The organism is Halodesulfurarchaeum formicicum (assembly GCF_001886955.1).
Classification (GTDB): Archaea; Halobacteriota; Halobacteria; order Halobacteriales; family Halobacteriaceae; genus Halodesulfurarchaeum; species Halodesulfurarchaeum formicicum.
Genome location: NZ_CP016804.1, coordinates 715,738 through 769,944, shown reverse-complemented (window position 1 = coordinate 769,944; position 54,207 = coordinate 715,738). Strand labels below are relative to the sequence as shown.

At 64.2% G+C, this 54,207-nt stretch carries 64 protein-coding genes and 2 tRNA genes (2 of these 66 cut by a window edge); 49 read left to right on the top strand and 17 right to left on the bottom strand.

The genetic code is table 11. The features are described 5' to 3' along the window. From HSR6_RS04070 to HSR6_RS04045, 6 genes are all read left to right on the top strand, one after another. Positions 1-704, top strand: the 3' portion of a protein-coding gene (locus HSR6_RS04070) for a phosphohexomutase domain-containing protein (RefSeq protein ID WP_071932872.1). The gene continues 688 nt to the left of window position 1, outside the view; 704 of the gene's 1,392 nt are visible here — the last part of the coding sequence; its start codon lies off the left edge, out of view; it ends in the stop codon at positions 702-704. Positions 705-777: 73 nt separating this feature from the next. Beyond that, entirely contained in the window at positions 778-1,881 is a 1,104-nt protein-coding gene (locus tag HSR6_RS04065; protein WP_070364716.1) for a BMP family lipoprotein, read from the top strand. A gap of 12 nt (positions 1,882-1,893) precedes the next feature. Continuing rightward, entirely contained in the window at positions 1,894-3,456 is a 1,563-nt protein-coding gene (locus HSR6_RS04060) for an ABC transporter ATP-binding protein (RefSeq protein ID WP_071932871.1), read from the top strand. After that, complete coding sequence (locus HSR6_RS04055; protein WP_071932870.1) at positions 3,453-4,706, top strand: ABC transporter permease; 1,254 nt, start codon at positions 3,453-3,455, stop codon at positions 4,704-4,706. Before HSR6_RS04060 ends, HSR6_RS04055 begins: the two co-directional genes overlap by 4 nt. A gap of 23 nt (positions 4,707-4,729) precedes the next feature. After that, a complete protein-coding gene (locus HSR6_RS04050; RefSeq protein ID WP_070365916.1) occupies positions 4,730-5,776 on the top strand; it encodes an ABC transporter permease in 1,047 nt (348 codons plus the stop codon). A 148-nt stretch (positions 5,777-5,924) separates the two neighbouring features. Then, positions 5,925-6,107 (top strand): hypothetical protein, encoded by a 183-nt coding sequence (locus HSR6_RS04045; protein ID WP_148661797.1) that lies wholly within the window; start codon positions 5,925-5,927, stop codon positions 6,105-6,107. A gap of 189 nt (positions 6,108-6,296) precedes the next feature. On the opposite strand, the gene HSR6_RS11085 is transcribed toward HSR6_RS04045, so the two are convergent. Both HSR6_RS11085 and HSR6_RS04035 read right to left on the bottom strand, forming a co-directional pair. Then, positions 6,297-6,704, bottom strand: a complete 408-nt coding sequence (locus HSR6_RS11085) for a DUF7344 domain-containing protein (RefSeq protein WP_199399073.1) — start codon at positions 6,702-6,704, stop codon at positions 6,297-6,299. 67 nt (positions 6,705-6,771) lie between these two features. Beyond that, on the bottom strand, positions 6,772-7,428 hold the full coding sequence (locus HSR6_RS04035; protein ID WP_071932868.1) for a helix-turn-helix domain-containing protein: 657 nt from the start codon (positions 7,426-7,428) through the stop codon (positions 6,772-6,774). 185 nt (positions 7,429-7,613) lie between these two features. Here HSR6_RS04035 and HSR6_RS04030 point away from each other — a divergent pair, with 185 nt between their 5' ends. The 6 genes from HSR6_RS04030 to HSR6_RS04005 all read left to right on the top strand — a co-directional run bounded on the left by HSR6_RS04030 (position 7,614) and on the right by HSR6_RS04005 (position 11,378). Then, a complete protein-coding gene (locus HSR6_RS04030) occupies positions 7,614-8,267 on the top strand; it encodes a helix-turn-helix domain-containing protein (RefSeq protein WP_071932867.1) in 654 nt (217 codons plus the stop codon). 176 nt (positions 8,268-8,443) lie between these two features. Then, positions 8,444-8,698: a HalOD1 output domain-containing protein gene (locus tag HSR6_RS04025; RefSeq protein WP_199399072.1), complete on the top strand. Its 255-nt coding sequence runs from the start codon at positions 8,444-8,446 to the stop codon at positions 8,696-8,698. Further along, a complete protein-coding gene (locus HSR6_RS04020; RefSeq protein ID WP_071932865.1) occupies positions 8,688-8,870 on the top strand; it encodes a hypothetical protein in 183 nt (60 codons plus the stop codon). Before HSR6_RS04025 ends, HSR6_RS04020 begins: the two co-directional genes overlap by 11 nt. Before the next feature lie 72 nt (positions 8,871-8,942). Continuing rightward, complete coding sequence (gene cdd, locus HSR6_RS04015) at positions 8,943-9,335, top strand: cytidine deaminase (protein ID WP_071932864.1); 393 nt, start codon at positions 8,943-8,945, stop codon at positions 9,333-9,335. A 39-nt stretch (positions 9,336-9,374) separates the two neighbouring features. After that, on the top strand, positions 9,375-10,199 hold the full coding sequence (locus HSR6_RS04010) for a nucleoside phosphorylase (RefSeq protein ID WP_071932863.1): 825 nt from the start codon (positions 9,375-9,377) through the stop codon (positions 10,197-10,199). A 42-nt stretch (positions 10,200-10,241) separates the two neighbouring features. Beyond that, positions 10,242-11,378, top strand: a complete 1,137-nt coding sequence (locus tag HSR6_RS04005) for a pyridoxal phosphate-dependent aminotransferase (RefSeq protein ID WP_071932862.1) — start codon at positions 10,242-10,244, stop codon at positions 11,376-11,378. A gap of 39 nt (positions 11,379-11,417) precedes the next feature. Here HSR6_RS04005 and lrpA1 read toward each other — a convergent pair whose 3' ends face one another. The 4 genes from lrpA1 to HSR6_RS03985 all read right to left on the bottom strand — a co-directional run bounded on the left by lrpA1 (position 11,418) and on the right by HSR6_RS03985 (position 15,988). After that, positions 11,418-11,846, bottom strand: a complete 429-nt coding sequence (gene lrpA1 / locus HSR6_RS04000; protein ID WP_070364705.1) for an HTH-type transcriptional regulator LrpA1 — start codon at positions 11,844-11,846, stop codon at positions 11,418-11,420. A 62-nt stretch (positions 11,847-11,908) separates the two neighbouring features. Next, a complete protein-coding gene (locus HSR6_RS03995) occupies positions 11,909-12,844 on the bottom strand; it encodes a thiamine pyrophosphate-dependent enzyme (RefSeq protein WP_070364704.1) in 936 nt (311 codons plus the stop codon). Further along, positions 12,841-14,739: a 2-oxoacid:acceptor oxidoreductase subunit alpha gene (locus HSR6_RS03990; protein ID WP_070364703.1), complete on the bottom strand. Its 1,899-nt coding sequence runs from the start codon at positions 14,737-14,739 to the stop codon at positions 12,841-12,843. The genes HSR6_RS03995 and HSR6_RS03990 overlap by 4 nt, the downstream gene beginning before the upstream one ends. 172 nt (positions 14,740-14,911) lie before the next feature. Next, complete coding sequence (locus HSR6_RS03985; protein ID WP_071932861.1) at positions 14,912-15,988, bottom strand: Mrp/NBP35 family ATP-binding protein; 1,077 nt, start codon at positions 15,986-15,988, stop codon at positions 14,912-14,914. 133 nt (positions 15,989-16,121) lie between these two features. Between HSR6_RS03985 and HSR6_RS03980 the strand changes: the two genes are divergently transcribed. From HSR6_RS03980 to HSR6_RS03885, 20 genes are all read left to right on the top strand, one after another. Continuing rightward, entirely contained in the window at positions 16,122-16,550 is a 429-nt protein-coding gene (locus HSR6_RS03980) for a CBS domain-containing protein (protein ID WP_071932860.1), read from the top strand. Between the two features lie 76 nt (positions 16,551-16,626). Beyond that, positions 16,627-17,643, top strand: coding sequence for a GTP 3',8-cyclase MoaA (gene moaA / locus HSR6_RS03975; protein WP_083426093.1), 1,017 nt, complete (start codon positions 16,627-16,629; stop codon positions 17,641-17,643). Positions 17,644-17,762: 119 nt separating this feature from the next. Continuing rightward, positions 17,763-17,845: transfer RNA gene (locus HSR6_RS03970), tRNA-Ser, on the top strand. Positions 17,846-17,861: 16 nt separating this feature from the next. Beyond that, complete coding sequence (locus HSR6_RS03965; RefSeq protein ID WP_070364701.1) at positions 17,862-18,365, top strand: 30S ribosomal protein S13; 504 nt, start codon at positions 17,862-17,864, stop codon at positions 18,363-18,365. Then, positions 18,365-18,877, top strand: coding sequence for a 30S ribosomal protein S4 (locus HSR6_RS03960; protein ID WP_070364700.1), 513 nt, complete (start codon positions 18,365-18,367; stop codon positions 18,875-18,877). The genes HSR6_RS03965 and HSR6_RS03960 overlap by 1 nt, the downstream gene beginning before the upstream one ends. Before the next feature lie 6 nt (positions 18,878-18,883). Beyond that, positions 18,884-19,270: a 30S ribosomal protein S11 gene (locus tag HSR6_RS03955; RefSeq protein WP_070364699.1), complete on the top strand. Its 387-nt coding sequence runs from the start codon at positions 18,884-18,886 to the stop codon at positions 19,268-19,270. 1 nt (position 19,271) lies between these two features. Beyond that, on the top strand, positions 19,272-20,018 hold the full coding sequence (locus HSR6_RS03950) for a DNA-directed RNA polymerase subunit D (protein WP_070364698.1): 747 nt from the start codon (positions 19,272-19,274) through the stop codon (positions 20,016-20,018). Between the two features lie 128 nt (positions 20,019-20,146). Next, positions 20,147-20,231 (top strand) — tRNA-Leu (locus tag HSR6_RS03945). 24 nt (positions 20,232-20,255) lie between these two features. Next, positions 20,256-20,609 carry a 50S ribosomal protein L18e gene (locus tag HSR6_RS03940; protein WP_070364697.1) on the top strand — a complete coding sequence of 118 codons (354 nt, stop codon included), beginning with the start codon at positions 20,256-20,258 and terminating at the stop codon, positions 20,607-20,609. Further along, a complete protein-coding gene (locus HSR6_RS03935) occupies positions 20,606-21,043 on the top strand; it encodes a 50S ribosomal protein L13 (protein ID WP_071932859.1) in 438 nt (145 codons plus the stop codon). Before HSR6_RS03940 ends, HSR6_RS03935 begins: the two co-directional genes overlap by 4 nt. After that, entirely contained in the window at positions 21,037-21,435 is a 399-nt protein-coding gene (locus HSR6_RS03930; RefSeq protein ID WP_070364695.1) for a 30S ribosomal protein S9, read from the top strand. The genes HSR6_RS03935 and HSR6_RS03930 overlap by 7 nt, the downstream gene beginning before the upstream one ends. 7 nt (positions 21,436-21,442) lie before the next feature. Continuing rightward, on the top strand, positions 21,443-21,643 hold the full coding sequence (locus HSR6_RS03925) for a DNA-directed RNA polymerase subunit N (protein WP_070364694.1): 201 nt from the start codon (positions 21,443-21,445) through the stop codon (positions 21,641-21,643). Between the two features lies 1 nt (position 21,644). Beyond that, complete coding sequence (locus HSR6_RS03920) at positions 21,645-21,827, top strand: DNA-directed RNA polymerase subunit K (RefSeq protein WP_070364693.1); 183 nt, start codon at positions 21,645-21,647, stop codon at positions 21,825-21,827. Continuing rightward, the gene (gene eno, locus HSR6_RS03915; RefSeq protein ID WP_070364692.1) at positions 21,824-23,023 is read left to right on the top strand and encodes a phosphopyruvate hydratase; all 1,200 of its coding nucleotides are present in this window, start codon (positions 21,824-21,826) and stop codon (positions 23,021-23,023) included. The genes HSR6_RS03920 and eno overlap by 4 nt, the downstream gene beginning before the upstream one ends. Next, positions 23,020-23,715 (top strand): 30S ribosomal protein S2, encoded by a 696-nt coding sequence (gene rpsB, locus HSR6_RS03910; protein ID WP_070364691.1) that lies wholly within the window; start codon positions 23,020-23,022, stop codon positions 23,713-23,715. The genes eno and rpsB overlap by 4 nt, the downstream gene beginning before the upstream one ends. A gap of 44 nt (positions 23,716-23,759) precedes the next feature. Then, positions 23,760-24,746, top strand: a complete 987-nt coding sequence (gene mvk / locus HSR6_RS03905) for a mevalonate kinase (RefSeq protein WP_071932858.1) — start codon at positions 23,760-23,762, stop codon at positions 24,744-24,746. Further along, positions 24,743-25,504 carry an isopentenyl phosphate kinase gene (locus tag HSR6_RS03900; RefSeq protein ID WP_070364689.1) on the top strand — a complete coding sequence of 254 codons (762 nt, stop codon included), beginning with the start codon at positions 24,743-24,745 and terminating at the stop codon, positions 25,502-25,504. The genes mvk and HSR6_RS03900 overlap by 4 nt, the downstream gene beginning before the upstream one ends. Before the next feature lie 171 nt (positions 25,505-25,675). Continuing rightward, positions 25,676-27,022 (top strand): RNase J family beta-CASP ribonuclease, encoded by a 1,347-nt coding sequence (locus HSR6_RS03895; protein ID WP_070364688.1) that lies wholly within the window; start codon positions 25,676-25,678, stop codon positions 27,020-27,022. Between the two features lies 1 nt (position 27,023). After that, positions 27,024-28,076, top strand: a complete 1,053-nt coding sequence (locus HSR6_RS03890; RefSeq protein WP_070364687.1) for a polyprenyl synthetase family protein — start codon at positions 27,024-27,026, stop codon at positions 28,074-28,076. Between the two features lie 45 nt (positions 28,077-28,121). After that, a complete protein-coding gene (locus HSR6_RS03885) occupies positions 28,122-29,876 on the top strand; it encodes a glutamate--tRNA ligase (RefSeq protein WP_070364686.1) in 1,755 nt (584 codons plus the stop codon). On the opposite strand, the gene tmcA is transcribed toward HSR6_RS03885, so the two are convergent. Continuing rightward, complete coding sequence (gene tmcA / locus HSR6_RS03880) at positions 29,873-32,116, bottom strand: tRNA(Met) cytidine acetyltransferase TmcA (RefSeq protein WP_071932857.1); 2,244 nt, start codon at positions 32,114-32,116, stop codon at positions 29,873-29,875. The genes HSR6_RS03885 and tmcA overlap by 4 nt on opposite strands. Before the next feature lie 181 nt (positions 32,117-32,297). Between tmcA and rpl7ae the strand changes: the two genes are divergently transcribed. From rpl7ae to HSR6_RS03830, 10 genes are all read left to right on the top strand, one after another. Continuing rightward, entirely contained in the window at positions 32,298-32,660 is a 363-nt protein-coding gene (rpl7ae, locus tag HSR6_RS03875; RefSeq protein ID WP_070364684.1) for a 50S ribosomal protein L7Ae, read from the top strand. A gap of 2 nt (positions 32,661-32,662) precedes the next feature. Next, a complete protein-coding gene (locus HSR6_RS03870; RefSeq protein WP_070364683.1) occupies positions 32,663-32,887 on the top strand; it encodes a 30S ribosomal protein S28e in 225 nt (74 codons plus the stop codon). Further along, a complete protein-coding gene (locus HSR6_RS03865) occupies positions 32,887-33,066 on the top strand; it encodes a 50S ribosomal protein L24e (RefSeq protein WP_070364682.1) in 180 nt (59 codons plus the stop codon). The genes HSR6_RS03870 and HSR6_RS03865 overlap by 1 nt, the downstream gene beginning before the upstream one ends. After that, on the top strand, positions 33,063-33,518 hold the full coding sequence (gene ndk, locus HSR6_RS03860) for a nucleoside-diphosphate kinase (protein ID WP_070364681.1): 456 nt from the start codon (positions 33,063-33,065) through the stop codon (positions 33,516-33,518). The genes HSR6_RS03865 and ndk overlap by 4 nt, the downstream gene beginning before the upstream one ends. A 113-nt stretch (positions 33,519-33,631) precedes the next feature. Beyond that, positions 33,632-34,252 (top strand): helix-turn-helix domain-containing protein, encoded by a 621-nt coding sequence (locus HSR6_RS03855; RefSeq protein ID WP_071932856.1) that lies wholly within the window; start codon positions 33,632-33,634, stop codon positions 34,250-34,252. 108 nt (positions 34,253-34,360) lie between these two features. After that, positions 34,361-35,092 (top strand): 4Fe-4S dicluster domain-containing protein, encoded by a 732-nt coding sequence (locus HSR6_RS03850; RefSeq protein ID WP_071932855.1) that lies wholly within the window; start codon positions 34,361-34,363, stop codon positions 35,090-35,092. Next, entirely contained in the window at positions 35,092-37,164 is a 2,073-nt protein-coding gene (locus HSR6_RS03845; protein ID WP_071932854.1) for an aldehyde ferredoxin oxidoreductase N-terminal domain-containing protein, read from the top strand. The genes HSR6_RS03850 and HSR6_RS03845 overlap by 1 nt, the downstream gene beginning before the upstream one ends. 3 nt (positions 37,165-37,167) lie before the next feature. Continuing rightward, the gene (locus tag HSR6_RS03840; protein ID WP_071932853.1) at positions 37,168-37,542 is read left to right on the top strand and encodes a hypothetical protein; all 375 of its coding nucleotides are present in this window, start codon (positions 37,168-37,170) and stop codon (positions 37,540-37,542) included. A 4-nt stretch (positions 37,543-37,546) separates the two neighbouring features. Beyond that, entirely contained in the window at positions 37,547-38,428 is an 882-nt protein-coding gene (locus HSR6_RS03835) for a cytochrome b/b6 domain-containing protein (protein ID WP_071932852.1), read from the top strand. A 5-nt stretch (positions 38,429-38,433) separates the two neighbouring features. Continuing rightward, positions 38,434-39,747, top strand: a complete 1,314-nt coding sequence (locus tag HSR6_RS03830) for a B12-binding domain-containing radical SAM protein (RefSeq protein ID WP_071932851.1) — start codon at positions 38,434-38,436, stop codon at positions 39,745-39,747. Between the two features lie 3 nt (positions 39,748-39,750). Here HSR6_RS03830 and HSR6_RS03825 read toward each other — a convergent pair whose 3' ends face one another. The 6 genes from HSR6_RS03825 to HSR6_RS03800 form a co-directional block, all read right to left on the bottom strand. Beyond that, entirely contained in the window at positions 39,751-40,335 is a 585-nt protein-coding gene (locus HSR6_RS03825; protein WP_071932850.1) for a HemK2/MTQ2 family protein methyltransferase, read from the bottom strand. Beyond that, complete coding sequence (rsmA, locus tag HSR6_RS03820) at positions 40,328-41,152, bottom strand: 16S rRNA (adenine(1518)-N(6)/adenine(1519)-N(6))-dimethyltransferase RsmA (protein ID WP_071932849.1); 825 nt, start codon at positions 41,150-41,152, stop codon at positions 40,328-40,330. Before rsmA ends, HSR6_RS03825 begins: the two co-directional genes overlap by 8 nt. Positions 41,153-41,184: 32 nt before the next feature. Continuing rightward, entirely contained in the window at positions 41,185-41,754 is a 570-nt protein-coding gene (locus HSR6_RS03815; protein WP_070364672.1) for a DUF655 domain-containing protein, read from the bottom strand. Between the two features lie 180 nt (positions 41,755-41,934). Next, entirely contained in the window at positions 41,935-42,291 is a 357-nt protein-coding gene (locus tag HSR6_RS03810) for an RNA polymerase Rpb4 family protein (protein ID WP_070364671.1), read from the bottom strand. Beyond that, on the bottom strand, positions 42,291-42,584 hold the full coding sequence (locus tag HSR6_RS03805; RefSeq protein ID WP_071932848.1) for a 50S ribosomal protein L21e: 294 nt from the start codon (positions 42,582-42,584) through the stop codon (positions 42,291-42,293). Before HSR6_RS03805 ends, HSR6_RS03810 begins: the two co-directional genes overlap by 1 nt. 50 nt (positions 42,585-42,634) lie before the next feature. Then, on the bottom strand, positions 42,635-42,931 hold the full coding sequence (locus HSR6_RS03800) for a DUF357 domain-containing protein (RefSeq protein WP_070364669.1): 297 nt from the start codon (positions 42,929-42,931) through the stop codon (positions 42,635-42,637). Positions 42,932-43,069: 138 nt separating this feature from the next. Between HSR6_RS03800 and HSR6_RS03795 the strand changes: the two genes are divergently transcribed. Further along, the gene (locus tag HSR6_RS03795; RefSeq protein ID WP_070364668.1) at positions 43,070-44,158 is read left to right on the top strand and encodes an NAD(P)/FAD-dependent oxidoreductase; all 1,089 of its coding nucleotides are present in this window, start codon (positions 43,070-43,072) and stop codon (positions 44,156-44,158) included. A gap of 42 nt (positions 44,159-44,200) precedes the next feature. Beyond that, on the top strand, positions 44,201-44,488 hold the full coding sequence (locus HSR6_RS03790) for a DUF7545 family protein (protein ID WP_070364667.1): 288 nt from the start codon (positions 44,201-44,203) through the stop codon (positions 44,486-44,488). Here HSR6_RS03790 and HSR6_RS03785 read toward each other — a convergent pair. Then, a complete protein-coding gene (locus HSR6_RS03785; RefSeq protein ID WP_071932847.1) occupies positions 44,485-45,147 on the bottom strand; it encodes a 2,5-diamino-6-(ribosylamino)-4(3H)-pyrimidinone 5'-phosphate reductase in 663 nt (220 codons plus the stop codon). The genes HSR6_RS03790 and HSR6_RS03785 overlap by 4 nt on opposite strands. Positions 45,148-45,333: 186 nt before the next feature. On the opposite strand from HSR6_RS03785, the gene HSR6_RS03780 reads away from it, so the two are divergent. Genes HSR6_RS03780 through HSR6_RS03770 form a run of 3 tightly spaced genes read left to right on the top strand, consistent with a single transcriptional unit; the run spans position 45,334 to position 50,528 of the window. Next, entirely contained in the window at positions 45,334-46,917 is a 1,584-nt protein-coding gene (locus tag HSR6_RS03780) for an RPA family protein (RefSeq protein WP_071932846.1), read from the top strand. Further along, positions 46,918-47,658 (top strand): metallophosphoesterase, encoded by a 741-nt coding sequence (locus HSR6_RS03775; protein WP_071932845.1) that lies wholly within the window; start codon positions 46,918-46,920, stop codon positions 47,656-47,658. A gap of 44 nt (positions 47,659-47,702) precedes the next feature. Further along, on the top strand, positions 47,703-50,528 hold the full coding sequence (locus HSR6_RS03770) for a DEAD/DEAH box helicase (RefSeq protein ID WP_071932844.1): 2,826 nt from the start codon (positions 47,703-47,705) through the stop codon (positions 50,526-50,528). Positions 50,529-50,537: 9 nt separating this feature from the next. Here HSR6_RS03770 and HSR6_RS03765 read toward each other — a convergent pair whose 3' ends face one another. Beyond that, on the bottom strand, positions 50,538-51,197 hold the full coding sequence (locus HSR6_RS03765) for an HAD family hydrolase (protein ID WP_070364662.1): 660 nt from the start codon (positions 51,195-51,197) through the stop codon (positions 50,538-50,540). Between the two features lie 8 nt (positions 51,198-51,205). Beyond that, entirely contained in the window at positions 51,206-53,305 is a 2,100-nt protein-coding gene (locus HSR6_RS03760) for a CDC48 family AAA ATPase (protein ID WP_071932843.1), read from the bottom strand. Positions 53,306-53,378: 73 nt separating this feature from the next. Between HSR6_RS03760 and HSR6_RS11285 the strand changes: the two genes are divergently transcribed. Further along, positions 53,379-53,513: a DUF7128 family protein gene (locus HSR6_RS11285; protein WP_257785462.1), complete on the top strand. Its 135-nt coding sequence runs from the start codon at positions 53,379-53,381 to the stop codon at positions 53,511-53,513. On the opposite strand, the gene HSR6_RS03755 is transcribed toward HSR6_RS11285, so the two are convergent. Then, the gene (locus HSR6_RS03755) at positions 53,514-53,939 is read right to left on the bottom strand and encodes a DUF5796 family protein (protein WP_070364660.1); all 426 of its coding nucleotides are present in this window, start codon (positions 53,937-53,939) and stop codon (positions 53,514-53,516) included. Between the two features lie 83 nt (positions 53,940-54,022). Here HSR6_RS03755 and HSR6_RS03750 point away from each other — a divergent pair, with 83 nt between their 5' ends. Then, a protein-coding gene (locus HSR6_RS03750) for a shikimate kinase (protein WP_071932842.1) crosses the window boundary here: on the top strand, positions 54,023-54,207 show its 5' portion. It continues 664 nt past the right edge of the window; only the first 185 of its 849 coding nucleotides appear in the window; its start codon is at positions 54,023-54,025; its stop codon lies beyond the right edge, outside the window.

Sequence of the window (54,207 nt, the reverse complement as noted above, 5' to 3'; positions counted from 1 at the left end):
TTCGGCACTTCGTTGCCGATAACCGCACGGAATTCGGCATCGCTCACGACGGCGACGCCGACCGGGTGGTCCTGGTCGACGGCGACGGCACAGTCGTCCACGAGGACACGGTCGTCGCCATCCTAGCGGAGTACTACGTTCGGGCGAGCGAGGTTGCGGACCCAATCGTCGTCACGACGCCGAACGCTTCAGGGCGCATCGACCAGCGGGTCGAAGCCGCCGGGGGGACAATAGAGCGAGTGCGACTCGGTGCGCTCCACGAGGGTATCGCCGAGGCGTCGGGCACGGTCGTGTTCGCGGCCGAGCCCTGGAAGCACATCCATCCCCGACTTGGCCGGTGGATCGACGGCATCGCGAGTGCCGGCGTGCTCTCGGTGCTGATCACCGAAGCCGGTGGCCTCGAAGCGCTTCGCGGGCCGGTGACAGAGCGCCCCTACCGAAAGGTGAGCGTGCCGTGTGCGGAGAGCGCGAAGGAACCGGCGATGGAGCAACTCGAAACCACGCTGCCGGAGGCCTTCCCGGCGGCGACGGTCTCGACGGAATACGGCGTGCGACTCGCCTTCGAGGACGGGTCCTGGACGCTGGTCAGGCCGAGTGGAACCGAGCCCTACGTTCGACTGTACGCCGAGAGCGACGAGGTCGATGACCTCGTGACGGGAGTCCGGTCCACGATTGAAACGGCCATATCGAACGTGTCCGAGTGACACAGGCCCCACAGACAGGGATCTGAACGAGTATTCGACGCCTTTATTTTCGCCGCCGCTTCGGGTATGTGATATGGGTGCCTTCGATCGGCGGACGTTTCTCAAGGTGGCCGGTGGCATCGGTGCAACATCCCTGACTGCGCTCGCCGGGTGTTCCGGCGGAGGCGAGACTGACGGGACGACGACTGACGGAGACGATGGCTCCGGTGACGACGTCACCAACGTCGGGATGGTGTATGCCACTGGTGGCCTGGGCGACGGCTCGTTCAACGACCAGGCTCAGTCCGGCATCATGGATGCCGCCGAGGACTTCAACGTGGAGTACAACGAGTCCCAGCCGGAGAACACCTCCGACTTCTCCTCCCATCAGGAACAGTTCGCCCAGTCGACCGACCCGAACTACGATCTGGTCGCCTCGATCGGCTATCTCCAGGCCGATTCGCTGGCTGACACGGCCGCGAATTACCCGGATCAGCAGTTCATGATCGTCGACGAGACCGTCGACGCAGACAACGTCGCCTCCTATGTCTTCCGGGAGCACGAGGGATCCTACCTGGTCGGTCAGCTGGCCGGCCTGCTGACTACCCGTGAGTTCAGCGCCGGGGGCGGCGAGACGAAACCCGACGAGAAGGTCGTCGGCTTCGTGGGCGGTGTCGAGGGCGGCCTCATCGGCAAGTTCGAGGCCGGCTTCGCCGCCGGTGTCAAGTCGATCGACAGCGAGATCGAGGTCAAGTCCGGCTACGCAGGCTCCTTCACGGACCCCTCGACCGGTACCGAGATCGCGGACGACATGTACAGCGGCGGCGCGGACATCGTCTATCACGCCGCCGGAAACACCGGGACGGGCGTGTTTGAGTCCGCCCAGAGCAACGGCCGCTTTGCGATCGGCGTCGACCGTGACCAGTCGATCACGAAGGACGGCTACGCGGACGTGATCCTCGCGAGCATGGTCAAGCGGGTTGACACGGCCGTCTACACCGCCGTCGAGTCGGTCGTCAACGACGCCTTCGAATCCGGCACGAACACCCTGGGCCTGGACGACGACGGTGTCGCAACGGTCTACGGGGACCAGATCGGCTCCGAGATCCCCCAGGAGATCAAAGACCAGGTCAGTTCGAGCCGAGACGAGATCATGGCCGGGGACATCGAGGTCCCGACCGACCCCGAGAACGTCTGAGCAAGGCAGACAATGGAGCCAGCCGTCCGGTTGTCGGGGATCACCAAGCGGTTTCCCGGGGTCCTCGCGAACGACGACATCGACCTCTCGGTCGAACGCGGGTCGGTACATGCCCTCCTCGGCGAGAACGGGGCCGGCAAGACGACGCTGATGAACATCCTCTACGGTCTCTACGAGCCCACCGACGGGACCGTCTCCGTTGGCGGGGAAGAGCGGGACTTCGACTCGCCCCGTGAGGCCATCGACGCGGGCGTCGGGATGATTCACCAGCACTTCATGCTCGTCGACCCGATGACAGTGACCGAGAATATCGTGCTGGGCAACGAACCCCGGAAGTGGGGCGGACTTCTGGTCGATCGGGACCAGGCTCGACAGGAGGTCAGCGAGTTGAGCGAACGGTACGGCTTCGACGTCGATCCCGACGCGACGATCGAGGAGATCAGCGTGGGGGTCAGACAGCGCGTGGAGATCCTCAAGGCCCTCTACCGGGGTGCGGAAGTGCTGATCATGGACGAACCGACGGCCGTCCTGACCCCACAGGAGGTCGAGGGGCTCTTTTCGGTTTTCGAGGAGTTGACCGAACAGGGAAAGACGATCATCTTCATCACGCACAAGCTCGGCGAGGCCATGGAGGCGGCCGACGAGATCACGGTCCTGCGGGACGGGCAGAACGTCGGGACCGTCGAGGCCGACAATGCGGACCGCGAATCCCTGGCCAAGATGATGGTCGGTCGGGAAGTCCTCATGGAGGTCGAAAAGCAGGCTGCGAACCCAGGGGCTCCGGTCCTGGAGGTGTCAAACCTCGACGTCGAGAACGACCGGGGCGTCCCTGCCGTGCGGGACCTCTCCCTCGCCGTTCGCGAGGGCGAGATTCTCGGTATTGCCGGCGTGGATGGAAATGGCCAGGCCGAACTGGTCGAGGCGATCAGCGGGCTCCGGACGGCGGAATCCGGGAGCGTTCACCTGTCGGGCAAAGATATCACCGGTGACAGCCGGCTCGAACGGATCGACGCCGGGATGGCCTACATTCCCGAGGACCGCCAGGAACGGGGCCTCGTGATGGACTTTCAGCTCGTCGAGAACGGGATCCTGGGGAGCCAACACTCCAGTCGCTTCGGCTCCGGGCCACGCCTCAACTGGAACACTGCGAGGAGCCACGCCGAAGACATCGTCGAGGAGTTCGACGTGCGTCCAGGGCAGACGGACGTAACAGCAGTGTCACTCTCCGGCGGGAACCAGCAGAAGTTCATCGTGGGCCGGGAGTTCAAGCGCGATCCACGGCTGATGCTCGCGACCCATCCGACACGCGGTGTGGACGTGGGCTCGACCGAATACATTCACGACCGACTCATCGACTTGCGATCGGACGGAACGGGCGTGCTTCTCATCTCCTCGAAGCTAGACGAGGTACAGGCGCTCTCGGACCGACTCGCGGTGATGTACGAGGGCGAACTCGTCGCCGTGGTCGATCCGGCTGCAGTCTCTGACGAGGAGTTGGGCCTGCTCATGGCCGGCGAACGACCTACTGACTTCGAGGCCGCCGATCGATCGGTGGACGTGGAGGGGAGTGCATGACCCTCCGTGATCGCGTGTACGATCTTCTCGCTCGACTGTCCCGGACCTCGGGTTTCGAACGGGTGCTCATCAGCCTGGCGGCACTCACACTGTCGATGATCGTGGGTACCGGGCTGATCCTCTTCGCCGGACTGCTCGCGGAGTGTTCGAGCCCGGCGATGCGCCTGTTCGGACTGAGTTTCTGTTATGATCCGCTTGCAGTCTTCGACAAACTCTTCTTGGGTGCGTTCGGCGATCCGATCAATCCGGCGTTCAAGCCGCTCCAGGGCGAGTTCGCGTCGATCATCCGCCCCGGCTTTGACCCGCTGAACGGGCAACTGGCGACCACCCTCTCCGAGACGACGATCCTCATCTTCGCGGGGGTCGCAGTCGCTATCGCGTTCCGGGCCGGCATCTTCAACATCGGGGCCCAGGGACAACTCGTGGTTGGCGCGCTGGCGACGGCACTGGCACTGTTGCCGATCGCACCACACGTGACCGGAGCGCTCGGCACGCTCCTGCTTCTGATCGTGGGGCTGCTGGTCGGCGCACTCGCGGGCGGGGCCTTCGCGGCGATTCCGGGTGCGTTGCTCGCCTACTTCGAGGCCAACGAGGTCATCACGACGATCATGTTGAACTTCGTCGCCACCTCGACGGCGCTTTACCTCGTCGCGAATCACTTCAAGGACCCCGAGAGTTTCGCCAACCAGACCGTCGCGCTTCCGGACCACGCCCTTTTCCCGAGTGTGATCTTCGAGCCACGGGACGACTTCTCGATTCTGGCGCTGTTCTTCGGGATCGCGATGCTCCTCGGGATCTGGTATCTGCTCAATCACACCGCGATCGGCTATGACATCCGCACGAGCGGGATTCAGCCCGACGCGGCGGAGTACGGCGGGGTCAACGCCGAGCGGACGATCCTCACGGGGATGACCCTCTCGGGCGCGCTGGCCGGGATCGGTGGGGCCGTCTACGTCCTGATGATGCTCGGGAACTTCCAGGTAGGGGTCCCGGACTACGGGTTCGACGGCATCACCGTCTCGATTCTCGCCGGGAACAACCCACTGGGGGTTGGCTTTGCTGGCCTGCTCTTTGGCGTGCTCAAGAGCGGATCGGTGGTCGTCGACGTCGGGACGGACGTGCCGCCCCAGCTCGTCGGGGTGCTGCGGGGGTTGATCATCCTCTTCGTCGCCATGCCGGAGTTCTTCCGCATGATCGGCAAGCGCGTGGTGCCAGCCGATCGACGCGAACCACGGGGTGAGCAAGAATGACTGAATTGACCATCTTGACGCTCATGGATCGGATTCGATCGCTCGGCGTCCGCGGGAGCGTCGCAGTCGTGACGTTGTTCCTGCTCGCGGTGATCGGAATCATCGGGGTGTTCCACCCCGAGTCGAACCTCGGACAGCTATTCGACATCCTCACGTCGGCGGACACGCTCTCCTCGGCGCTGCGGCTCTCCGTCCCGATCGCGTTTGCTGCGCTCGGTGGGATCTTCGCTGAGAAAAGTGGGGTCATCAACATCGGCCTGGAGGGGCTGCTCATCATCGCCGCCTTCTTCGGGGTGTATGCCACCGAGATCACCGGAAGCGTCTGGATCGGCATGGGCGCGGGCGTGCTCTCCTCGACGCTTCTCGCGGCCCTTTTCGGCGTGGTCTGTATCGAATTCCGGGCCGACCAGATTATCGCGGGACTGGCCGTCTGGCTCATCGCGCTGGGACTGGCGCCGTTCCTCTCACAGGTGATCTACAACGGGCCGAACACGGTGAGCGTGAAATCCCTGGAGACGATCACGATTCCCTACCTGTCGGAGATTCCCTTCTTCGGGGCGCTCTTCGACGCCTCCCCGGTCGTCTACCTGATGTTCGTCGCGGTCGCGGCCTCCTGGTACACCCTCAATCGGACGTCCTTTGGCCGATGGGTCATCGCGAGCGGGGAGAACCCCAAGGCCCTCGATACCGCCGGCGTAAGCGTTCGCCGGGTTCGCTATGCCGCCGTGCTGCTCTCGGGCGTGCTCAGCGGCATCGGCGGGGCGGCACTCTCCCTGTCGCTGGGCCAGTTCATCGGCAACGGCGCGACAATGGTCAACGGCAAGGGTTTCATCGCCATCGTGGCCTACCTGTTCGGCAACTACAACCCGATCGGGGCGATGCTGTCGACGCTGCTCTTTGCCGGCCTCGAAGCCGTGCAGATCGCCCTGCAGGTCGGCAACGTCTTCGCGATCCCACAGTCACTGGTTCGCACGATTCCGTATCTCACGGTCGTCATCGTGCTGGCGCTGGTCGGTAACACCCGGGTCCCCGAAGCCGCCGGAGACTACTACGAGTCCGGCGAGGAGTAGTGCCGGCGACTCCGTGGAACAATTTCTCGTGTGAGACAACCGCCCCGCCGATTCACACGCCTTTAGGAGCCCCATTACTACCTCGAAGGGGTCCCCCACTGCAAGCATGGCCACGGGAATGGATGAGCGTCGGGGAGCATCAAACTCGATGCAAACGGAGCGGCTCGACCGGTCCTATCGGGAGCTCGAAACGGTCCTGGAGGAGTCCGACCTCGAACGCGAGGGGGAGCTCGCACAAGCGGTCATCGACGCCCTCGACGCGGTCGACGAGGCCCGAACCCTGCTGGTGGATCGGTCCGACACCGGCTCATTCACGTGGGCGACAGAGTAGTTGTCCGGGGATTAACCATGTGGGGGTCCTGCCCCTCCTTGCAGGACTGGTAACTCACCCGCCAGAGCCAGCGGGACGAGGCGATGGTTGGGTGCTTGCGGAACTTGCTGATGGCGGTCACAACCAACCGACTTGATGGTGAGAATATGGTCGAAATCGAGGCCAATTGCCCTCGATCCTGCCCTTCAGTCACTCGTCGGTATCGTATGCCTCGATTAGTGCCAGGAGATCTTGTTCCAGTTCACCGCCAACGAACGCAACCTGGCCCGTATCAGACTCGTAGTCGACGATCCGAACGGCCTCCAGTTTCGGGAGATGCGTGTGATGCATTGCGGTCCGGACACGTTGTCGGTGTGCGTCGGGTTCGAGGGCCGTCTCCTCGTCTCGAACCCGGTCCGCAACGCGCTCGACGAGCGTGTCGTAGGACAGCGTCTCATTGGATGTACTGTGCAGCGCGTTGAGGATCGCCCGTCGGTGTTCGTTCCCGACTGCCGATAGAATTCGGTCGGGAGAAACCGTTCGCTCCCGTGCAGCCGGGCTCGAAAAACCGTCGCTTCCCTGTCGGTCACGGGCCCCCTGATCCACATTCTCAGTCATACTTCTATAACGGAGCCCTAGCGGGGTGCTTCTATCCCATGATGCACAAAGGCAGTGGCCGATTGTGTTAGGAGTCGGACTCCGGGGTAAGGAGTGCATGCCGTGTGAACGTCCCGATGGCACGACGCAATCGTTCGGTCACTGCCTGGTCGGAGATTCCGAGTTTGTTCGCCAGTTCTTCGGTCGTACAACCGCGAGGAATGTCATAATAACCCAGTCGGACCGCGAGCGTGAGCGCTTCCCGTTGTGGCTTGCTCAGGCCGTACCACGGACCAGCCTCGGGACTCGTGGGATTGTAGACACTGATGACATCGAGTGAGATTTGAGCGTCCTCACAACAGGTTTGAAACTGCCCCAATGCCTCCCGTTGGGAGAACCGGATCTCGAAATCCCACCCGTCAGCGGTTCCGGTCGCACCCAGAATTTGCCCCTCATGATCCATTATGCAGCGAAAAAGGTGATCCTGGCTCGCATCCCAGTCGAGTTTGAACAGGGTCCGGTCCTCGTATACGTCGACCTCCGTGACGCTGTTGACGGTCGGATAGCGTCCGACGGCATCCAGAAAGCCGTTTTCCATCGGTTCGTAAACCCAGAAGAGCGGCACCGTAACGTTGCCACTCGGGACGAGGGTTTCGAGCTCGACGGCCGCGGCCGCATCGAGATCGAGGAGCTGCCCGAGTTCGAAGTCCGCAGGCGGAATTCGAACCTGCACGATCACACTCATTCTCTCGTATGTGATCATATTGTTCAGGGGCCTACAAAAGGGGGAGACATGGTACACCAAGTAATCCACTGTTGCCGCGCCGCTCGCAGAGCAGCCAGTCGGTTCACCAGCCGTCAGTTGGGCGGTCCGGAAGGCATGATACACCAGCCACCTCAATTATCAGGTTGTCGAACGAAGCCACCCGCATGGCGACCGTGATGGAGTTCACGAGCCCAGCAGCCGAGTTTCCGCTGGGGAGTGTCTTCGAGAACCTGCCAGGAGTAACAGTCGAACTGGAACGGCTGATCCCCCACCAGACGCTGATCATCCCGTACTTCTGGGTTCGTGGCGTGAAAACCGATGACATCGAAGCCGCGTTCGACCCACACGAGGGGGTGCAGGCCATTCAAATGGTCGATCACATCGAGGACCAGTATCTCATGCGAGCGGAGTGGCAACAGGAGTACTTCGGCGTCCTGAGCGCCCTGGCCAAAGCGAACGTCGTCGTCCTCTCCGGAATCGGAACGAAAGACGAGTGGCGATTCGAGGTGCGCGGAGAGGGCCAGGAGACAATCGCCGAGTTTCGCGAGTACTGCCAGGACAACGATATTCCGATCGAAATTACTGCGGTCCACGCAATGCTCCCGATCAAAGGGGAGGGCTACGAGTTGACCGAGTCCCAGCGTGAGGCACTGATCCTGGCTTACGAGCGGGGCTACTTCGACACCCCGCGCAAAGCATCACTCGAGTCGATCGCGGCGGAACTCGACATTACCCAACAGTCACTTTCCTCACGACTCAGACGCGGCCATCGGCGCCTGATTGGGGCCACCCTGGCGAGTTCGTCGAAACCGACCTGACCGACGATATACTTAAACCTCCTGTATTATCAGTAGCCCTGCTCAACCGATTCAAGCCGGTAGCACAAGTCGAAATGAATGCGGTACTATCTGGGGACGGAGTTGAAGCAGTCCAGTATCATTCGGAGACTGCAGCGGTCCGAACCCAGTTTGATCAGGTGGAGACATCGGCAAGCATGGCGGTTATCGGGACACTGGCGGAGGTGATGGACGTCGACCCACTCGATCTGGAGCCACTCCATTCGACGGTCGATCCGGACGCGTTAGATGCCCTCATCAGCGCCCCGCCCGGAGTGGACGGTCCAATACAGATTGCCTTCACACACGAGGACCACGCGATAACCGTGTACAGCGATGGCGAGATCACTATCACACCCGACCACGAACCAATCGCGGAGAATACGAACGGAACGTGGAACGATGACCGCTGAGGAGACCCCACTCGAGTCGAAAGCCGATTTGAATGCTGAGCTACAGGCTCTGCTAGTCAGGGCCTACGAGAATGGGGTCGATGTCGAAGGCGCGTTCGATTGTCGAAACGGGGTCGAGCATCCAGACTGGGACGTGGTCGTCACCGAAGTCGAAAAGAACGGCTCGGAGTGACCAACTGCGAATCTCCGGAACACCAGTGCTGGCCCGGTACCATTTTTCCCCACTGCGCCCCACAATCGGGGCATGGACGAGTTATTGAACGCGGCTCGTGAGGCCGTTTCGAAGGCCTACGTGCCCTACTCCGAGTACGCTGTCGGTGCAGCCATCGAGACCGCCGCGGGCGGGGTCTACACCGGCGCGAACCTGGAAGTGTCGAACTACTCGAACAGCCTCCACGCGGAGGAAGTGGCCCTCTCGCGGGCGCTCATGGACGGCCACGAGGAGTTCGATCGAATCGCGGTCAGTTCCGAGGCGGGAGATGGGCCGACCCCCTGTGGCATGTGTCGACAGACCCTCTCGGAGTTCGCAGGCCCGGATTTTGAGGTGATCGCCGACGCCCCCGACGGGCCAGAAACCTACCGACTGGGCGAACTGCTCCCCCACGCCTTTTCCGGTGCAAATCTCGGCGTCGAATAGCGGCCGAAGGATTTTGGCCACCCTCCGTCATGAGAGTGTATGGACGGCGACAGCGAGGACCCAAGCGACGAGACCCAGTATCACCTCGGTGTAAAGCCAGCAGACCTGGCCGAGGCCGTGCTCCTGCCGGGGAACCCCGATCGCATCGAGACGATCACCGGTTTCTGGGATCGGGCCGAAGAACGGGCCCGGCATCGCGAGTATCGAACGGTCACCGGTGAGTACGACGGGACGCCGATCTCGGTCACCTCCACGGGGATCGGCAGTCCGTCGGCGGCAATAGCCGTCGAGGAACTGGCCCGAGCCGGTGCAGATACCTTGATCCGGGTGGGATCGACCGGCGCGATTCAGCCAGACATGGAGATCGGTGACCTGGTCATCACCACCGGAGGCGTCCGCCAGGAGGGAACGAGTTCGGAGTACGTGCGCGAGGATTACCCCGCCGTGGCCGACCGGGAGGTCACGAGTGCGCTCGTGGCCGCCGCCGAACGGCTCGGCTATGACTATCATCTCGGGCTCACGATGAGTGCCGATGGCTTCTATGCGGGCCAGGGTCGCCCCGGGTTCGAGGGCTTTCGAGCCGCCGGAAGCGAAGATCTGGTCGAGGAACTGCGGGAAGCCAACGTGAAGAACATCGAGATGGAGGCGAGTGCGATCCTCACCCTCTCGAATCTCTACGATCTCCGGGCCGGGGCGATCTGTTCGGTGTACGCCAATCGAACGACCGGCGAGTTCCGAACGGAGGGCGACAACAAAGCGGCCGAGGTCGCCTCGCTGGCAGTCCACCTGCTGGCCGAGATGGACCGGGTGAAGGAAGCCGCCGGCGTAGAGCACTGGCACCCGGGGCTCTCACTGGCCGACTGAGCGGACGGCGGAATTTTATACCGGCCGATCCTTCGGTCGAGCATGCCCTCGAAGCGAGCGCTGGAGACGACCCCTTTTGCGGCCATGGAAGTCTTAGAGAAGGCCGGCAAGCTCGATGATGTCGTCCATCTGGAGGTAGGCGAACCCGACTTCGAACCCCCCGCTATCGCCAGGGAGGTTGCGAGTGAGTCAGCAGCGCACGGCGAGGTGAGCTACACCAACGCCCGCGGTAAGGAATCACTCCGCGAGGCGATCAGCGACTACTACGAGCGACAGTACGGCGTCGAGGTGCCACTGAACCGGATCTTCGTCACGCCTGGCTCGTCACCAGCGCTCCTGGCCGTGATGCTCGACGTCGTCGACCCCGGCTCGGAGGTCGTCCTCACCGACCCGCATTATGCGCCCTATCCGAACTTCGTCCGACAGGCCGAGGGGGAAACGACGACCGTCGAACTGGACCCGGAGACCGGATTCGAGCCCCAGATCGCCGATTTCGAGGCCGCGGTGGGTCCGGAGACAGCCGGCCTGCTCATCAATTCGCCGGCGAATCCGACCGGCGCCGTCCTCTCGCCGGAGTCGGTCGAGGCACTGGTCGACCTCGCCGAGCGGACCGGGACCCGGTTGATCTCGGACGAGATCTATCACGGTCTAGATTTCGACGCCGAGGCCCACTCGGTGCTTGAGTACACCGACGATGCGTTTGTCCTCGACGGCGTCTCGAAGCGCTATGGGATGACCGGCTGGCGGCTGGGCTGGATCATCGCGCCGCCAGACGAGGAGCAAGCCATCAATCGACTGGTCCAGAACTTCCTGATCTGTGCGCCCAACCACGTCCAGGACGCCGCCGAGGCGGCCATCCGGGAGGGAGCCGGGCTGGACTCGATCCGAGACACCTACCGAGAGCGCCGTGATCTCCTGCTCGAAGCCGCCCGGGATTGGGGGTTGGATATGGGGTATACGCCCGCCGGCGCGTACTACCTCCTGCTCGATGTGAGTTCACTGCCGGGTGATGCCTTCGAGGTGGCCGACCGAATACTCGAAGCGACCGGCGTCGCCATGACGCCGGGCCCGGATTTCGGGACCCAGGCCGAAAACACGCTGCGAGCGTCCTTCGCGACGAGCACGGCGGACATCGAGGAGGCTATCGAACGGTTGGACGCCTACTTCGAGTCCCACTAACGAAACCGCCGGCTGATATGGCCGCTGCAGGCCGACCGTTCACTTGATTCGTTCCTGCAGAAAGGTCGGATGAGCCTCCTCGACGCCGTCGATCGTGAGCATCGACTCCTGAATGAAGCGAGCCAATCGGTCGCCGTCCTCCGCACGAACCTCCGCCAGGAGCATGTGGTCGCCACTCGACGTGTAGAGGGTCCGGACCGCATCGAACTCCTTGAGGGACTGGAGCGCATCGACGTAGCACTCGCTTTTCACGTCGAGGCCGACCCACGCGATCGAGGTCGAAGCGAGTTTCTTTGGATCGACGTCAGCCGAGTAGCCAACGATGACGCCCTCCTCCTCGAGCTGCGTGATGTACTTCCGGACCGTCGGCTTGGAGACCTCCACCCGGTCGGCGATCTCGCCGTACGAGGCCTGGGCGTCTTCTTCGAGGACCGCGAGGATGCGATCCGCAGTCGACTCGTCGTTCACGAAGATTCCTTTGGGTTCGGCGAAAAAATACCTTCCGAATCTGAAAGCAAACTCGTGGGTTTTCAGGTGTGGCGGTCGAGCCGCTCGTAGGAGCGCTCCCACTCCTTCTCGTCGTCGAAATACTGCCCGACGACCGGCGATTCGGGCATCTCATCGCGAGCCTGCTTCTCTTCCTGGTAGGTCCGGCGGTCCTCCTCGACGTAGTACCGACCCGTGAGGACCTTTCCGTCGTAGAGGGCCTGTTCGGTCTCGTGCATCATCTCGGCGGCCTCCCGCCGGTCGGTCACGTCGAAGTCATACTCGTCGGACTCCTGCACGTCGATGTACGGAACGTACTGTGCGCCGTCCTTGTTCCAGGTCGGACACTGCGTGAGGAAATCGACGTGGGCGAACCCGTCGTGCTCGATGGCTTCGACCAGGATCTCCTGGGCCTGTTTCGGGTTCGTCGCCGCTGTGCGGGCGATAAAGGAGGCCCCGGCCGAGAGCGCGAGGGACATCGGCCGGACCGGGTCCTTCGCGACGCCCTTGAGTTGGGTCTTGGACGTGTGGCCCTTGGGGCTGGTCGGAGATGACTGGCCCTTCGTGAGGCCGAAGACCTCGTTGTTGAACACGATGTAGGTCATGTCGTGATTCTCCCGGGCGGTGTGGGTGAAGTGGTTCCCACCGATGCCGTAGCCGTCGCCGTCACCGCCGGCGGCGACGACTTCCAGGTCCTCGTTGACCATCTTCGCGGCCCGACCCAGCGGCAGGGTCCGGCCGTGAATGGCGTGAAAGCCATACGAATCGAAGTAGCTGTTCAGCTTCCCGGAGCAGCCGATCCCAGTGACCAGAAGCACCTCTTCGGGGTCCCGGCCCAGATCGGACATCGCACCTTTCAGCGCTTTCAGCACCGAGTAGTCACCACAGCCGGGACACCAGGTCGGCTGCGGCTCGATCTCGGGGGTGTAATCGTCACTCGTGACCTCCTCGCCGGAGTCGATGGCGTCGAACTGGTTCATGATCGGTCACCTGCCGGGGGATAAAGCGTGGTTTCAGACGAGGTGTCCCCGCCCTCGCCGGACTGTTTGATCTCGACGGCCTCGATGATCTCGGCCGGTTCGAAGGGATCGCCGTTGTACTTCAGGAGACTGGAGAGCACGTCACCGTAATCCCCGAACTCCTTCTGGAGCAGCCCCTTGAACTGCCCCGTCGCGTTCATCTCGACCACGAGGGCCTCCTCGACACCTGCAAGGAAGTCCGCGATCTCCTCGGTGCGGAGCGGGGCCATCTGGCTCACCGACAGGGCCTTGATCGAGTGGCCCGCCTCGGTCAGCCGTCGAACGGCCTCCTCGACGACCCCCTTCTGTGAGCCCCAGGTCAGCAGTGCGAAATCGGCGTCCTCGTCGCCGACGACCGTGTCGGGCGAAGCCTGCTCGGCGAGGGCGTCTCGGACGACCTCGACCTTGCTCACGCGACGGTTCATCTGCTTGATCCGGTTTGCCGTGTCCTCCGCGATCTGACCGTCCGGCCAGTGCTCGTTGCCCGTCGCGAGGAATCGTCCGTTTCGCATCCCAGGGAGCGAGCGCGGATTTACGTCCGTGTCACCGTCGGTGCGGAACCGTTCGTACCGACCACCCACGTCGTGTGGGAGGTCAGCGAGTTCCGCCTCGGTGGCGATCGAGCCCAGATCGGGGTTGGGTTCGCGGTCGAAGAAGCTCCGCGGAAGGTTGCGGAACTCGCCCGTGAGCATGTCATCATAGAGGACGATCGCCGGCAGTTGGTACTCGTAGGCCAACTCGAAGGCCAGGCGGGTCTGCTCGTAGGACTCCTTGACGTTGCCCGGAGCGAAGACGACACGACTCGAATCGCCCTGGCTGGTCGAGAGGACGAACTCCAGGTCGGACTGCTCGGTCTTGGTCGGCATGCCCGTCGAGGGGCCGGCACGCTGGGCCTCGACCATCACGAGTGGCGTCTCGGTCATCTCCGCGAGCCCGATCGACTCGGACATCAAAGAGAAGCCACCGCCAGAGGACCCGGTGAGAGCCTTGGCCCCGGCGTGGCTGGCCCCGATCGCCATCATGGAGGCGGCGATCTCGTCCTCGACCTGTTCGGCGACGCCGCCCAGGTCTTCGATCTCACGTTTCAGAATGGTAAATACGTCCGTCCACGGGGTCATCGGGTAGCCCGAGACGAACCGACAGCCCTCGTCGATCGCCCCATACGAGATCCCGTGACTGGCCGAGAGCAGGACTTGCTCTTCGTCGTGGTCGTGTTTCGGGATCCGGAGGTCGTGGGTGGCCTCGAATTCCGCGTTGGTGTGCTCGTAGGCGTCCGAAAGCACAGCGAGGTTCGCGTCGAGGATGTCCCCACCCATCGCTTCGCTCATCAGTTCCTGGATGGGATCGAGGGGCATGTCGAGGAGGGCCGCTGTCGCCCCCACACCGGCGGTGTTCCGCATAACGTCCCGGCCGTGTTCACGGGCGATGGCACGGAGGTCGATCGGGTAGAGATGCCAATCGTTTTCCGTGGCCTGGGTTTCCAGATCACCGACGTCTTCGTCCTCGAGGACGCCCGTGTCGTAGATGATAAGCCCGCCCTCGTTGAGTTCATCGAGGTTCTCGAAGAGGGGTTTGGTCTTCTCGTCGCCGTAGACGGCCCCCGCAGAGGGGTTCCGGGCGAAGCTATCACCCAGTGCCAGGAGGACGTTGAAGCCGTCCCCACGGGACGTAACTGGCTCCTCGCTGGCTCGTACTTCGACGTACGTGTGACCGCCGCGGATGCGGGACGGGTAGTGACGATGCGTGTAGACGTGTAACCCGTACCGCATCAGCGCCTTGGTGAAGTTCTGGCTCGTCGAGTCGATTCCGTCCCCGGAACCGCCCGCGATTCGCCAGATGAGTTCGTCCTGAGTCATAGTAAGGCCTCGGTCCATCTTGGACCGTTAATTCGGGGGTAGGTGGAGGGGCAACTAAACCGTTTGCCTTCAGTCAGCACTCATTAATCATGAAGAAAGGCCCGCGAGGCGGCCGTTGCTGATTTGCTGGCAACGCGTCACGGCCCTCAAAAAGTGGGGCCCCGGCGACCGATCACTGGGAGTGCTTCTGCCGGTTCAGAATCCCAACCATGTCCGCCGTGGTCGAGACCATGTCCTGGAACGCCTGGACAGTCTCGCCATCTTCTGCCATCACGATCGGTGCGCCTTCGTCCCCACCGGACCGGATCGCCGGGTCGAGCGGGATCGCACCGAGGAACGGCATGTCCTTCTCCTCGGCGAAGCGTTCGCCGCCGCCGGAGCCGAAGATGTCGTGTTCGCTGCCACAGTCGGGGCAGACGAAGGTGCTCATGTTCTCGACGATGCCCAGGACCGGCGTCTCGTGCTCCGCGAACATCTGGAGGCCACGACGGGCGTCTTCGAGCGCGACTTCCTGTGGCGTGGTCACGATGACCGAGCCAGTGATCGGGATCGACTGGAGCAGCGTCAGTTGGGTGTCTCCCGTTCCGGGCGGCAGGTCGATCACGAGATAATCCAGGTCGCCCCATTCGACGTCGTCCACGAGCTGGGTGAGCGTGTTGTGAACCATCGCGCCACGCCAGATGACCGGATCGTCCTCGCCCAGCATCAGCCCGATGCTCATGACGCCCATGCCGTGGGCCTCCGGCGGGACGATCTTCTCGTCGCTCGTGGCCTTCGGCGCGCCCTCGACACCCAGCATCCGTGGCACGTTCGGCCCGTACATGTCGGCGTCGAAGATAGCTACCTCGGCACCCCGGTCGGCCAGTCCGGCCGCGAGGTTGACCGAGATCGTACTCTTGCCGACCCCACCCTTGCCGGAGGCGACGGCGATTACGTTGGAGACCCCAGGGAGCGGTTCCGTACTCGATTCGGTATCCGGGCCGATGTTCTCGACGCCCAGACCACCGTCGTCGCCGTCATCGCTCGCGGTTTCGATGGTGACGGTCGCGCCTTCAGCCTCCAGGGCTTCCCGGACGCTGGCGCGAATCGACTCTTCGGTCGGTGAGCCGACGGCTTCGAGTGCCAACTCGACGGTGACGGTGTCGCCGTCCACGTCGATGTTCGTCACGAGATTCTCAGAAACGATGTCAGTACCAAGATCGGGGTCCTCGATCCCCGAGAGGATTTCCCGGACGTCGGCTTCCTGCATGCCCTGACGTAACCGCGAACCGTGAATAAGGGTTGTGTTTGGCAAGGCCTAGAGCGTTGGCCGGAACGTTTCCCAGAACGTGACAGCCGACGAATGGTTATTTGCCAACAGGTTCCGTAGTTGCAGCCGAGTCATGCCCGTCGGAACACTCGCAGTCGACGCCGTAACGGCCCGCAAGAACACGCCACTCCCGGAGTTAGTCGAGTTGATGCGGACGGAGGACCTCGGGGCACTGGTGATCGTCGAGGCGGACAAGCCAGTCGGGATCGTGACTGACCGGGACATCGCCATGGCGATGGCCGACTTTCAGGATCTGGAAGCCGTAACTGCAAAGCAGGTCATGTCCGCCGATCCGGTAACCATCCACCAGGACGCGACCGCCTGTGACCTGCCGGCCACGATGGCCGAGGGTCACGTCCGGCGGATTCCAGTCGTCGACGACACCGGCGACCTCGTCGGCATCGCCACGCTCGATGACGTGGTGGCGACAGTCGGGCGGATGCTCGAGGACATCGCGACGGTCATCGAGTCCCAGTCCCCGGAGTACGAGCCGACGGAGTGACCGACGAACCCATTTTCGGTTACGTGAGCTCGCTCATACCCCCGGAGTTAAGGCCTTACGGATACGATTACCGGCTATGCTCGAGGACGATTTCGGTCGGGAAGTTACCGACGTTCGGGTCTCCCTGACCGATCGTTGCAATTTCGACTGTGTCTACTGTCACAACGAGGGGCTCGGGGACACGCGAGGACCGATGGACCCCCAGGGCGAGGAGATGAGTGCCGACGAGGTGATCCGGTTTCTGGAGGTCGTCCGGGAGTACGGTGTCGAGAAGGTCAAATTCACCGGCGGGGAACCGATGCTCCGGGAGGACTTAGAGGAGATCATCCGCCGGGTCCCGGACGGGATGGAGGCCTCGCTGACGACCAACGGGAGTTTTCTCCCGGATCGGGCGGCGGATCTCAAGGCCGCCGGACTCGAACGGGTCAACGTCTCCCAGGACGCTCTGGATGCCGAGGCGTTCAAGGAAATCACGAAGAGCGGGGCCTACGAGCGGGTTCTTGAGGGGGTCCGGGCGGCCGTCGAGGCCGGACTCACGCCGGTCAAACTCAACATGGTCGTCTTCGAACAGACCGCCCCACACGTCGAGGACATGGTCGACTTCGTCGCCGAGAACGACGGCCTGCGCCTCCAGCTCATCGAATTCATGCCCGAACTGGTCCAGAACCCCGAATGGGCCATCGACATCGACCGGGTTCACGACTGGCTCGAGGAGCGGGCCGACCGCGTGGAGACCCGGGAGATGCACCATCGCAACCGGTACTTCGTGAACGGCGGCATGGTCGAGATCGTCGATCCCGTGGAGAACCGGGAGTTCTGTGAAAATTGTCATCGCGTACGCGTGACTCCGGATGGCCGGCTCAAGGGCTGTCTCAACCGTACTGACGACCTCCGGTCGATGGGCGAGATGACCCGGGAGGAGATCGCGGCAACCTTCGAGGCGACGGTCAAAAATCGAGTGCCCTACTACGGCGCGTACATGGTCCAGAACGAGGACGGCGAGTGGGTTGAAAACGAGGCCTATGCGGTACCCGAATCGGAAGACGCCGGATCGGCGATCCCGGCACCCGCAACGGTCGGCAACGACGACTAGTTTCCTGCCCCGCGGGCCGACGTTCCGAGGGACTTAAGTGACAGAGGGGGATAGAACCCATCGCAGGTACTGTAGGGGTGTATGCCCCGAGTCCGGAAGGGCGACAATACCGAACGCGCGTCGTGGTAGCCTAGCCTGGTCAAGGCGCAGGGTTGCTAACTCTGTGGCGTAAGCCTCCGGGGTTCAAATCCCCGCCACGACGCTTTCGATATCCAACTATGAGCACGGAAGACACAGAGGAAGCGGACGAGGAGATTCGATACTTCGTCCGCATCGGACAGACCGACCTCGACGGGACGAAGTCCGTCGAGCGCGCCCTCACCGAGATGAGTGGCATCGGACGACGGGCGGCCCGAGTCATCGCCGACGTGGCCGACGTCGACCGGCAGGCCACGATTGGGGCCCTCGACGACGACGTGATCGAACAGATCGTCGAGGCAGTCGAGGACTTCGACACACACGTCCCCGACTGGCTCACCAACCGTCAGAAGGACTTCTACACCGGCGAAAGTGGCCACCTTACGGGTTCGGACGTGGCGCTCACCCGCGATGAGGACATCAATCGGATGCGGATGATCCGGTCCTATCGCGGCGTGCGTCACGAGCGAGGCCAGAAGGTACGCGGTCAGCGGACCAAGTCCACTGGCCGGACCGAGGGCACGATCGGCGTGAACGTCGAGGAGATTCGCGAAGAACAGGCAGAAGAGGAGGCAGGTGAATAATGGCACTTCCAGGAGAGAACACCAAATTCTACGAGACGCCGAATCACCCATACCAGGGTGAACGCATCGCCGAGGAGGGGGACCTCATCGGCCGGTACGGCCTCAAGAACAAGGAGGAACTCTGGCGAGCCCAGTCCGAGCTGCGCAAGTACCGCCGCGAGGCGCGACGCCTGCTCGGTCGGGTCGACGAGGAGTCCGGCGAGGAGTTCATCGAACGGCTCCAGCGCTACGGCATTCTCGACGCCGACGAAGGCCTCGACGACGTGCTGTCACTCGACGTGACGGACGTCCTCGAACGCCGACTGCAGACAGTCGCCTACCGCAAGGGCCTGGCGAACACGGTCGCCCAGGCACGACAGTTCGTCAACCACGGACACGTCACCATCGACGGGCAGCGGGTCACCACGCCCTCCTACACCGTCGAAGTGGCCGAGGAAGACGACGTTGCCTTCGACGAGAACAGCGCGCTCGCGGACGAACTACACCCCGAACGCGCATCCGCACAGGAGTGATCATACATGGCAAATGAGGATTCCACGTGGGGTATCGCACACATCCACGCCTCGTTCAACAACACGATCATGACCATCACCGACCAGACCGGGGCCGAGACCCTGGCCAAGTCGAGTGGTGGCGCGGTCGTCAAGCAGAACCGGGACGAGGCCTCCCCCTACGCGGCCATGCAGATGGCCGAGAAGATCGCCGAGACGGTGATGGAACAGGGAGTAGAAGGCGTCCACGTCCGCGTACGTGGACCGGGTGGCAATCAACAGCAGAACCCCGGCCCCGGGGCACAGGCCGCGATTCGAGCGCTCGCACGAGCGGGCCTCGAAATCGGCCGGATCGAGGACGTGACCCCGATCCCGCACGACGGCACCCGGGCACCGAAGAACTCTGGATTCTAACATGGCAGACACCTTCGAGGTCGAGTTCATCGAATCCGGCGACCGGGAAGCCAGGTTCCTCGTCAGGGGGATCACCCCGGACCTGGCAAACGGCATCCGCCGCGCGATGCTGGCCGACGTGCCGACCCTCTCGATCGATACGGTTCGGTTCGTCGAGAACTCCAGTGTGATGTTCGACGAACAGCTCGCACTTCGGCTGGGCCTGGTCCCGTTGACCACCCCCGAGGGCGAGTTCGAGGCGGGCGATGTCGTCACGCTGGCCCTCGACGTCGAGGGTCCCGGAACGGCGTACTCGGGCGATCTGGTCTCCAAGGATCCGATGGTCGAACCCGCCGAAGACGGGATTCCGATCATCGAACTCAAGGAGGACCAGCGACTCGAGATCGAAGCCGATGCCGTCCTGGGCAGCGGCCGTGATCACGCCAAACACCAGGGTGGCATCGCCGTGGGCTATCGCCACCTCCAGGAAGTCGAGGTTCTCGGCGAGGCCGACGAGTACGGCGCGGACGAGACACAGATCGTCCGCGGCGTCATCGAGGAAGACGGCGAGTTGATCACGACCGAGGAGTTCGACAACGACCTTCGGAACCGGTATCCAGAGCAGGAGGTCGCGGTTCGTGACGTGCCGAACGCCTTCGTGTTCCACGTCGAGACCGACGGCTCGATGCCGGTCACGGAACTCGTGTCCCGGGCTGTCGACTCGCTGTATGACCGAGCCGACGAACTCGAAACAGCCGTCTCACTGTAGAGCTATGAATACGCCGCCCCAATCCACCGCGACGGTCGCCCCGACCCCAGGAGCGACTGCGTCGTGGCGCCCGATCGAAACGGGTTTGAAGGGGCGGCCCCAACCAGGTATCGCGAGCGAAACCGCGTGCAGGGGTAGCCGAGTCAGGCCAAAGGCGCAGCGTTCAGGGCGCTGTCCCGTAGGGGTTCGCAGGTTCAAATCCTGCTCCCTGCACTCACCACACTTTTCCACACCGTAATGAGCAAGACAAGTCCCAGACTCAGCAGCCTCATCGCCGAATGCAAGTCCGTGGCCCGCGAGACGGGCGCGGACATCTGGCGGGACGTGGCCGGCCGGCTCGAGAAGCCGCGCCGCTCTCACGCCGAGGTCAATCTGAGTCGTATCGAACGGTACGCGACGGAGGACGAGACGATCGTCGTCCCGGGCAAGGTGCTCGGGTCCGGCGCGCTGCGGAAGTCGGTCACGGTTGCGGCCGTCGACTTCTCCAGCTCCGCCCGAACGAAAATCGAACACGCGGACGGCGAAGTACTCCACCTCGAACAGGCACTCGAAGAAAACCCAGAGGGCAGTAACGTGCGGGTGATCGCATGAGTCTCGCGGAATTCGACGCCGATCTGGTCGTCGACGCCCGCGATTGCGTGATGGGCCGCGTGGCGACACAGGTCGCCGAACGCGCCCTCGCTGGCGATCGCATCGCAGTCGTCAACGCTGAAGAAGCAGTCATCACGGGCCGGCGCGAAGACATCCTCGAGAAGTACCGGACCCGCGCCGAACTGGGCTCCGACCGGGGCCCGGCCTATCCGCGACGACCGGACCGGATCTTCAAGCGAACCATCCGTGGGATGGTCCCCTACAAGAAGGATCGGGGCCGAACGGCGCTGTCGAACGTCCGGGTCTACGTGGGCAACCCCCACGACAAGGACGCGTCGGTCCTCGATGACACTTCGATCGACCGACTTTCGACCACCCGCTTTATCACCCTCGGAACGGTGGCAGAACACCTCGGAGCGAACGTCACATGGTAACAAACACGAGCGGAAAGAAGAAGACGGCCATCGCGCGGGCGACCGTCAGCGATGGGGAGGGTCGTGTGCGAATCAACTCGACGCCCATCGAACTGGTAGAACCGGAGATGTCGCGGCTGAAGATGCTCGAACCGTTCCGCATCGCGGATGCGGAACTTCGCGAGCAGGTCGACATCGACGTGACCGTGGAGGGTGGCGGCTTCGCCGGCCAGGCAGATGCGGTCCGGACCGCCATCTCGCGTGGCCTCGTGGAGTTCTTCGGCGACGCCGAACTCCGGGACGCGTTCATGGAGTTCGACCGCACCCTGCTGGTCAACGACGTGCGCCAGCCCGAACCCAAGAAGTGGGGCGGCCCCGGTGCCCGGGCGCGCTACCAGAAGTCCTACCGGTGATTCACCCATGATGGTCCCAGTCCGCTGTTTCACGTGCGGCAACACGGTGGGCGAGTACTGGGAGGAGTACGAGGCCCGAGCCTCCACGTTGGACGGCGACGAGGACCCGGAGCAGGTGCTTGATGACCTGGGCGTCGAACGCCACTGCTGTCGGCGGATGCTCGTCTCCCACGAGGATCTGGTCGACGTCGTCTCCCCGTACCAGTAACATGTCCACGCAACAACGCTACAACCGCTACGAGAAGGCCCGGATCCTCGGCGCACGGGCGCTGCAGATCTCCTATGGCGCCCCGGTGCTGATCGACACCGATCAGACCGAACCGATCCTCATCGCCGCCGAGGAGTACGATCAGTCGGCCCTTCCGTTTACGGTCCGGCGGGAGCGCACATGACGCTGATCGAATCAGTTCGGCTCCGGCCGATCCTGGACTCCCGGGGCAACAAGACCGTCGAGGCGGATATCGAGACCGCCTCAGGCGGATTCGGTCGCGCGGCCGCCCCGAGCGGCGCGTCGACCGGCGAACACGAGGCCGTCGAGCGACCGGTCGAGGAGGCCATCGCCGCGGCCCGCGAGCACGCGATTCCGCGTCTCGAAGGGGCCGCCTACGTCGGCGACCAGCGGGAGATCGACCAGATCCTGCATGCGGCCGACGGCACCGAGGACTTCTCGGAGATCGGCGCCAACAGCGCCGTCGCCATCAGCATGGCCGCCGCGAAGGCCGCGGCGGACGTGCTTGGCGCGCCGCTGTACCAGCATCTCGGCGGCGCATTCCGTGGCCGGTCGTTCCCGACGCCGCTTGGGAACATTATCGGCGGCGGCGAACACGCCGCCGAGGCGACCGCGATCCAGGAGTTCCTGGCCGCCCCGATCGGCGCACCGAGTATTCGCGATGCGGTCTTCGCGAACGCGGCCGTGCACCAGACGGCCGGCGAGCTACTTCGAGATCGTGGGGAGGCCCCCGCGAAGGGAGACGAAGGGGCCTGGGCCCCGTCGATCACGGAGGACGTTGCTTTCGAGATCATGGCCGAGGCGACCGACAGCGTCGCGGATTCGTTCGGCTTCGAGATCGGGTTCGGCCTGGACGTGGCCGCCGCGGAGCTCTACGAGGACGGCGCGTACCAGTACGGCACGGACAGCAAGTCCACCGCCGAACAGATCGAGTACGTCGCGGAGATGGTCCGGGAGTACGATCTGGTCTACGTCGAGGATCCCCTCGACGAGAACGACTTCGATGGCTTTGCCGAGTTGACCGACCAGGTCGGCGATCGAACCCTGATCTGTGGCGATGACCTCTTCGTGACCAACACGGCGCGACTCGCCGAGGGCATCGAACGCGGCGCGGCCAACAGCATCCTGATCAAGCCAAACCAGATCGGGACCCTCAGCGACACCGTGGACGCGGTCGAACTGGCCCAGCGGTCGGGCTACGATCCAGTCATCTCCCACCGTTCGGGCGAGACCGAGGACACCACCATCGCACACCTCGCCGTCGCGACCGACGCCCCGTTCATCAAGACGGGAGCGGTCGGGGGCGAGCGAACTGCAAAACTCAACGAACTCATTCGAATCGGCGACGGTACATCATGAGCGAACGCGAGACACCTGACGAGACGACCCTCGAGGCCCCCGAGGAGCCCACCGACACAGCGGAGGCCGACGAGGAGGCACAGACCGAGGACGTCATGGCGGCGTCGGACCCCGACCTGCTGATCCCCGTCGAGGAGTACCTCGGCGCGGGGGTGCACATCGGCACCCAGCAGAAGACCAGTGACATGGAGCGGTTCATCCACCGGGTCCGGACCGACGGGCTATACGTCCTTGACGTGAGCAAGACCGACCAGCGGATCCGCACCGCCGCGGACTTCCTGGACAACTACAACCCCGAGCAGATCCTCGTGACCTCCTCGCGACAGTACGGCCGCTATCCGGCCGAGAAGTTCGCCGAGGCGGTCGGCGCACGGGCCCGCACCGGGCGCTTCATCCCGGGGACGCTGACGAATCCGCAGTACGACGGGTACATCGAGCCCGACGTCGTGGTCGTGACCGACCCCATCGGCGACGCACAGGCCGTCAAGGAGGCCATCACCGTCGGGATTCCGGTCATCGCGATGTGTGACTCGAACAACGCGACCAGCAACGTCGACCTGGTCATCCCGACGAACAACAAGGGTCGTCGGGCCCTCTCGGTCGTCTACTGGTTGCTCGGCAACGAAGTGCTCGACCGCCGCGGCGCGGAGCCGGCCTACGCCCTCGAGGACTTCGAAGAGAGCGAGATCTGACTGGGTACTCAAGCGTTTTTTAGCCCCCGGGACCGAGAAGCAGTATGGCCACATCCAGCGCCCCGGGCAAGGTATACCTCTTCGGGGAGCATGCAGTCGTCTACGGCGAGCCGGCGGTCCCCTGTGCGATCGAGCGACGAGCGACCGTCACGGTCGAAAAGCGTGCCGACGAGCGGCTTCGCGTTCGCGCCCAGGATCTGAGTCTCGAAGGGTTCACCGTCGAGTACGACGGCTCGACGGCGGGCACCCCGGAAGTGGACGTGACCGAGGACCTCGTGGAAGCCGCGATGGGCTACGTCGACGAGGCCATCGCCCAGGCACGTGACGCCGCGGACGCCCCGAATGCGGGCTTCGACGTGCACGTCGAGAGTTCGATCCCGCTGGGGGCCGGCCTGGGCTCCTCGGCGGCCGTCGTCGTCGCGACCATCGACGCCGCAACGCGAGCACTCGGGGTCGAACTCGACCGCGAGGAGATCGCCGACCGGGCCTACCAGGTCGAGCATACCGTCCAGGACGGCCAGGCCTCCAGGGCGGACACCTTTTGTTCCACGATGGGCGGCGCCGTGCTCGTGGAGGGCGACAACTGTGAGCGGATCGCAGCACCAGACCTCCCCTTCGTGGTCGGCTACGACGGCGGTGCAGGAGACACGGGTGCGCTCGTCTCGGGCGTGCGCTCGCTTCGCGAGACCTACCCATTCGCGGCCGACACCGTCGAGTCGATCGGCGACCTGGTCGAGCAGGGCATCGACGCCCTCGAAGCCGAGGACACGACGGAACTCGGTCGACTCATGAACTTCAATCACGGCCTGCTCGCCGCACTCGGCGTTTCATCCCGCTCTCTCGACGCGATGGTCTGGGCTGCCCGGGATGCCGGTGCAGCGGGCGCGAAGCTTACCGGGGCCGGCGGCGGCGGGTGTATCGTCGCTCTCGACGAGACAGACGCGACCGAGACGGCCCTAAAGTACTCCCCGGCCTGTGCCGAGGCGTTCCGGGCCGAACTCGACACCGAGGGAGTGTGCCGCGAACAATGAGCGAGCGCGCCGGACCAGTCGTCCTCAAACTCGGCGGGAGTGTCATCACACGAAAGGACCAGCCCGAGACGGTGGACGAGTCGAAACTCGACGCCGTGGCCGCGACGATCGGCGAGGCGGCCGTCGATTCGCTGGTCATCGTCCACGGGGGTGGCTCCTTCGGCCATCCAGCGGCCGCGCAGGCTGGGGTCTCACTGGCGAGTGGAACCCACGACACGACTGCGATCAGCGAAATTCACGCCGCGATGGGCCGACTCAACGAGGCAGTCCTCGACGCCCTCCACGAGGCGGGAGTTCCCGCCGTTCCGGTTCGCCCCTTCTCGGCAGGCTACCGGGATGAGTCGGGTGCAGTCGTGCAACCGACGGGCGCAATCGAGACGATGCTCGGAGAGGGATTCGTGCCGGTCCTCCATGGGGACGTGTTCACCACCGTCGACGCCGGGGCGACCATCGTCAGCGGCGACGAACTCGTGGTCAGCCTCGCGGCGTCGCTTGCCGCCCAGTCGGTCGGGCTGTGCACCACTGTTCCAGGAGTATTGGACGAGGACGAGGACGTGATTCCGGAGATAGAGCGGTTCGACGCCGTCGAAGGAGTGCTCTCGGGAAGCGACGCCACCGACGTGACTGGCGGAATGGCCGGCAAAGTCCGGGCCTTGCTCGACCTGGACACCCCCGCCCAGATCTTCGACCCCGACGGACTGGCCGCCTTCCTCGGCTCGGGGGCTCCAGGCACGCGAATCGACGGCTCCTCGCAGTGACCCGTCAGGATCAGGTGCTTTATAGGAGATGGGAGTATTAGTCCACGTAACTGGCACCGGTGGGTAGAACCCGCTGACCCGTCACGGCTGCAAGACGCCGGATGGGACGGTGGCGACTCGCCGGTGTGTTTCAGTACTGAGCGGGCCCATTCGGGCTTTCAGTGATCCACAATGGAAATCGAAATTGCGACAATCGGCGGTTACGAGGAAGTCGGACGGCAGATGACGGCAGTGCGGGCCGGCGACGACGTGGTGATCTTCGACATGGGGCTGAACCTGTCGAAGGTCCTCATCCACGACAACGTCGAGACCGAGCGAATGCACAGCCTGGACCTCATCGACATGGGGGCCATTCCGGACGACCGAGTCATGTCCGAACTCGAGGGCGACGTGAAGGCCATCGTGCCGACACACGGCCACCTCGATCACATCGGTGCGATCTCCAAACTCGCCCACCGCTATGACGCGCCGATCGTGGCCTCGCCGTTTACCATCGAACTGGTCAAAGGCCAGATCGAGGGCGAGGAGAAGTTCGGGGTCGACAACGAACTGGTGAAGATGTCGGGCGGGGAGTCCATGGAGATCGGGAACGGTCTCGAACTGGAGTTCGTTCACGTTACCCACTCGATCATCGACGCGATCAACCCCGTGCTGCACACGCCCGAGGGCGCGATCGTCTACGGCCTGGACAAACGCCTGGACCACAACCCGGTCCTCGAGGACCCGATCGACATGCAGCGGTTCCGCGAGATCGGCCGCGAGGGCGAGGGCGTCCTGGCGTACATCGAGGACACCACGAACGCACAGAAGAAGGGCCGCACCCCGAGTGAATCCGTCGCCCGCACCCATCTCAAGGACGCGTTGCAGTCCATGGAGGACTACGACGGCGGCATCGTCGCCACGACCTTCTCCAGTCACATCTCGCGGGTGAGCAGCCTCGTCGAGTTCGCCAAGGAGATCGGCCGCCAGCCGATCCTCCTGGGGCGCTCGATGGAGCATTACTCCGGCGCGGCCGAGCGGATGGGCTATGTCGACTTCCCCGACGACCTGGGGATGTTCGGCCACCGCAAGTCCGTCGATCGGGCGTTCAAGCGCATCATGAACGAGGGCAAGGATCGGTTCCTGCCGGTCGTCACCGGCCACCAGGGCGAGCCACGCGCGATGCTTACCCGGATGGCCCGCGGCGAGACCCCCTACGAACTCGAATCTGGCGACAAGGTGGTCTTCTCGGCCCGGGTCATCCCCGAACCGACGAACGTGGGCCAGCGCTACCAGGCCGAGAAGCTGCTGGGCATGCAGGGTGCCCGCATCTACGACGAGATCCACGTCTCGGGGCACCTCAACCAGGAGGGCCACTACCAGATGCTCCAGGCGCTCAACCCCAAACACGTCATTCCGGCCCACCAGGAGATGGAGGGCTATGCACCGTACGTAAACCTGGCCGAGAGCGAGGGCTACAAGGTCGGACGGGACCTGCACATCACCCGGAACGGCAACCGGATCCAGCTCGTCGAGTAAAATGGATCCCGAGGCCAGGGCCCAGACGGTCGAGGACGCGATCGAACACCGTCGGGAGATCGTCAACACCCACATCGACGACTACCTCCCGATGGGCGATCCGGAACGGCTCTACCAGGCCTCCCGGCACGTCCTCCTGGCCGGCGGCAAACGCCTGCGCCCGACGATCCTCCTGGTCGCCGGCGAGGCCCTGACCGAGACCGACCCGGGCACGACGGATTACCGGGAGTTCCCGACCCTCGTCGAGCACGAGAACCGGATCGACCTGCTCGCCGCGGCGATAAGCGTCGAGGTCATCCAGTCGTTCACGCTCATCCACGATGACATCATGGACGACGACCGGATGCGCCGTGGCGAACCGGCGGTCCACGTCGCCTTCGGTTCGGATACGGCCATTCTGGCGGGCGATACCCTGTACTCGAAGGCCTTCGAGATCATGCTCGATACGGGCGCCCCCGCCGAGCGCGCCCTCGAAGCGGTCGACACGCTGGCCTCGACCTGCACCCGTATCTGTGAGGGCCAATCCCTCGACATCGGATTCGAGGAGCGCGAGACGGTCACCAGCGAGGAGTACCTGGACATGATCGACCGAAAGACGGCCGTGCTCTACGCGGCCGCCGCCTCGATCCCGAGCGTGCTTCTCGGCGCGGACCCCCAAGTCACAGAAGCGCTGACCGAATACGGCCGCTCGATCGGTCGTGCCTTCCAGATCCAGGACGACGTGCTCGATCTGACGACCCCCAGTAGTGTACTCGGGAAACAGCGAGGCAGCGACCTTGTCGAAGGGAAGCGAACCCTGATCACCCAGCACGCCCGCGAACAGGGCGTGGACGTCGATGGGCTGATCGACGCCAACGACCCCGAAGCAGTCACGGATCGGGAGATCGACGCCGCCGTCGAGACACTCGAAGCCGCGGGGTCGATCGATTACGCCCGAAACATGGCCGCCGACCTGGTTGCAGAGGGGATCGACGAACTCGACGTGCTGCCCGAAACCGAGGCCCGGACGCGTCTCGCACAGATCGGCAACTACCTCGTGGAACGGTCCTACTAGGGCAAATCCCAATCACTTTGAGCGACCGTCGAGTTCCTCCGCGTAATGGACGACGAGCTTCGTGCCCGAATCGAACGGGAAATCGAGAAACACGCCCTCCACAACGCACTGAAACACGAGAGTGCGGCCCAGGTCGGCGCGATCATGGGCCCGCTCATGGGAGAGAACCCGGATTTCCGGGAGTATGGCGACGAAATCCCAGCCATCGCCGGCCCGATCCTCGATTCGGTCAACGACCTCGACCAGGCCGAGCAACGCGACCGCCTCGAAGCCCTCGATCCGGCGGCGATCGAGGAACTCGAGGCCGAGGACGAAACCGACGAACACGCGCTGCCCGACTTGCCCAACGCCGAGGACGGTACGGTCCGGATGCGAGTCGCGCCGAACCCCAACGGCCCCTGGCACCTGGGCCATGCCCGCATGCCCGCGGTGATCGGGTCGTACAAGGAGCGCTACGACGGGAGTTTCATCTGTCGCTTCGACGACACCGACCCGGAGACCAAGCGACCGGACCTCACGGCCTACGACCAGATCCTGGCCGACATCGAGTACCTGGGGTTCGAGCCGGACCGAGTCCTCCGGGCCAGCGATCGACTCGAAACCTACTACGACCACGCCCGAAGGCTCATCGACGCCGGCGGCGCGTATACCTGCTCCTGCGGCGGGGAGGAGTTCTCGGAGCTGAAAAACGCCGGGGAAGCCTGCCCACACCGGGGGAAGGATCCAGAGACAGTTCACGAGGAGTTCGAGGCGATGGTCGATGGCGAGTACGACTCCGGAGAGATGGTTCTCCGGGTGAAAACGGACATCACTCACAAGAACCCCGCGCTGCGTGACTGGGTCGCCTTCCGGATGATCGACACCCCACACCCCCGCGAGGCCGCGAACGAATACCGCTGCTGGCCGATGCTGGATTTCCAGTCCGGCATCGACGACCATCTCACCGAAGTCACCCACATCATCCGGGGGATCGACCTCCAGGATTCGGCCAAACGCCAGCAGTTCGTCTATGACTACTTCGACTGGGAGTACCCCGAAGTCGTCCACTGGGGACACGTCCAGATCGACGAGTACGACGTGTCGATGAGCACCTCGACGATCAAGGAACGGATCGACGCCGGAGACCTCGACGGCTGGGACGACCCGCGCGCCCCGACGATCCGGAGTGTCAAACGCCGCGGGATTCGCGGGGAGGCCATCGTCTCGGCCATGGTCGATCTGGGGACCTCGACGAGCAACGTCGACCTCTCGATGAGCACGGTCTATGCACGAAATCGGGAGTTGATCGACGACGAGACCGACCGGCGGTTTTTCGTCCGCGAGTCAGTTGATGCCTACCCCGACGGTGACCCGGAGCCGGTCTCGGCGGTCACGCTTCCGATCGAGGGCGGCCCGGACACGGCCAAACCGCCGCTGCATCCCGACCACGAGGATCGGGGCACCAGGGAGATCCCCGTGGGAGACGCAGTCCGGCTGGAAGAATCAGATCGCCCCGCCGAGGGCGAGCGAGTCTGGCTGAAGGGATTCGGCGCGGTCCGGAACGAGGGCGACCGGCTCGTCGCGACCCGTGACGGGCTGGAGGTCGTCACCGACGGGGACGTGCCCGTCGTGCACTGGGTGCCGGCGGCCGAGTCAGTACCCGTCCGAATGCACACGATGGAAGGGGTCGTCCGCGGGTGGGCCGAACCCGGTCTCCGGGAGTACGAGCCCGACGACCTGGTCCAGTTCGAACGGGTCGGCTTCGCCCGCATCGACGGCCGAGACGGCGAGGAGACGGTGACCTACTTCACCCACCCCTAGTTCTCGTAGCGCCGCCGTTCCGACTGAGCCACATCGCTTCCGTACTCACGCACGAGCGGCTGTAACGCCCGGCCGAGTGCCCGCATGGCCGCGGCCCGCGAGACGTACTCCAGGTCGGTCGCCACCTGCTCCCAGGGACGGCCCTGCAACAATCCCTCGACGAGCAGTCGCTCTCTCGTGTCCGAGAGGTCGACCCCGCCGTCGATCAGCGCGTGGGCGATTAGTTTCCGGAACGGCTCCGGGTCCACGCTGTAGAGTCCGGGGCCGAAGGCAGCGCCGGCGATGACCCGCCACTGGTGTGGCGTTATCGAGAGCGGGGGCGGCTGGGCCGTCGCGGCCAGGGTCGCTCGGATCACGTCCGGATCGACCTCGGAGAGTGCGTCACGGAGGACTCCCCGGATGCGGCCGGCAAACCAGGAGCCGTGGGCGGTTTCGATCTCGTGGCCGACCGGGGACGTGCCGCGGATCACCAGCACCGAATGCTCGCCGCTCCGCTCGTTTCGGCCCGTCGAGAGGTGGACCGCGCGAAACCCGTTCTCCCGCCAGAACCTGACGAGTTCCGGGGTCGCGCCGAATCCGGAACCGATCCAGTCGACGACTGGGGCGAACTCCACATCCAGTTCGTCCAGGAGATGGCTTCCGAGCCCCCGTCCCCGGACGGCGTGGTGGGTTGCGATTCGAACCACTCGAATCCCCACCGGGCCACCAGCGTCCTCGTCTCTGAGCTGGCTCATCAACACGTCCGGGAGCATGTTCCCACGAATCCGCTCGCCGTGTGAGACCTGTTCTCGGGTCGCTTTCGGAAGTCCACCTTCCCGGGCCACGAGCGCCACCGACACGACGTGTCCGTCCTGAAGCAACGCCCGAACGGCCAGGTTCGAGCCATCGAGCAGTCGCGCCAGGTCGTCCGGCTCGGTCCGATAGTGAGCGGAGACGAGCAAGCCAAAGACCTCCCGGAGGAGTTGCTCCTCGGCCAGCAGCGTTTCGGAGTCGAGCGAGCGGTAGGACACCGACTCGGGCGAGGCGGTTTCGATAACCGAACCGGGAACCGGGCCGGCCCCGAGCAGCAGCGCCCGGCTGGCCCAGGACTCGATCGGATCGCCGGCAGCGTATCGAATCGGTTCGACGAGTGAGACCTCCTGCAGGTCGTGGCGAGCCTGCTCGAGGCTGTCCCGGAACCGAACCGCAAATCCACGACCCGAACCCTCGTAGCCGTGGACGGTCGTCGTGAACACGAGCCGATCGACGGCCAGCGTCGATTCGAGGATCGAAACGGGGAGCGCGGCTGCCTCCTCGACGAAGAGGACGTCTGCGGACTCCAGGTGCTCCGACAGCGAGGTGGGGGAGACGAACCGAATGCACCCCCCTGTAGTCGTCTCGAAAGTTCGATCGCCGGCGTTCGATGACGGGGATTCCGGATCGAGAACCCCCAGGAGGTCCTCGACGCGGTCGAAAAAGGCCTCGGCCGCACGCTCGCTGGGTCCCGTGACGAGGATCCGTTCGCCCTCGGCAGCGAACCAGGCCGCCAGCAGACCGGCGACGCTCGATTTGCCCCGTCCGCGGTCGGCCTCCAGCACGGCCGCTCGCGGCCCGGATCGAAGCGCGGCGAGTTCGGCGATGGCATCGACCTGGTCCTGTGTCACACAGGCGTCGACGATCGCCTGGGGCACGGCCTCGGCCCCGGGTGGTCGCTGAATCGGGTCGGGTGGCAAGCGCGGCGCTGAATCTGTGAGCCCATCCTGCTGAACCGTGTCCGTATCGAGGTCGAGGATGGCGATACCGGGGTGCACACGGAGGGTCTGCACGAGTCGCGAGCGAAAGTGGCCGGTCACGTCCTGGAGCGAATCCGGTGGAACAGCCAGCGTCTCGTCGAAGTCGTCTCGCCGTCTCGCCCAGTCATCGAGTGGCGGGGTCAGCAGGAGAAGGAGGCCGCCACCGTCGACGGCACCGACCACGGTTCCAAGAACGTTGGGTCGGCAAGCCGTCCGGCAGTCGAGGACCACCGCATCCCGGGTCGTCCCGAGCAGCGAATCCGCCTGGTCGAAGGGTACATGCTCACAGGGAAGGGCCGATTCAGGCCCGACGTAGGAAGTTTCGGCCATCGGGACGGCTGCTGCATCCAGGGCCTGTCTGGCCGCCGCCAGTGGCTCCGAATCCGGCCCGCCCGCGAGCACGAGGAGGCGTCGCTCGTCAAAGCGTCCGGCCTCCGCTGCCAGCCCACCGGCCACGCCCCAGTCCATGGGAGAGTGCTGCACGCCCCGCGGCAAGGGCGTTTCCATCCAGGAGCTTCCCGGCTTTGGACACGCTTTTAAGCACGGGGTGCTCACCTTGCAGTACACCTCACAGGGGACGATGATGCTTCCAGCCTCAGGAACGATCGGCGGGGGAGCGAAAGCCCCTCTGTGGGAGCGGTGATACACTATGCCAGTATACGTAGACTACGACGTACCAGGTGACCTTCAGGACCGAGCCCTCGAGGCTCTCGAGGTCGCCCGCGACACCGGACGCATCAAGAAAGGGACAAACGAGACGACCAAGGCTGTCGAGCGCGGGAACGCCGGACTCGTCTTCGTGGCCGAGGACGTCTCCCCCGAGGAAATCGTCATGCACCTCCCCGAACTCGCCGAGGAGAAGGGCATCGCCTGTGTCTTCGTGGACACCCAGGACGACATCGGGCACGCCTGTGGTCTCGAAGTCGGGAGCGCGGCCGCCGCCATCGTCGACGCCGGCGAGGCTGACGCCGACGTCGAGGACATCGCAACCAAGGTCGAGGACCTGCAATAGCGATGAGCGCCGAGGAATCGACAGAAGGCTCGACACCCGCCGAGGTCATCGAGATCGTCGGGAAGACCGGCATGCACGGTGAGGCCATGCAGGTCAAGTGTCGAATCAAGGAAGGGTCCAACCAGGGCCGCATCATCACGCGGAACGCCCTCGGCCCCGTTCGGGTCGGGGACGTGTTGCAGCTCCGCGAGACGGCCCGCGAAGCCGACTCGATTGGGGGTCAATAATGCCACAGACACGCACCTGTGATTACTGCGGCGACGAGATCGACCAGGGGACGGGCACGATGTACGTCAAGGTCAGCGGCGAGACGATGTACTTCTGCTCCTCGAAGTGTGAGAAGAACGCCGGTCTGGGTCGTGAACCCCGCGACCTCGAGTGGGCCGGCCAGGGCGACGGCGAATGACCGAGCGCACGTTCGTGATGGTCAAGCCCGACGGCGTCCAGCGGGGCCTCATCGGCGAGATCATCGCCCGATTCGAGGACCGCGGGCTCAAGCTCGTCGGCGCGAAGCTGATGCGGATCGATCAAGCACTCGCCGAAGAGCACTACGCCGAACACACGGACAAGCCGTTCTTCGAGGACCTGACCGACTTCATCACGTCGGGCCCAGTCCTCGCGATGGTCTGGGAAGGCCAGGACGCGATCGCCCAGGTTCGGACAATGATGGGCGCGACCGACCCCGCTGAATCCGCCCCGGGCACCATCCGGGGGGACTTCGGGCTCGACATGGGTCGGAACGTCATCCACGGCTCCGACACCGAACCCGGCTCCGCCGAGCGCGAGATCGAGCTGTTCTTCGACGAGGAGGAGCTCGAGGACTACGAGCGCATCGACGAAGCCTGGCTGTACGAGTAATCGGCATCGCTTTTTCGGCGTTCAGTTCGAGATCGAGTAGCGCCTGGTGACTCCACTTCGGAGCAACGCTTAGAAGGCGGCAGCACTTACCGGCAATTGGGACACCACATTCGATGCCAATAAACCATCAGTCACGCCGGTCGATCGAACTGGGAGTCGCCGTCCAGCCACAGGAGAACTGTCCAGTGAGGACACTGAGCGAGGAGGTCACCGACGTCCGCCACCACGCCCACGAGGATGGACTCCAGTGTGAGATCGTGTTCGCCGATTCCCAGACCGAGAACAGGGAGACCTTTCACGGCTATCACGACGGCCAAGAGCCCTGCCCGGCCCTGACGTTTATGGAACATGACTGTGTGCCGAACATCGAAGGGGTCGAAGACGAGTCGCTTTTGGTCGTCACCCATCCGCCGAATCGGGAGTCGATTTCGGACCTGCTCGCGGGCCTGAATCAAGTCTCCGAAACCCTCGCCGTGAAGTGGATCTCCGAGACGCCCACGGAGGAAGCCGCCACTCGACGCTCCGTTGACCTGGATGTCTTGACCGACAAGCAGCAAACGGCGATCGAAGACGCCGTGAAGGCCGGCTACTACGAACAGCCTCGAGAGATTTCTATTTCGGAACTCGCAGCGAAACGGGGCATCAGCCAGTCCGCGATGTCCCAACGACTGCACGCCGCCGAGCAGAAACTACTCGAAGGCCTGCTCTTTCCCGAACAGTCTATCAACGGATAACGGGAGCTTATCGTTTTGAGGCGGGGAAAAGGACAGCTTATCGCTTTAAAAAGTACCGTTGTGTATAAGAATTGCAGCTAACCGCTGAAAGCCCCCATTCACTAGTGTATGGGAAAGAACAACACACGAGATGAGGCCGAGCCGTCAGTACCGGACGACGGGACCTCGCGGCGGAACTTCCTGAAAGGGGCCGCCGTCGGGGCCGGGGTCGTCGGCACGGGGGCCACCGCGGGGGTCCTCGCGCTGAACAACGAGGACACCGGCGAGTCCGCGAAGGCCATCCCCGCTTCGGAGGGGTATCTGCTCGTGGACCCGGCCAAGTGTACCGGCTGTACGAGTTGTATGATCGCCTGTTCGACCGCTCACGAGGGGAAAGCCAGCCACTCACTGGCGCGAATCCAGATCACGCAGAACCCCTTCGAGGGGTTCCCGAACGACATCAACCAGGAGCAGTGCCGCCAGTGCACGTATGCAGCCTGTGTCGAGGCCTGTCCGACGGGCGCGCTCGAAGCGGACCCGGAGAACGGCAACGTCCGGATGGTGGACGAGGACAAGTGTGTGGGCTGTCAGCGCTGTCTGGAGGCCTGTCCGTACACGCCCCATCGGAACACCTGGAACCACGAGCGGGAGTACGCGATGAAGTGTGATCTCTGTGCGGACACCCCACACTGGGACCAGGAGGGTGGCCCGGACGGGTCACAGGCCTGTGTCGAGGTCTGTCCGGTCGGCGCGATTCAGTTCACCGACGAGATCCCGACCCAGTACGACGACGAGGGCTACAAGGTGAACCTCCGGGACGAACAGTGGGAACAACTCGGACTCTACGCGGGTGATATCTGATGAAAGGACACATGGGGACGATCCTTCGACTGGACCTGACGAATCGCGAAATTTCGACAATCGACACGAGCGAGTACGAGGAGTGGGTCGGCGGCCACGGCATGGGGTCGGCCATCTTCTTCGACCTGGTGGATGACAAGTCCGTGGGCGCGTTCTCCGAGGAGAACGTCATCACGATGATGAGTACGCCCCTGGCGGGGACACTGGCTCCAGCCGCCTCCTCACGAACCGAAGTTCAGGGGATCAGTCCCCAGCCGTACCCGACAGAGTGGTTCACGCGAAGCAACTTCGGCGGGCGGTTCTCCGCGATGATGAAGTACGCCGGCTATGACGGGGTTGTCATCGAAGGAAAAGCCGAGGAGCCGGTGTGGGTCAACGTCGTGGACGACGAGGTTAGCTTCGAGGATGCCTCGAATCTCTGGGGACTTGGCACGTGGGAAACCCAGGAAGAGATCTGGAGTCAGATCGGAACCTCGGGCTGGATGGCGACCGAGAGTCCACGAGACACGGGCGAAACGACCCAGAAGCCCGCTATCGCGACCATCGGTCCCGCTGGCGAGGCGGAGATTCGATTCGGGAGCATTCAGCACGACGCCGGCAACTCGGCCGGAAACGCCGGCTTCGGGAGCGTTCTTGGGTTCAAGAACCTCAAAGCCATCAGCTTCCTCGGCACCGGGAGCATCGAGATGGCCAATCCCAGCGACACGATCGAGGCACGCCTCTGGGCCGAAGAGAACTACGCCTACGGCGAAGACGAGGACATCCCGCTTGGCGGATTCTGGGGCTTTGGCTCCACTCCGGGCTCCGGTGACCTGGACGGATTCCCGACGGGCAAAGCCAGGGCCCAGGGCTGTGTTGGCTGTCACAAGAACTGTCGGAAACGGTACGCCGATTCCGTCGGTAACGAGAGCCAGTGTGTCGAGGCGGTGTTCTACAACTCCTTCGACCAGGCCGCCCACGGCGGAATTACAAAGGAGTCCGCGAAGGCCGCGGACATCACGAATCAGATGGGGATCAACGCGTATTCGCTCAGTAACGGGATCCCCTATCTCGAAACCCTGCACGAGCGGGGAATCCTCGGGCCCGACGGGGAGATCGAGGCGGACCTGCCCTGGAATATGCTCGGCGAGTCGGAGTTCGTCGAGGCGCTGGTCGAGAAGATCATCAACCGGGACGGGATCGGTGAAGACCTGGCCGAAGGGTTCCCACGAGCGGCCGAAAAATGGGGCCGGTTCGAAGAAGACATCGCCGATGGGACACTCGGGTTCCAGTACTGGGGTTACCCCCATCACTACGACGCCCGAACCGAAGTCGAGTGGGGTTACGGGAGTATTCTCGGTGCCCGAGACATCAACGAACACGACTTCAACTGGCCGATGTACTGGCAGCCGACCTTGATGTATCTCGGGGGTGCGGACCCACTGATCGACGCCGAGACATTGGCGGAATACACCATGGAGGCGACGCCGCCCCACAACGTCAAGCCGGATTACAGCGACGAGAACATCTATTCGGAGGACATGGCCGAACTCGTCTCCTGGCATCGGTCCTACACCCGGTTCTGGAAGCAGAGTGTCCAGTACTGTGACTGGGCGTACACGGACTTCGTCAACCCGAACACGGAGGACATGTCCGGACTCACCCCGGAGGGCGAACCGCGGATCTTCAACGCGGTCACCGGTGCAGACTTCTCCTTCGAGGACGGGATCGAACTCGGGAACCGGATCTGGAACCTCGACCGGGCGATCTGGACCCTCCAGGGTCGCCACCGTGACCAGGAGGAGTTCGCCGAGTACACCTACGGAGTGACCTCGAAGAGCGGAATCCCCTCCAGTGGCGTCGTCGGGCCACACTACATGCCGGTCCGGAAGGACGGCGAGTGGACCTACGAGGACGTTTCGGATCGAACCATTGACAAGGAGAAGTTCAACGAGTGGAAGACGATCTACTACGAGCTAGAGAACTGGGACCCGGAGACCGGCTGGCCAACGCGTGATGCACTCGAAGCCCACGACCTCGGGTATGTCGCGGACGAACTGGAAGCACACGGAAAACTCCCACAGGAGGCCTGAAAGATGACCAGCCTAACCCAGCCCGACACGGAAACCGCAGCGGCCCATCAATCCAGAGCCGAGTTCGACGACCGACTGATCGGGGTCAAAATGCACGGCCACAAAGGGAACGAGCAGGTGAACCTCTACACGTTGGCGGAGGTCGCCGAATTCATCGGCATGGCCCCGATGGAGGCGCTCCAACAGTACGGAACGAAGGGGATGATCCACTACGTGGACCCAAACGCGCTGGTGGAGTGGCTCGCTACCGTCCAGGGAGACGAAGAGTTAGCCGCCGCAGTCGAAGCCGAGATCGAGGCCCACGACAATTACAAGGACCGCATCGAACCCATCAAGGAACTGCTGAAAGAACGCCTCGAACAGATCGAGGAGCGCTAAGACTATGAGGTGGAAACGGCCACTCATCGCGCTCGCCATCGCCGTCGCGGTCATCGCGGGGTATCTGGCTGCAAGCGATGCCTCACAGCTGTACCTCTGGCAGACCTTCGAATCAGGCTCCTACACGTTCGACTTGCTGTTCGAAAACCTGGCCTGGCTCCTTCCAACGTCGATTTCGGCGGGGTTGCTCTTCGGGGCCATTCGGGCGTCGAGAGATGAGGGACAGCCAGAAGTGGCAGATGGAAAAGTGAAACGACACGACGCGTTCGGTGGATTCCTGGAACACTGGACGATCGCAGCCGGCATGATCGTGCTTATACTCTCCGGAATCTGGCTTGGGTTCCTGTTCGTGCCACAGTTAGCCACAGGAACCGAGTCGATCGGCCTGGCCCTGAACGTCCACTGGGCTGGCACGATACTCGCACTCTTCGCGATTTCCTACCATCTCGGAGGGTTGATCATTGGCGATCACAGGGAGCTGGTTCCCTCGACGAGTGACTTCGGGGATGCTGTCCGGGACATTGGCCATTACCTGCGGTTGAACGAACAACCCGACGCGGGAAAGTACAAGCCGATTCAGCGGGTGAGTTATCTCGCCTGGGCCGGTGTTATCGGGGTGCTGACGATTTCGGGATTGCTCAAGGCCGCCGATTACGTCTGGGCGATTAGTGGCGGGCTCAAGAGTGCGATGACGACGGTCCACGAGGTGTTTGCCCTCCTCGCGGTCCTACTGTTCGTCGGCCACGTGGGTATCGTCTTCATCCCATCCCATTTGCAACTGCTCCGTTCACAGATCACCGGCTGGATCCCCGAATCCTACGCCCGAAAACATCATCCAAATTGGCTCCCGCGAACTCGAAGTGACGGGGGACGAGAGGAAGACTGACTCCGATGGCCGATGTCCTCCTCGTCAACGCACCGGCAGCGAGTGTCGGGAGCGACGCCCACGCGAGTCTCAACCCACCACTCGGACTGGCGTATATCGGGAGCGCGCTTCGAGAGCAGGGATTCGCCGTGGAGGCGATCGATTTCAACATCTCGGGATTAAGTGAGCAGCGACTCCGAGCAACCCTGTCTCGGACCGAGCCGGCAGTCGTGGGGATTTCTGCGCACACGGAGACATATCCGCGTGGACTGGATATCGCCGCTATCGTCACGGAGTTCGACCCAGAGACGACAGTCGTCATGGGCGGGGCTCATCCATCCGTGACCTACGAATCGACGGCGACGGAGCCAGCCGTCGATTACGTCGTCGTCGGGGAAGGTGACCGGACGATGGTGGAACTAGTCGAATCCACCATCGAAGGTCAAAGACCGACCGACATACTGGGAGTCGCATTCGAGACCGGTGATGGGGTGAAATTCACCGGCCGACGGCCGTTCATCGAGGATCCGGATACCCTCCCACCGCCTGCACGGGACCTCTTCCCGTTGCATCTGTATCGCTCGCCCGGGAACCTGTTGTTCTCCAGAGGTGGCTGTCCGTTCAACTGTCACTTCTGTGCGGTGAACTCGATCTGGGACGAGGGCGGCCGACGGTTCCACTCGCCGGACCGAGTCGTCGAGGAGATTCGGGAACTCGTCGAGGGCTACGGGATCGACCATCTCAACTTCGCCGACGACGTGTTCACGCTCCACCGACCGAAGACCGAACAACTGCTCGATCGGCTGTCGAGTCTCGAACTCTCTCAGCCATGGAGTTTCACGGTGGCAACGCGTGTCGACCTGGTGGATCAGGATCTTCTCGAACGGCTCTCCGAAGCCGGCGCCACGGGGGTGCAGTTCGGAGTTGAGGCCGGATCACAAGAGATGCTGGAGACCATCGGCAAGGGGATTACGACCGAAGACATCCGCGAGTCGGTCGAGCAGGCCGTCGCCGCTAATCTCGACGTGTTGGCGTCTTTCATGTTCCCCCACCCCTCAGATACGGAGCGAACGATCAGGGCACAGATCGAGTTCATGAAAGAGTTGCACGAGCTTGGCGCAGACCTCTCACTGGCGTACACCACCCCGTATCCGGGGACCGGGTACCGGGAACTCGCCAAGAACGGTGAGATAACAGTCGAGGCGGATGGCTGGGACGATTACGATGCAAAGCATCTCATGATCTCTACCCGATCCCTCTCCATCGAAGAGCTCCGACCGCTGCGAGACGAACTCCTGCGCGAGACGGGGCTGGCTCAACAGCCCGCTGCCCCCCAGTAATCCTCAACTTCGTTTCGGGGTCAGTTCCAACACCAACAACTTCTCGAACGGAAACGACGCCTCGCGAACGGCCTGCACCTCGAACCCCGCCGATCGGGCCTGCGATTCGACCGCCTCGGGCCCGGTAAGCGTACTCACGACCAGATACACGGCCCCGCCAGAAGCAAGCACGCGCCCGACGGTTTCGATGAACGGCTCGATCACCTCCCGGCCGGCCTCGCCACCAGTCAGCGCGTCTTCGACCCAATCGTCTCGCGCTGCCATCTCGACGCGTGGCAGGTAGGGCGGATTGAACAGGACCGCGTCGAACACCCCGTCCTGGAAGGGCGCGACGAGGTCGGCACACACGGTCTGAATTCCGAGATCCCGCGCCCGGCGGCAGGCGTGTGGATTGACGTCCGATCCGATGACCGTCGCCCCGGTCTCGTCACGGATCTCACTCGCGACGTAGCCCGATCCCGTCCCCACTTCGAGCACCAGATCCTTGGCCTCGATCTCGGAACGGGCCGCCTCCAGAAGCAGGTGTGAATCCTCGGCGGCCTCGTAAATCTCCGTCTCGATCCCCCGTCGGTCGGCCAGGTCACGCATCGATCCGAGCGGCGGTGACGGCGATTTCGGCGAACTCGGCCGGTTCGAGGGCGTCGGGGCGCTTCCCCACGATCGAGTCTGGAAGGGCGTCGATCACCGCCTCCGGGTGCTCGATCCCGGAGATATGCACGGTGTTTCGAATCCCGTTCCGCACGGTCTTGCGCCGCTGGGTGAAAAGCGCCTTGACGAGATCGAGGAAGGCCTGGTCGTCCGGCACCTCGTACTCGGGGGTCCGGGGCGTGACGGTGACGATCGCGCTGTCCACCGCGGGCTGGGGGTCGAAGGCCTCCGGTGGAACGGGTTCGACGATCTCCACGTCGGCGTAGTGCTGGGCCCCGACTGACAGTCGCCCGTAGTCACTCGTCCCGGGCGTGGCGACCAGTCGCTCGGCGACCTCGGCCTGGAACATGAGCACCGCGGGCCGCTGACGGCGAAGTAACCGGAAGGTCACCGCCGTGGAGATCCCGTAGGGGAGATTCGAGATACAGACGGAGTACTCGGGGAGGTCGATCTCCATGGCGTCGCCTTCGAGGATCGTGAGTCGGCCGTCGGCGACCGCCTCGGCGAACTCCGTTTCGAGAAACGCGACCAGGGCCGCATCACGCTCGATGACGGTTACGTGATCCGAAACGGCAAGCAGGCGATCAGTAAGTGCGCCGGCCCCCGGACCGATTTCCAGCACGTGAGACAGGTCGAACGCCGAGGCGTACTCCGGGATTCGGTCGAGGACCCGGTCGTCGACGAGGAAGTGCTGGTCCTGGTTCGGGTCGCCGCGGCCGGCGGCGGCCACGAGTCGGTCCGGGTCTCGTGTGGTCATTGGCCGGAGTTACGGGGCGAGCGCTTTACCCCTTACGAGCCGACGAAAATCCGGTATTTGAGATCCTCGTCGGTGAGTTCGGCCCGGATCCGATCGACGACGATGGACTTCGGATCGTGGAGGCCGGACACCCGCGATTCGAGGTCCTCGAAGGACTCGAAGGGGCCGCGCTTGCGCGCATCGAGAATGTTATCCCGGAGTTTGTCCCCGATTCCGGGGAGCAAGTTGAGCTGGTGCATCCGGAGGCTCACGGGCTGGGCCTCGGTGAAGAAGTCGACGAAACGCTGTTCCTCGTCGGTGACGATCTCCTCGATGACGTACTCCAGTTCGGACTGTGCGCCATCGGAGAGGTCCTCGTACTCGACCTGCCGACCCCGCTGGATACCCGAATCGAAGTCAGGTCGGAGCTGAACCCGGTCGCCGATCGAGACGTCCGCGTCGTCCCCAAGTGTCAGTTCGTAAAGCGAGAAGTGCTCGGTGCCGACCGCGTAGATCACCGGCGACCGTCGATACTGGGGTTCCTCGGCGTCGCTCCGACCGTGTGGGAGGAAATCGAGTACGACACCGTGGGCGACATCCGACTCGGCACTGTCCTCGGTCATGTCCCGGCCTACGTGAAGGCGGAACTTAAACGGTGGTCTCCACTGGCGGGTGAACCGCCTCGGGGGCAAGTGGTTCGAGAGATCGAAGGTATCTCGTCATCCCGGAAGACTCCGTCTTCCGGCGATCCCGAGGCACTCGGCCTGCTCCGCCTGTAGATCGAAAAACGGACCCCCGGTAGCTCAGGCGTACTTCGAAACGATGTCGAGGATCGCGTCGAGTTCCTCGCCGTCGAGCGCATACCGCTCCTGGGCGAACACCGAGCGAAGCTCCGTTCGCGTGCGCGGGAGCAGATTTGCAACCTTGTAGGCGACCGGCTCCTCGACGTACTCCAGCTCCGAAAGCTCCGCGACTAGCTCCCGGGACTCCTCGACGTCGAGCACGGCAAACCGGTTGACGTGGTCGATGGCGCGGGCCAGCTCGTAGCGGAGTTCGCGGTCCTCGTCGCCTGCCCGTTCGGCCTCGACATCGGCGAGGAGTTCTTTGGCCTCGGGAATCGTCAGTAGCTCCTCGTCGAGAGTCTCTTTGAACAGGGACATTACTCGGTCTGCTCGTGGAGGTGGGCGGGGCCGACGAGGAGGGTCTTCTCCTTGCCCCGGTCGGAGATCGCGACCTTGTAGGCGGTGCCCTGGGTTCCAGTGACCTCGCCAGTGAGACCGTTGAACCGGGGATGGAAGCGACCGTCAGGGACACTCGGGTCGATTCGCAGGTGGACGGTCTGTCCTTCGTCGAACTCCGCGACGGATCGCTGGGGCGGGGAGGTTCCGCGCTCGCGTGGTGGGTTCGAGAGTTTGTTCCGGGTGCCTTCGAGGGGTCCATTGGACGACGGCATAGTTGTATCAGTCGATACACCGGTGACAGTTAAAAAACGCACGTTCCCGTTCAGCGGGTGGGCTCGACGGTGAAAAGCTCCGTGTCCGCCGGCACCGAAAAGACCCCGAGTCTCGCGCCGGCGTCGAGCCACGCATGACCGTAGGAGAATGCTGCAAGAGCGTTGACCGGGTCGTCGGTCGCCCGAAAGTGGCGGCCGTCCTCCAGGTACGAAACCGCCATTTCCATGAACTCCATCGCGACGGTCTCAAGCGGCGTTCCCTGTGCGGGCACCGGCTCGGCAGCCTCGACCGCCGCTTCGAGCAGTGACTCGTACCGATCGGTCTTCTCCTGGAGGTCCGCAGGCATGACCGGAGCGAGGACGGCGACGGTCCTAAACGTGCCGACAAGCCTGAGAGTGCGTGAGATGGCCACAAACGGCACGGAAACGGACAACTGCGGCCGATGGCGCAAGGTAAATAGGGACTTCAGTCACTTTGATATTGTATGGAAGCCCCACAAACGGATACGTCGTCGATCGGCGAGGAAACCGAGGAATCGACGGCCGAACACCAGCGACTGGTCATCGTCGGCTCGGGGATCGCAGCACTGACAGCGGCCATCTATGCGGGACGGGCCAACAACGACCCACTCCTGATCGAGGGCGACGAGCCGGGTGGCCAGCTCACGCTCACGACGGAGGTCGACAACTATCCCGGATTCCCCGACGGCATCAACGGCTCCGAGTTGATCAACCGGATGCGCAAGCAGGCCCAGAAGTTCGGGGCCGAGATCGAACACGGGATCGTCGAGTCCGTCGACGACTCGACCTACCCCTTCGAACTCACGCTCTCGAATGACACCGTCTACACCGCGGACGCCGTAATCGCCGCGAGCGGAGCCAGTGCCCGACTGCTGGGCATCGAGGGTGAGGACGAGCTGATGGGGTATGGCGTCTCGACCTGTGCGACCTGTGACGGCGCGTTCTTCCAGGGCGAGGACATGATCGTCGTCGGTGGCGGCGACGCCGCGATGGAGGAGGCCGATTTCCTGACGAAGTTCGCCGACACCGTCTACCTGGTCCACCGTCGCGAGGAGTTCCGCGCGGAGGACTACTGGATCGACCGTACCATGGAGAACGTCGAGGAAGGGGACATCGAGCTCGTGAAGAACACGGAGCTCACGGAGATCCACGGGAGTCCCGAGGATGGCGTCGACCACGTTCACGTGGTCTCCCACCCGGATGGGCACCCCAAGGAGAAACTCGATGCTGGAGAGGACGTCGAGGAGGACACGATGGACGTGGCCGCGGTGTTCGTCGCGATCGGCCACACCCCCAACACGGACTACCTGGTGGACACGGGCGTCGAACTCGACGACGAGGGCTATATCGTCACGCAGGGCGGCCGCGGCGGCAACCAGACCATGACCGACGTCGAGGGCATCTTCGGCGCGGGCGACGTGGTCGACTTCCACTACCAGCAGGCGGTCACGGCCGCCGGGATGGGCAGCCAGGCAGCCCTGGACGTGGACGAGTGGCTCGCGAAGGAAGCCCCAGCGACGCCGGAATCCGAGCCAGTCACCGCCGACGACTGACTCGATGGGCAGCTTTACAAGTGGTCTCGGCCAAGGCCATCCATGGCCGATTCGATTACGGTAACCGTCGAGACCGAAACTGGTACGGACGAGATCACTCTCCCCCTGGACGTTATTGATCTCTACCGAGAGGAACCCGAGGAGACAGACGCCATGATCGCCGCGGACATGCTCGTGATGGCCTTCACCGAGCGCGCTCACGCGCTCGCCCACCACAGTGAGGACGAGGCCACGGAGGTGGACCTCGAAGCGATCGAGAGCGAGATGCTCGAAGCGTTCGAGGACCGCTTCGGTGTGAGCTACGCCGAGGCGACCGGCCACTCCCACTAAGGGTTCTCGCAGTCGACTTCGTACTCCAGAAGCACACCGTCGTCTAGCTCGCTGACCGACTGCAAGTTCACCGACGGGTAGTCCTCAGTAAAGCCCGTCCCATCAGCCAGCGTTGGGGCATCACGGCCGCCGATCAGCATGGAGCCAACGAAGACGCTGAGTTCGTCGACCAACCCGGCCGCGACCAGCGAGAAGATGAGTTCGCCGCCGCCCTCGACCAGGAGGCTGTCGATCCCCGTCGCTTCCAGCCTGTCGAGTGCGGCCGCCAGGTCCACCTGGCTGGTCCCGGCTTCCAGGATCGAAACTCCGGCACGCTCCAGGCTGTCCACGTGGTCCGTCGGGACGGCCTCGCTGACCAGTACGTAGGTTTCAGTCGTCTCATCGAGGACCCGCGCGTCGGGCGGGGTCCGTGCCCGTGAATCCGCGACGATTCGGGTCGGGTGGTCAGCAGGCGGCTCGCCGTGAGCCGCGGGGTCATCGAGTGTCAGCGAGGGATCGTCCGCGAGGACCGTTCCGACGCCGACCATGATGGCGTCGTATTCGGCGCGCAAGCGTTCGACCCGGGCAAAGTCCTCGGGTCCGCTGATAGCCAGCTGCTCGCGCTCGCGGGAGGCCAGTTTCCCGTCGACGCTCATGGCGGCGTTCACGGCCACGTACATGCAAGAGCGATCGCCAGCCGTCGGGGAAACGCTTTCGACTGTGACCGGTCGTCCATACCCTTTTACCGTCGGGCGGCAGTACTCTCCCACGATGACTACCCAGGGACGAACCCCCGGCCCAGGCGGGGCAACCACGCCGCGCGAGGACGGCCGAGTCAGTCGAGAACGCACGCCGGAGGTGCCACGATGAGCGGGGCCGCCCCGACCCGCGAGGTCGCCTACCGGGTCTTCGCCGACGAATTCGAGGCTGCCACGTACACGTACGCCGAGAGCGACGAGGAGCGAGCCCCACAGTACCTCGTCACGCCGACGGGCGCACGGGTGAACCGCGTGTTCGTCGTGGGCGCACTCACCGAAACCGAGGAGGTGAGCGATGGGGTGCTTCGCGCGCGGATCGTCGATCCCTCCGGGGCCTTTGTCTGCTATGCCGGCCAGTACCAGCCCGACGCCCTGGCCTTCTTCGAGGCGGCCGAGCCGCCGATGTTCGTCGCACTCACGGGCAAGGCCCGGACCTTCGAACCGGAGGACTCGGATCGAATCTTCACGTCGCTACGCCCCGAACGCGTCAACGAGGTCGACGCGAACACCCGAGACAGCTGGATCGTCCAGACCGCCGTGCAGACTCTGGAACGGACGGGACTCATGGCGATGGCCCTCGACGCACCGGAGCGCGGCGACGAACTGGAAGCCCGGTTGATCGATGCGGGAGCCAGTCCGGCACTCGCGGCGGGCATTCCCCGCGCGATTTCGGCTTACGAGCCGACGACCGGCTACCTCGAAGCGGTCCAGGAGATGGCGCTTTCTGCCGTCGAAATGGTGGCCGGCGAAACGGATGCCGTCGAGAGCGTCGATTTCGCCCCCGACGAGGGAGGCGACGGAACCGTATTGACCGGATTTACGGACATCACGCTGGGCGATTCGATCGCCGAACCGGTAGAGGAGTCGGACACCGAATCGTCCGAACCTGCAGACACCGGAACGACCGAGCCGACGGACGCCCCGGCCGCTACCGAGACGGGCGAAGCCGATCCGATCGAGCCGACCACAGATTCGGAACCGGCAGCCGAGCCCGAAACCGAGCCAGCAGCTGCAACGGCCGACGAAGCGGCACCGAACACCCCAGCCACGGAGCCGGAAACGGAAGCCGCCGAAACCACGATGGCGGACACAGCCCCCGAAGCAGAGTCGGACGTGTCCGAGCCACCGACAGACGAGGCTGAAGAGGACGAACTCTACGAACTCTCCGAGGAGGAACGCGCTGAAGTCAAGGAGAACTTCGACGTGGGATTCGAGAGCGGTGCGGAGTTCGAGCCCTCCGAGGGCGCGGAAACGCCCGAAGAGACACAGGGGGTTGCCGCCGAGGAGGAAGATTCGGCAGCCGAAGATGTATCGGAGGAACAGCCGGACACGACGGACACAGACCAGGCAGATCCGGAGGCTGAGGAGAACACGGACACGGATACGGAAGCAGACGAGGCCGACACGCAGGCGACGGAGGGGGAAACGGACGAGACGGACGAGGAGATCGAGGAGGAAACGGATGCAGGATACCCACAGGCGGCGAACCTCTCCGAGGGCGAGGTGCAGAACCTCGTCGTCAACACGCTCCAGGAACTCGGAGACGGCGACGGGGTCCCTCGTCCCGAACTGATCGAAACCCTCGAAGACCGCCACGGACTGAGCGAGGACGCCATCGAGAACGCCATCGAGGACGCCTTGCTCGGTGGGCGTTGCTTCGAGTCCGGAGCGGACGCGTTGAAGCCGATCTGAATGCCGGCGATCGAACCGATCGAGGGCGAGCCAGCCGCGGTCGCGGACGGGCCCGAGGGCCCGATCCTGGTAGTCGCCGATTACCACGCAGGCATCGAAGGACGATACCGTCGGGAAGGCGTCGAGGTCGAGAGCCAGGCGGCCGAGCGCCGGGAGCGACTCGCCAGCTTGCTCGACCGCGTGGACCCCGTCCAGGTCCTCTTTCTGGGGGACCTGGGCGATCACATCGGGCAGCCCGACGGCGCCGAGCTGGAGGAGCTCATGGAGCTCGAACACCGGCTGCGCGATCGGGAGGTCCATCTCGTTCCGGGCAACCACGACGGCATGCTCGGCGACGCCATCGACGTGACGGTCACACCGGGGACCGGCGTGCGCATCGGCGACTTGGGCTTTGCCCACGGACACACCTGGCCAGATCCGTCGGTACTCGACGTGTCGGTCCTCGCACTCGGCCACGAACACCCCTGTGTCAGACTGGAAGACGAGGTCGGCGGGAGTCGAGTGGAGCGAGTCTGGCTACGGGGCGACGGAGACCCCGCTCCCTTCGAGGATCACTACGACGCCGACATCGATGGGCCGGACGAGATCGTCGTCTTCCCGGCCTTCAACGAACTCGTGGGCGGGACGTGGGTGAACGTCCCCGGCCAGGAGTTCCTCGCTCCGTTTCTCCCCGCCGCCGCGCCGACCGCACAGGCCTACCTGCTCGACGGCACCCGATTGGGACAGTACGACTCGATCTAGGGGCGAGCAACGGGCTTAACCTCACCTCTCCGTTAGAGCCGACAATGAGCGAGACGGGGCGTGCTGATGCCTTCGCCGCCCTCGGGCCCGCGGTCCGGGCGGCCCTCTCCGAACGAGGGTTCTCCACCCCGACCGAGCCACAGCGCCGGGCAATACCACCGATCGCCGCCGGCCAGCACACCCTGGTGATCGCGCCGACAGGGACCGGGAAGACCGAAACGGCGATGCTCCCAATCTTCGACGCGCTCGTCGCGGACGATCGGGACGGGTTCGGCGCGCTCTACATCACCCCGCTCCGGGCGCTCAACCGTGACATGCGGGACCGCCTGGAGTGGTGGGGCGAAACCCTCGACCTGGACGTGCAGGTCAGACACGGTGACACGACCCAGTACCAGCGACAGAAACAGGCCGAAGATCCGCCGGACGTGCTGGTGACCACTCCTGAAACGGTGCAGGCGATGCTCACCGGTTCGACGCTCCGCGAGGGCCTCGAAGACGTGGGCTATGTCGTGATCGACGAGGTTCACGAACTCGCCGCCTCGAAGCGCGGGGCCCAGTTGACCGTCGCCATGGAGCGACTGCGCGAACTCGCGGGCCCGATCCAGCGGGTCGGCCTCTCGGCGACGGTTGGCGATCCCGGCGAGGTGGGGAAGTTCCTCACCGGTGATCGTGGCTGTGAGATCGTCTCGGTGGACGTGACGAGCAAGATCGACGTCGAAGTGGTCCAGCCGGAGATCACGCCCGCCGACCGGGACCGTTCCTCGGAGCTGATGACCACGCCCACGGTCGCCAGTCACCTGCGATACATCACCGACCTGGTCGAGACCCACGACTCGACATTGATATTTGTCAACACTCGCCAGACTGCCGAGGCGCTCGGCTCCCGATTCAAGGAGATGGGCGCGAACATCGGCGTCCATCACGGGTCACTCTCGAAGAGCGCCCGGATCGAGGTCGAAGACAGCTTCAAGGCGGGCGAACTCGACGCCCTGCTCTGCACTTCCTCGATGGAACTCGGGATCGACGTGGGGCGGATCGACCACGTGGTCCAGTACGCCAGCCCCCGCGAGGTCGCCCGCCTCCTCCAGCGGGTCGGCCGGGCCGGGCACCGACACGACACCGTCTCCTCGGGAACCGTCGTCACGGGACACCCGGACGATACGCTCGAAGCGCTCGCGATCGCCCGCCGGGCGACTGACGGGCAGGTCGAACCGGCGGAGATCCACCACGGGAGTCTGGATGTCGTCGCGAACCAGGTCGTCGGCCTGGCGATGGACGCCGGCGAGATTTCCGCCCGGGGAGCCTACGAGATCGTGACGAACGCCTACCCGTTTCGCGACCTGGAGGAAGAGACGTTCAGGGAGGTGGTGCGGGAACTCAACTCGAATTACATCATCTGGCTCGACGAGGCCGCAGACCGCATCGAGAAGTCCGGCGGGACCTGGCAGTACTACTACCGGAACCTCTCGATGATCCCCGACGAGGAGACCTACGAGGTGTTTGACATCGCCAGCGGGGCCCAGGTCGGCACCCTCGACGAGCGATTCGTCGTCAACTTCGCCGAACCGGGGGCGACCTTCATCCAGCGGGGGGACATGTGGCGGATCTCCGAGATCGACGAGGACAAAGAGCGGGTCGAGGTCTCGCCGATCGAGGACCCGGCCGGCGAGGTGCCATCCTGGACGGGTCAAGAGATCCCGGTCCCCTACCCCGTTGCCCAGGAAGTCGGCGAGCTACGGGGAGTCACAGCGGACCAACTCGAAGCCGGCGCGCCGAGTGAAGCCGTCGCCGCGGACCTCGCGAGTCGCTATCCGGCCGGGACCGACACCATCGAAGACGCCTTGGGACAGATCGAGCGCCACGTCGAGTCGGGCGCGCCGTTGCCGACCGACGACCGGATCCTGATCGAATCACACGGCCGAACGATCGTCGTGAACGTCGCCGGCGGGCTCAAGGGTAACGAGACGATCGGCCGACTTCTCGCGGCACTGCTGGGCCAACAGACGGGCTCCTCGGTCGGGATCGACGTGGATCCCTACCGGATCGAACTGGAGGTTCCCCGGGGCATCAGGGCCAACGACGTTCGCGAGGTGCTCCAGACGACCGATCCCGAACACGTCGGTCCGCTCCTGGAGTTGAGTCTGAACGGCTCCGAGACGCTCAAGTTCACCCTCTCGCAGGTGGCCGCGAAGTTCGGCGCGCTCAAGCGCTGGAAGGGCGGCGACGGCGTCTCGCTGAATCGAGTGATGGCCGCCCTGGAGGATACCCCAGTCTACGACGAGGCAGTGCGGGAAGTTTTCCACGAGATCCTGGACATCGACCGGGCCCAAGAAATCATCGCGGCGATTCAATCGGAGGCCGTCGAACTCGCCGCGATCGGGGAGCGAACCGCCATCGGCACCGGCGGGCGACAGAGCGGGTCGGAGCTTTTGACCCCCGAGAACGCCGACGCGAGCGTGATCGAGACGGTCAGAGAGCGCATCCAGGAGGATGAGGTCCGACTCGTCTGCCTGCACTGTCTGGAGTACGACCGCGAAACCACGGTCAAGCGGGTCCGGGACCAGCCCCAGTGTCCCCACTGTGAGTCGACCCAGATCGCCGCCCTGAGCCCCTACGCCGACGACGTCGTCTCGGCGCTGAAAGCCCAAGACAAGGACGAGGAACAGGAACGGCTCACCGAGCGAGCCTACCGGAACGCCAGCCTCGTCCAGGGCCACGGCAAGCAGGCAGTCATCGCACTCTCGGCCCGCGGGGTCGGCCCCGAGAACGCCGCACGGATCATCAACCGGCACCGCGAATCGGAGAGTGACTTCTACCGGGACATTCTGGAGCGCGAACGGGAGTACGCCCGGACGAAGGCATTCTGGTAATACGCCCGATTATTCGCCGTCGAGAAGCGCCAGCACGCGTTCTTCGAGTCCCGTCGGGGTCTCGACCACCTCGTCGGCTGGTGAGCGGTCGGTGCCGTCGTCTGTCCCGTGAGCAGCGTAGGCAACCGTGTAGGCCCCGGCGCTGGCGGCAGCCGCGATGCCGTTCTCGGAGTCCTCGACGACGATTAGATCGGTCGGCTCCCGGTCCAGGCGCTCGGCGATCGTCTCGTAGATCAGCGGCGCTGGTTTACCCGGACCGTCGAGGTTCGCAGCGCTGAGTACCTGGTCAAAGCGGCCGTCCAGATCGTGGCTCTCGAAGACGATGTCGATCCACCGGGGATACGAGGAGGTCGCGAGCCCGATGGGGACCGAACGCGCCCGGATCGCATCGAGCAGGTCATGAAAGCCGGCGAGGAGGTCGGCCCGCTCGTAGACGCCCTCGGCCTCCCGATCGAAAAGATCGAAGTACGCCTCTTGGGAGACCTGCAGGTCATACTCCTCGGCCAGCAGGTCGTACTGATCGTGGACGTTGATCCCGGTGATGTCAAGCGGATCGACGTCGTGGCCGGCGGGCAAGGCAGTATCCAGGATCTCCCGCTCGGCCTCGATCCAGTACTGCTCGGTGTCGACGATCACCCCGTCCATGTCGAAGACGACAGCACAAGTCATATGCCGAGTTACGAGTGCTGCGGGGAGAGCGTGTCGTTTTCTCGGCCACCAGTTCCGTCCGGATCGACGGCAGCTATCGCGGCCTCGAAGTGCCCGGGTGTGACGGTAATCGCTCCACCGTCCTCGATGCCCTCCTCGACCGCCTCCCGGATCGCTCGCATGGAGGCTTCACGCACAAGCGCATCGATGTCCGCGCCCGTGTACCCGGCCAGGTCGTCGGCGAGGGCTTCGAGATCGACGTCCGCGGCCAGCGGTTTGTCCTCGGTTTTGACTCGGAGGATCGCCAGGCGAGCCTCCCGGCCCGGTTCGGGCACGAGGAGCTGCCGTTCCAGCCGACCCGGGCGGCGCAGTGCGGGGTCGATCGCTTCGAGCCGGTTGGTCGCCCCGAGAACGATCAGGTTCGGATCCGCGGCCGCCCCGTCAAGTTCGGTCAAAAGCTGGGAGACGACCCGCTCGGTGACCTCCTGGGTGTCACCCCGTCGACCCGCGATGGCATCGAGTTCGTCCAGAAAGACCACCGTGGGTGCGGCCTGGCGAGCTCGCTCGAAGAGCTCGCGGACCGCTCGTTCCGACTCCCCGACGTAGCGGTCGAAAAGCTCCGGTCCCGCGACCCGGATGAAGTTGACCCCGCTCTCGCTCGCGACGGCTCGGGCGAGCATCGTCTTCCCGGTTCCCGGCGGCCCGTAGAGCAGGATGCCCGACGGTGGATCGGTCGACGTGGCCTCGAAGAGTTCGCGGTGGGTACGTGGCCACTCGACGGCCTCCCGAAGCGCCTGTTTGACGTCCTCGAGCCCACCGATATCGGCAAACGAGGTGGCCGGCATCTCGGCGACGAACTCCCGCATCGCGGAGGGCTCGACCGCCGACAACGCGGCTTCGAAATCCTGGCGGGTGACCGAGAGCTCCGCCTCGTCGTCCCGATATCGCCCCATGGCGACCATCGCGGCCTCGACGACCAGTGCCTGCAGGTCCGCTCCGACGAACCCATGGGTCCGTTCGGCCAGCGCCGGGATGTCCACGTCCTCGGTCAGGGGCATGCCGCGGGTGTGAATGTGGAGGATCTCCTCGCGGCCCTCACGATCGGGGACCCCGATCTCGACCTCGCGATCGAACCGGCCAGGCCGCCGGAGCGCGGGATCGATCGCGTCCACGCGATTCGTCGCGCCGATGACGACGACCTCACCGCGGGCCGCAAGCCCATCGAGTTCCGAGAGAAGCTGGGCGACGATCCGGTTCTCCATGTCCCCACCGTCATCTCGCTTCCCGGCGATTGCGTCGAGTTCGTCGAAGAAGATCACGCTCGGGGCCTGCTCGCGAGCCTCCTCGAAGACACTCCGGATCCGCTGTTCGGACTCGCCTTTGTACTTCGTGACGATCTCGGGCCCGGAGATCGAGATGAAATGCGCGTCGGCCTCGTTGGCGACGGCCCGGGCGATTCGGGTCTTGCCGGTCCCCGGCGGCCCGAAGAGGAGCACCCCCTTCGGGGCGTCGATACCGAGTCGCTGGAACAGTTCGGGCTCGGAAAGGGGCGCTTCGATGAGTTCGCGCACGGCCGCCAGTTCGTCATCGAGTCCGCCGATGTCCTCGTAGGTGACCCCCACGTCGGCTGCGGCGTCCTCGGCCGCGCCGAGGTGGACGACAGTCTCCTCGGTGACCCGAACCGGGCCCGTGGGATCGGTAGCCGTCACGCGAAACTCGCCCAGCGAGTCGACTTTCACCTGCTGGGACGTCCGAAGCGAGCGATTTCTGAGACGTCTGCCCACGGCCTGTTCGAGGGTCCCAGGGTCGACGCCGGGGTCGGCGGTTGGAACCAGCGTGACCGAGTCGGCTTCCGCGAGTTCGACCGGCGTGATCTTGACGCGGTCGCCGACGGCCACACCGGCGTTGGCCCGGAGTTCTCCGTCAGCCCGCAGTTCGTTGGGTCCGAGGTCGCTCCGCCCCGGCCAGACCCGTGCCACGGTCGTCTCCGCGCCGACGATCCGGACCGACTCGCCGCTCAACACCCCCAGTTCGCGCATCGCGGCCCGGGAGAGCCTGATCACTCCCTGTCCAGCATCCCGCGGCTGGGCCTCCCGCAGAACGGCCTCGATGGCCGGAGTCCCGCTCATGTGCGTGCTTCGCGTCCAGCGGTTAAAGGATGGCGGGGGAATGCCTATACTGCCGGGGCATCGATATGGGGATATGGTAACGGAAACCACGAAAGACGGGGTCACGTGGTACGTCTGTGAGAAATGCGGAATGATGTTCGACGATCCCGAGGACGCCCGCCAGCACGAGGCCAACTGCGACGCCGAAGATCCGACCTACTTGCAGTGATCAGTCCTCGCTGAGTTCGTACATCTGCTCCCCGAGTTCGTCCTCCTCGAAGACGAAGACCCGACCGTCGACGGCATCCATATCGGCCGTGATCTCGACTGCGAGGCCGTCGACGGACGCGACGACTCCCTCGAAGAGTTCCGTCGATTCCCCCGGGTCGAGATACACCCGGCCGACCCCGCTGGATTCGAGAATGTCGTCGGCCGTTTTCAACTCGTTGACGTAGGTCATCACGCCCTCGGTCTCGGACTCGTCGGTGACCAGCACCTGTACGTCCTTGCCGGGCCGACAGCGCAGTGTGCCCGTGACGAGTTCGGGGATGCCGTTGTAGAAGACCCGGCGGTTGTCCTGGTAGCTGACATAAATGCCGCCCTCGTCCAGTTCGACGCCGAGCGGCTCGGGGGCCACCTCGCTGCGTTGGCTCATGGGTGAGTTTTTCCATCCGGGATCAAAAGCCCGCCGTTCCGAAAGATCGGCAACCGTAAGTGACCGCTCGCAGAACTGCCGCCATGGACGGACGCGCACGGGCCCCGGCCGCCGGGACGGTGCTCAACGCACTGGCGACGGGGTACGGATCGGCCTTCGCCATCGAGGAGTACGTCACCGCGGAAGTCACTCTCGAAGGCGAGACGGTCCACGGCGAGATCGCGGGCCACCCCGAGGCGGACACGACGCTGATCGAAGCGGCCGCTCG

Bases quoted from the DNA above. Each gene is read 5' to 3' on its own strand.
- HSR6_RS04065 (WP_070364716.1), top strand. From the start codon at position 778: ATGGGTGCCTTCGATCGGCGGACGTTTCTCAAGGTGGCCGGTGGCATC.
- HSR6_RS04060 (WP_071932871.1), top strand. From the start codon at position 1,894: ATGGAGCCAGCCGTCCGGTTGTCGGGGATCACCAAGCGGTTTCCCGGG.
- HSR6_RS04055 (WP_071932870.1), top strand. From the start codon at position 3,453: ATGACCCTCCGTGATCGCGTGTACGATCTTCTCGCTCGACTGTCCCGG.
- HSR6_RS04050 (WP_070365916.1), top strand. From the start codon at position 4,730: ATGGATCGGATTCGATCGCTCGGCGTCCGCGGGAGCGTCGCAGTCGTG.
- HSR6_RS04045 (WP_148661797.1), top strand. From the start codon at position 5,925: ATGCAAACGGAGCGGCTCGACCGGTCCTATCGGGAGCTCGAAACGGTC.
- HSR6_RS11085 (WP_199399073.1), bottom strand. From the start codon at position 6,704: ATGACTGAGAATGTGGATCAGGGGGCCCGTGACCGACAGGGAAGCGAC.
- HSR6_RS04035 (WP_071932868.1), bottom strand. From the start codon at position 7,428: ATGAGTGTGATCGTGCAGGTTCGAATTCCGCCTGCGGACTTCGAACTC.
- HSR6_RS04030 (WP_071932867.1), top strand. From the start codon at position 7,614: ATGGCGACCGTGATGGAGTTCACGAGCCCAGCAGCCGAGTTTCCGCTG.
- HSR6_RS04025 (WP_199399072.1), top strand. From the start codon at position 8,444: ATGGCGGTTATCGGGACACTGGCGGAGGTGATGGACGTCGACCCACTC.
- HSR6_RS04020 (WP_071932865.1), top strand. From the start codon at position 8,688: ATGACCGCTGAGGAGACCCCACTCGAGTCGAAAGCCGATTTGAATGCT.
- cdd (WP_071932864.1), top strand. From the start codon at position 8,943: ATGGACGAGTTATTGAACGCGGCTCGTGAGGCCGTTTCGAAGGCCTAC.
- HSR6_RS04010 (WP_071932863.1), top strand. From the start codon at position 9,375: ATGGACGGCGACAGCGAGGACCCAAGCGACGAGACCCAGTATCACCTC.
- HSR6_RS04005 (WP_071932862.1), top strand. From the start codon at position 10,242: ATGCCCTCGAAGCGAGCGCTGGAGACGACCCCTTTTGCGGCCATGGAA.
- HSR6_RS03995 (WP_070364704.1), bottom strand. From the start codon at position 12,844: ATGAACCAGTTCGACGCCATCGACTCCGGCGAGGAGGTCACGAGTGAC.
- HSR6_RS03990 (WP_070364703.1), bottom strand. From the start codon at position 14,739: ATGACTCAGGACGAACTCATCTGGCGAATCGCGGGCGGTTCCGGGGAC.
- HSR6_RS03985 (WP_071932861.1), bottom strand. From the start codon at position 15,988: ATGCAGGAAGCCGACGTCCGGGAAATCCTCTCGGGGATCGAGGACCCC.
- HSR6_RS03980 (WP_071932860.1), top strand. From the start codon at position 16,122: ATGCCCGTCGGAACACTCGCAGTCGACGCCGTAACGGCCCGCAAGAAC.
- moaA (WP_083426093.1), top strand. From the start codon at position 16,627: ATGCTCGAGGACGATTTCGGTCGGGAAGTTACCGACGTTCGGGTCTCC.
- HSR6_RS03965 (WP_070364701.1), top strand. From the start codon at position 17,862: ATGAGCACGGAAGACACAGAGGAAGCGGACGAGGAGATTCGATACTTC.
- HSR6_RS03960 (WP_070364700.1), top strand. From the start codon at position 18,365: ATGGCACTTCCAGGAGAGAACACCAAATTCTACGAGACGCCGAATCAC.
- HSR6_RS03955 (WP_070364699.1), top strand. From the start codon at position 18,884: ATGGCAAATGAGGATTCCACGTGGGGTATCGCACACATCCACGCCTCG.
- HSR6_RS03950 (WP_070364698.1), top strand. From the start codon at position 19,272: ATGGCAGACACCTTCGAGGTCGAGTTCATCGAATCCGGCGACCGGGAA.
- HSR6_RS03940 (WP_070364697.1), top strand. From the start codon at position 20,256: ATGAGCAAGACAAGTCCCAGACTCAGCAGCCTCATCGCCGAATGCAAG.
- HSR6_RS03935 (WP_071932859.1), top strand. From the start codon at position 20,606: ATGAGTCTCGCGGAATTCGACGCCGATCTGGTCGTCGACGCCCGCGAT.
- HSR6_RS03930 (WP_070364695.1), top strand. From the start codon at position 21,037: ATGGTAACAAACACGAGCGGAAAGAAGAAGACGGCCATCGCGCGGGCG.
- HSR6_RS03925 (WP_070364694.1), top strand. From the start codon at position 21,443: ATGATGGTCCCAGTCCGCTGTTTCACGTGCGGCAACACGGTGGGCGAG.
- HSR6_RS03920 (WP_070364693.1), top strand. From the start codon at position 21,645: ATGTCCACGCAACAACGCTACAACCGCTACGAGAAGGCCCGGATCCTC.
- eno (WP_070364692.1), top strand. From the start codon at position 21,824: ATGACGCTGATCGAATCAGTTCGGCTCCGGCCGATCCTGGACTCCCGG.
- rpsB (WP_070364691.1), top strand. From the start codon at position 23,020: ATGAGCGAACGCGAGACACCTGACGAGACGACCCTCGAGGCCCCCGAG.
- mvk (WP_071932858.1), top strand. From the start codon at position 23,760: ATGGCCACATCCAGCGCCCCGGGCAAGGTATACCTCTTCGGGGAGCAT.
- HSR6_RS03900 (WP_070364689.1), top strand. From the start codon at position 24,743: ATGAGCGAGCGCGCCGGACCAGTCGTCCTCAAACTCGGCGGGAGTGTC.
- HSR6_RS03895 (WP_070364688.1), top strand. From the start codon at position 25,676: ATGGAAATCGAAATTGCGACAATCGGCGGTTACGAGGAAGTCGGACGG.
- HSR6_RS03890 (WP_070364687.1), top strand. From the start codon at position 27,024: ATGGATCCCGAGGCCAGGGCCCAGACGGTCGAGGACGCGATCGAACAC.
- HSR6_RS03885 (WP_070364686.1), top strand. From the start codon at position 28,122: ATGGACGACGAGCTTCGTGCCCGAATCGAACGGGAAATCGAGAAACAC.
- tmcA (WP_071932857.1), bottom strand. From the start codon at position 32,116: ATGGACTGGGGCGTGGCCGGTGGGCTGGCAGCGGAGGCCGGACGCTTT.
- rpl7ae (WP_070364684.1), top strand. From the start codon at position 32,298: ATGCCAGTATACGTAGACTACGACGTACCAGGTGACCTTCAGGACCGA.
- HSR6_RS03870 (WP_070364683.1), top strand. From the start codon at position 32,663: ATGAGCGCCGAGGAATCGACAGAAGGCTCGACACCCGCCGAGGTCATC.
- HSR6_RS03865 (WP_070364682.1), top strand. From the start codon at position 32,887: ATGCCACAGACACGCACCTGTGATTACTGCGGCGACGAGATCGACCAG.
- ndk (WP_070364681.1), top strand. From the start codon at position 33,063: ATGACCGAGCGCACGTTCGTGATGGTCAAGCCCGACGGCGTCCAGCGG.
- HSR6_RS03855 (WP_071932856.1), top strand. From the start codon at position 33,632: ATGCCAATAAACCATCAGTCACGCCGGTCGATCGAACTGGGAGTCGCC.
- HSR6_RS03850 (WP_071932855.1), top strand. From the start codon at position 34,361: ATGGGAAAGAACAACACACGAGATGAGGCCGAGCCGTCAGTACCGGAC.
- HSR6_RS03845 (WP_071932854.1), top strand. From the start codon at position 35,092: ATGAAAGGACACATGGGGACGATCCTTCGACTGGACCTGACGAATCGC.
- HSR6_RS03840 (WP_071932853.1), top strand. From the start codon at position 37,168: ATGACCAGCCTAACCCAGCCCGACACGGAAACCGCAGCGGCCCATCAA.
- HSR6_RS03835 (WP_071932852.1), top strand. From the start codon at position 37,547: ATGAGGTGGAAACGGCCACTCATCGCGCTCGCCATCGCCGTCGCGGTC.
- HSR6_RS03830 (WP_071932851.1), top strand. From the start codon at position 38,434: ATGGCCGATGTCCTCCTCGTCAACGCACCGGCAGCGAGTGTCGGGAGC.
- HSR6_RS03825 (WP_071932850.1), bottom strand. From the start codon at position 40,335: ATGCGTGACCTGGCCGACCGACGGGGGATCGAGACGGAGATTTACGAG.
- rsmA (WP_071932849.1), bottom strand. From the start codon at position 41,152: ATGACCACACGAGACCCGGACCGACTCGTGGCCGCCGCCGGCCGCGGC.
- HSR6_RS03815 (WP_070364672.1), bottom strand. From the start codon at position 41,754: ATGACCGAGGACAGTGCCGAGTCGGATGTCGCCCACGGTGTCGTACTC.
- HSR6_RS03810 (WP_070364671.1), bottom strand. From the start codon at position 42,291: ATGTCCCTGTTCAAAGAGACTCTCGACGAGGAGCTACTGACGATTCCC.
- HSR6_RS03805 (WP_071932848.1), bottom strand. From the start codon at position 42,584: ATGCCGTCGTCCAATGGACCCCTCGAAGGCACCCGGAACAAACTCTCG.
- HSR6_RS03800 (WP_070364669.1), bottom strand. From the start codon at position 42,931: ATGCCTGCGGACCTCCAGGAGAAGACCGATCGGTACGAGTCACTGCTC.
- HSR6_RS03795 (WP_070364668.1), top strand. From the start codon at position 43,070: ATGGAAGCCCCACAAACGGATACGTCGTCGATCGGCGAGGAAACCGAG.
- HSR6_RS03790 (WP_070364667.1), top strand. From the start codon at position 44,201: ATGGCCGATTCGATTACGGTAACCGTCGAGACCGAAACTGGTACGGAC.
- HSR6_RS03785 (WP_071932847.1), bottom strand. From the start codon at position 45,147: ATGTACGTGGCCGTGAACGCCGCCATGAGCGTCGACGGGAAACTGGCC.
- HSR6_RS03780 (WP_071932846.1), top strand. From the start codon at position 45,334: ATGAGCGGGGCCGCCCCGACCCGCGAGGTCGCCTACCGGGTCTTCGCC.
- HSR6_RS03775 (WP_071932845.1), top strand. From the start codon at position 46,918: ATGCCGGCGATCGAACCGATCGAGGGCGAGCCAGCCGCGGTCGCGGAC.
- HSR6_RS03770 (WP_071932844.1), top strand. From the start codon at position 47,703: ATGAGCGAGACGGGGCGTGCTGATGCCTTCGCCGCCCTCGGGCCCGCG.
- HSR6_RS03765 (WP_070364662.1), bottom strand. From the start codon at position 51,197: ATGACTTGTGCTGTCGTCTTCGACATGGACGGGGTGATCGTCGACACC.
- HSR6_RS03760 (WP_071932843.1), bottom strand. From the start codon at position 53,305: ATGAGCGGGACTCCGGCCATCGAGGCCGTTCTGCGGGAGGCCCAGCCG.
- HSR6_RS11285 (WP_257785462.1), top strand. From the start codon at position 53,379: ATGGTAACGGAAACCACGAAAGACGGGGTCACGTGGTACGTCTGTGAG.
- HSR6_RS03755 (WP_070364660.1), bottom strand. From the start codon at position 53,939: ATGAGCCAACGCAGCGAGGTGGCCCCCGAGCCGCTCGGCGTCGAACTG.